The sequence below is a fragment of the Mycobacterium sp. IDUB_9 genome, assembly GCF_055419505.1.
In genome coordinates this window covers 1,131,581-1,176,411 of record NZ_JBVAXU010000002.1, presented here as the reverse complement: position 1 = coordinate 1,176,411, position 44,831 = coordinate 1,131,581, and the positions used below count along the sequence as shown (strand labels likewise).

At 66.6% G+C, this 44,831-nt stretch carries 47 protein-coding genes and 2 tRNA genes; 13 read left to right on the top strand and 36 right to left on the bottom strand.

Translation table 11 applies throughout. The features are described from left to right. The 3 genes from ACZY08_RS14350 to leuC form a co-directional block, all read right to left on the bottom strand. Positions 1–562, bottom strand: a 562-nt coding sequence (locus ACZY08_RS14350; RefSeq protein ID WP_463781811.1) for an HU family DNA-binding protein, incomplete at its 3' end; no start/stop codon positions are given. Between the two features lie 215 nt (positions 563–777). Continuing rightward, on the bottom strand, positions 778–1,371 hold the full coding sequence (gene leuD / locus ACZY08_RS14345) for a 3-isopropylmalate dehydratase small subunit (RefSeq protein ID WP_463744224.1): 594 nt from the start codon (positions 1,369–1,371) through the stop codon (positions 778–780). Between the two features lie 22 nt (positions 1,372–1,393). Next, positions 1,394–2,848 carry a 3-isopropylmalate dehydratase large subunit gene (gene leuC / locus ACZY08_RS14340; RefSeq protein WP_463744225.1) on the bottom strand — a complete coding sequence of 485 codons (1,455 nt, stop codon included), beginning with the start codon at positions 2,846–2,848 and terminating at the stop codon, positions 1,394–1,396. A gap of 118 nt (positions 2,849–2,966) precedes the next feature. Here leuC and ACZY08_RS14335 point away from each other — a divergent pair, with 118 nt between their 5' ends. Beyond that, entirely contained in the window at positions 2,967–3,668 is a 702-nt protein-coding gene (locus tag ACZY08_RS14335) for an IclR family transcriptional regulator (RefSeq protein ID WP_463744226.1), read from the top strand. A gap of 201 nt (positions 3,669–3,869) precedes the next feature. Here ACZY08_RS14335 and ACZY08_RS14330 read toward each other — a convergent pair. The 5 genes from ACZY08_RS14330 to ACZY08_RS14310 all read right to left on the bottom strand — a co-directional run bounded on the left by ACZY08_RS14330 (position 3,870) and on the right by ACZY08_RS14310 (position 7,667). Then, positions 3,870–3,942 (bottom strand) — tRNA-Glu (locus ACZY08_RS14330). 57 nt (positions 3,943–3,999) lie between these two features. Continuing rightward, positions 4,000–4,074, bottom strand: a tRNA-Gln gene (locus ACZY08_RS14325). 115 nt (positions 4,075–4,189) lie between these two features. Further along, positions 4,190–5,656, bottom strand: a complete 1,467-nt coding sequence (gltX, locus tag ACZY08_RS14320; RefSeq protein ID WP_463744227.1) for a glutamate--tRNA ligase — start codon at positions 5,654–5,656, stop codon at positions 4,190–4,192. A 9-nt stretch (positions 5,657–5,665) separates the two neighbouring features. Next, positions 5,666–6,442: a fumarylacetoacetate hydrolase family protein gene (locus tag ACZY08_RS14315; RefSeq protein ID WP_463744228.1), complete on the bottom strand. Its 777-nt coding sequence runs from the start codon at positions 6,440–6,442 to the stop codon at positions 5,666–5,668. 52 nt (positions 6,443–6,494) lie between these two features. Then, the gene (locus ACZY08_RS14310) at positions 6,495–7,667 is read right to left on the bottom strand and encodes an alpha/beta hydrolase family protein (RefSeq protein ID WP_463745245.1); all 1,173 of its coding nucleotides are present in this window, start codon (positions 7,665–7,667) and stop codon (positions 6,495–6,497) included. A gap of 90 nt (positions 7,668–7,757) precedes the next feature. Here ACZY08_RS14310 and ACZY08_RS14305 point away from each other — a divergent pair, with 90 nt between their 5' ends. Continuing rightward, positions 7,758–8,948: an MFS transporter gene (locus ACZY08_RS14305; RefSeq protein WP_463744229.1), complete on the top strand. Its 1,191-nt coding sequence runs from the start codon at positions 7,758–7,760 to the stop codon at positions 8,946–8,948. Positions 8,949–8,982: 34 nt separating this feature from the next. Here the strand turns inward: ACZY08_RS14305 and ACZY08_RS14300 are convergent, their stop codons facing one another. The 3 genes from ACZY08_RS14300 to serA form a co-directional block, all read right to left on the bottom strand. After that, the gene (locus ACZY08_RS14300) at positions 8,983–9,594 is read right to left on the bottom strand and encodes a dihydrofolate reductase family protein (protein WP_463744230.1); all 612 of its coding nucleotides are present in this window, start codon (positions 9,592–9,594) and stop codon (positions 8,983–8,985) included. Positions 9,595–9,732: 138 nt separating this feature from the next. Continuing rightward, positions 9,733–10,743 carry a 3-isopropylmalate dehydrogenase gene (locus tag ACZY08_RS14295; RefSeq protein WP_463744231.1) on the bottom strand — a complete coding sequence of 337 codons (1,011 nt, stop codon included), beginning with the start codon at positions 10,741–10,743 and terminating at the stop codon, positions 9,733–9,735. Further along, the gene (serA, locus tag ACZY08_RS14290) at positions 10,740–12,326 is read right to left on the bottom strand and encodes a phosphoglycerate dehydrogenase (RefSeq protein WP_463744232.1); all 1,587 of its coding nucleotides are present in this window, start codon (positions 12,324–12,326) and stop codon (positions 10,740–10,742) included. The genes ACZY08_RS14295 and serA overlap by 4 nt, the downstream gene beginning before the upstream one ends. Before the next feature lie 60 nt (positions 12,327–12,386). On the opposite strand from serA, the gene ACZY08_RS14285 reads away from it, so the two are divergent. Genes ACZY08_RS14285 through ACZY08_RS14270 form a run of 4 tightly spaced genes read left to right on the top strand, consistent with a single transcriptional unit; the run spans position 12,387 to position 15,106 of the window. Beyond that, complete coding sequence (locus ACZY08_RS14285; RefSeq protein WP_463744233.1) at positions 12,387–13,817, top strand: phytoene desaturase family protein; 1,431 nt, start codon at positions 12,387–12,389, stop codon at positions 13,815–13,817. Next, positions 13,814–14,425, top strand: coding sequence for an NAD(P)H:quinone oxidoreductase (gene wrbA / locus ACZY08_RS14280; RefSeq protein WP_463744234.1), 612 nt, complete (start codon positions 13,814–13,816; stop codon positions 14,423–14,425). Before ACZY08_RS14285 ends, wrbA begins: the two co-directional genes overlap by 4 nt. Positions 14,426–14,440: 15 nt before the next feature. Beyond that, positions 14,441–14,710 (top strand): hypothetical protein, encoded by a 270-nt coding sequence (locus tag ACZY08_RS14275; RefSeq protein WP_463744235.1) that lies wholly within the window; start codon positions 14,441–14,443, stop codon positions 14,708–14,710. A 57-nt stretch (positions 14,711–14,767) separates the two neighbouring features. After that, positions 14,768–15,106, top strand: coding sequence for a hypothetical protein (locus tag ACZY08_RS14270; RefSeq protein WP_463744236.1), 339 nt, complete (start codon positions 14,768–14,770; stop codon positions 15,104–15,106). Between the two features lie 72 nt (positions 15,107–15,178). On the opposite strand, the gene ilvC is transcribed toward ACZY08_RS14270, so the two are convergent. The 3 genes from ilvC to ACZY08_RS14255 all read right to left on the bottom strand — a co-directional run bounded on the left by ilvC (position 15,179) and on the right by ACZY08_RS14255 (position 18,622). Continuing rightward, positions 15,179–16,180 (bottom strand): ketol-acid reductoisomerase, encoded by a 1,002-nt coding sequence (ilvC, locus tag ACZY08_RS14265; protein ID WP_463745246.1) that lies wholly within the window; start codon positions 16,178–16,180, stop codon positions 15,179–15,181. A gap of 67 nt (positions 16,181–16,247) precedes the next feature. Continuing rightward, positions 16,248–16,760 (bottom strand): acetolactate synthase small subunit, encoded by a 513-nt coding sequence (gene ilvN, locus ACZY08_RS14260; protein ID WP_463744237.1) that lies wholly within the window; start codon positions 16,758–16,760, stop codon positions 16,248–16,250. After that, on the bottom strand, positions 16,760–18,622 hold the full coding sequence (locus tag ACZY08_RS14255) for an acetolactate synthase large subunit (RefSeq protein WP_463744238.1): 1,863 nt from the start codon (positions 18,620–18,622) through the stop codon (positions 16,760–16,762). The genes ilvN and ACZY08_RS14255 overlap by 1 nt, the downstream gene beginning before the upstream one ends. Before the next feature lie 364 nt (positions 18,623–18,986). Between ACZY08_RS14255 and ACZY08_RS14250 the strand changes: the two genes are divergently transcribed. After that, positions 18,987–19,328, top strand: coding sequence for a PH domain-containing protein (locus tag ACZY08_RS14250; protein WP_463745247.1), 342 nt, complete (start codon positions 18,987–18,989; stop codon positions 19,326–19,328). Between the two features lie 24 nt (positions 19,329–19,352). Here the strand turns inward: ACZY08_RS14250 and ACZY08_RS14245 are convergent, their stop codons facing one another. Then, on the bottom strand, positions 19,353–20,195 hold the full coding sequence (locus ACZY08_RS14245; protein ID WP_463744239.1) for a DoxX family protein: 843 nt from the start codon (positions 20,193–20,195) through the stop codon (positions 19,353–19,355). Between the two features lie 136 nt (positions 20,196–20,331). On the opposite strand from ACZY08_RS14245, the gene ACZY08_RS14240 reads away from it, so the two are divergent. Both ACZY08_RS14240 and ACZY08_RS14235 read left to right on the top strand, forming a co-directional pair. Beyond that, positions 20,332–21,453 carry a PQQ-dependent sugar dehydrogenase gene (locus ACZY08_RS14240; RefSeq protein ID WP_463744240.1) on the top strand — a complete coding sequence of 374 codons (1,122 nt, stop codon included), beginning with the start codon at positions 20,332–20,334 and terminating at the stop codon, positions 21,451–21,453. A 101-nt stretch (positions 21,454–21,554) separates the two neighbouring features. Next, positions 21,555–22,214 carry a TetR/AcrR family transcriptional regulator gene (locus tag ACZY08_RS14235; RefSeq protein ID WP_463744241.1) on the top strand — a complete coding sequence of 220 codons (660 nt, stop codon included), beginning with the start codon at positions 21,555–21,557 and terminating at the stop codon, positions 22,212–22,214. Between the two features lie 9 nt (positions 22,215–22,223). Here ACZY08_RS14235 and gatB read toward each other — a convergent pair whose 3' ends face one another. Further along, positions 22,224–23,735, bottom strand: coding sequence for an Asp-tRNA(Asn)/Glu-tRNA(Gln) amidotransferase subunit GatB (gene gatB / locus ACZY08_RS14230; protein WP_463744242.1), 1,512 nt, complete (start codon positions 23,733–23,735; stop codon positions 22,224–22,226). Between the two features lie 26 nt (positions 23,736–23,761). Then, entirely contained in the window at positions 23,762–24,235 is a 474-nt protein-coding gene (locus ACZY08_RS14225) for a MarR family winged helix-turn-helix transcriptional regulator (RefSeq protein WP_463744243.1), read from the bottom strand. Positions 24,236–24,309: 74 nt separating this feature from the next. On the opposite strand from ACZY08_RS14225, the gene ACZY08_RS14220 reads away from it, so the two are divergent. Next, complete coding sequence (locus ACZY08_RS14220; RefSeq protein WP_463744244.1) at positions 24,310–25,002, top strand: NAD(P)-dependent oxidoreductase; 693 nt, start codon at positions 24,310–24,312, stop codon at positions 25,000–25,002. 18 nt (positions 25,003–25,020) lie between these two features. On the opposite strand, the gene ACZY08_RS14215 is transcribed toward ACZY08_RS14220, so the two are convergent. The 8 genes from ACZY08_RS14215 to ACZY08_RS14180 all read right to left on the bottom strand — a co-directional run bounded on the left by ACZY08_RS14215 (position 25,021) and on the right by ACZY08_RS14180 (position 31,719). Continuing rightward, on the bottom strand, positions 25,021–26,052 hold the full coding sequence (locus tag ACZY08_RS14215) for an ATP-dependent 6-phosphofructokinase (RefSeq protein ID WP_463744245.1): 1,032 nt from the start codon (positions 26,050–26,052) through the stop codon (positions 25,021–25,023). Positions 26,053–26,107: 55 nt separating this feature from the next. Beyond that, complete coding sequence (gatA, locus tag ACZY08_RS14210) at positions 26,108–27,589, bottom strand: Asp-tRNA(Asn)/Glu-tRNA(Gln) amidotransferase subunit GatA (RefSeq protein ID WP_463744246.1); 1,482 nt, start codon at positions 27,587–27,589, stop codon at positions 26,108–26,110. Positions 27,590–27,594: 5 nt separating this feature from the next. Beyond that, positions 27,595–27,894, bottom strand: a complete 300-nt coding sequence (gatC, locus tag ACZY08_RS14205) for an Asp-tRNA(Asn)/Glu-tRNA(Gln) amidotransferase subunit GatC (RefSeq protein WP_463744247.1) — start codon at positions 27,892–27,894, stop codon at positions 27,595–27,597. Positions 27,895–27,961: 67 nt separating this feature from the next. Next, complete coding sequence (locus tag ACZY08_RS14200; RefSeq protein ID WP_463744248.1) at positions 27,962–28,627, bottom strand: hypothetical protein; 666 nt, start codon at positions 28,625–28,627, stop codon at positions 27,962–27,964. Positions 28,628–28,645: 18 nt separating this feature from the next. Then, the gene (locus ACZY08_RS14195; protein ID WP_463744249.1) at positions 28,646–29,146 is read right to left on the bottom strand and encodes a hypothetical protein; all 501 of its coding nucleotides are present in this window, start codon (positions 29,144–29,146) and stop codon (positions 28,646–28,648) included. A 366-nt stretch (positions 29,147–29,512) separates the two neighbouring features. Further along, complete coding sequence (locus tag ACZY08_RS14190) at positions 29,513–30,091, bottom strand: hypothetical protein (RefSeq protein WP_463744250.1); 579 nt, start codon at positions 30,089–30,091, stop codon at positions 29,513–29,515. 136 nt (positions 30,092–30,227) lie between these two features. Continuing rightward, positions 30,228–31,049 carry a hypothetical protein gene (locus ACZY08_RS14185; protein WP_463744251.1) on the bottom strand — a complete coding sequence of 274 codons (822 nt, stop codon included), beginning with the start codon at positions 31,047–31,049 and terminating at the stop codon, positions 30,228–30,230. A 25-nt stretch (positions 31,050–31,074) separates the two neighbouring features. Next, a complete protein-coding gene (locus tag ACZY08_RS14180) occupies positions 31,075–31,719 on the bottom strand; it encodes a hypothetical protein (protein ID WP_463744252.1) in 645 nt (214 codons plus the stop codon). 289 nt (positions 31,720–32,008) lie between these two features. Here ACZY08_RS14180 and ACZY08_RS14175 point away from each other — a divergent pair, with 289 nt between their 5' ends. Further along, complete coding sequence (locus ACZY08_RS14175) at positions 32,009–32,668, top strand: ACT domain-containing protein (protein WP_463744253.1); 660 nt, start codon at positions 32,009–32,011, stop codon at positions 32,666–32,668. Between the two features lie 7 nt (positions 32,669–32,675). Here ACZY08_RS14175 and ligA read toward each other — a convergent pair whose 3' ends face one another. Further along, the gene (gene ligA / locus ACZY08_RS14170) at positions 32,676–34,757 is read right to left on the bottom strand and encodes an NAD-dependent DNA ligase LigA (RefSeq protein WP_463745248.1); all 2,082 of its coding nucleotides are present in this window, start codon (positions 34,755–34,757) and stop codon (positions 32,676–32,678) included. A gap of 83 nt (positions 34,758–34,840) precedes the next feature. Between ligA and ACZY08_RS14165 the strand changes: the two genes are divergently transcribed. Together ACZY08_RS14165 and ACZY08_RS14160 are read left to right on the top strand one after the other, a co-directional pair. Next, a complete protein-coding gene (locus ACZY08_RS14165; RefSeq protein WP_463744254.1) occupies positions 34,841–35,242 on the top strand; it encodes an MmcQ/YjbR family DNA-binding protein in 402 nt (133 codons plus the stop codon). Positions 35,243–35,254: 12 nt separating this feature from the next. Further along, positions 35,255–36,829: a 4-coumarate--CoA ligase family protein gene (locus ACZY08_RS14160; protein ID WP_463744255.1), complete on the top strand. Its 1,575-nt coding sequence runs from the start codon at positions 35,255–35,257 to the stop codon at positions 36,827–36,829. Here the strand turns inward: ACZY08_RS14160 and ACZY08_RS14155 are convergent. The 10 genes from ACZY08_RS14155 to ACZY08_RS14110 form a co-directional block, all read right to left on the bottom strand. Continuing rightward, a complete protein-coding gene (locus ACZY08_RS14155) occupies positions 36,826–37,149 on the bottom strand; it encodes an ArsR/SmtB family transcription factor (protein WP_463744256.1) in 324 nt (107 codons plus the stop codon). The genes ACZY08_RS14160 and ACZY08_RS14155 overlap by 4 nt on opposite strands. Further along, complete coding sequence (locus tag ACZY08_RS14150; RefSeq protein ID WP_463744257.1) at positions 37,146–37,640, bottom strand: SRPBCC family protein; 495 nt, start codon at positions 37,638–37,640, stop codon at positions 37,146–37,148. The genes ACZY08_RS14155 and ACZY08_RS14150 overlap by 4 nt, the downstream gene beginning before the upstream one ends. 69 nt (positions 37,641–37,709) lie before the next feature. Further along, entirely contained in the window at positions 37,710–38,720 is a 1,011-nt protein-coding gene (locus ACZY08_RS14145) for a uroporphyrinogen decarboxylase/cobalamine-independent methonine synthase family protein (protein WP_463744258.1), read from the bottom strand. Between the two features lie 10 nt (positions 38,721–38,730). Next, on the bottom strand, positions 38,731–39,801 hold the full coding sequence (mnmA, locus tag ACZY08_RS14140; RefSeq protein ID WP_463744259.1) for a tRNA 2-thiouridine(34) synthase MnmA: 1,071 nt from the start codon (positions 39,799–39,801) through the stop codon (positions 38,731–38,733). Then, entirely contained in the window at positions 39,798–41,021 is a 1,224-nt protein-coding gene (locus ACZY08_RS14135; RefSeq protein ID WP_463744260.1) for a cysteine desulfurase family protein, read from the bottom strand. Before ACZY08_RS14135 ends, mnmA begins: the two co-directional genes overlap by 4 nt. A gap of 48 nt (positions 41,022–41,069) precedes the next feature. After that, on the bottom strand, positions 41,070–41,912 hold the full coding sequence (locus ACZY08_RS14130; RefSeq protein ID WP_463744261.1) for a lysophospholipid acyltransferase family protein: 843 nt from the start codon (positions 41,910–41,912) through the stop codon (positions 41,070–41,072). After that, positions 41,909–42,796, bottom strand: coding sequence for a GNAT family N-acetyltransferase (locus ACZY08_RS14125; protein WP_463744262.1), 888 nt, complete (start codon positions 42,794–42,796; stop codon positions 41,909–41,911). The genes ACZY08_RS14130 and ACZY08_RS14125 overlap by 4 nt, the downstream gene beginning before the upstream one ends. An 88-nt stretch (positions 42,797–42,884) precedes the next feature. Next, positions 42,885–43,544: a nitroreductase gene (locus ACZY08_RS14120; protein ID WP_463744263.1), complete on the bottom strand. Its 660-nt coding sequence runs from the start codon at positions 43,542–43,544 to the stop codon at positions 42,885–42,887. Then, positions 43,544–43,954, bottom strand: a complete 411-nt coding sequence (locus ACZY08_RS14115; RefSeq protein WP_463744264.1) for a cupin domain-containing protein — start codon at positions 43,952–43,954, stop codon at positions 43,544–43,546. Before ACZY08_RS14115 ends, ACZY08_RS14120 begins: the two co-directional genes overlap by 1 nt. A 1-nt stretch (position 43,955) precedes the next feature. Continuing rightward, positions 43,956–44,699, bottom strand: a complete 744-nt coding sequence (locus ACZY08_RS14110; protein WP_463744265.1) for an SDR family oxidoreductase — start codon at positions 44,697–44,699, stop codon at positions 43,956–43,958. Positions 44,700–44,831 lie beyond the last annotated feature (132 nt).

Genomic DNA, 44,831 nt, shown 5'->3' with positions numbered 1-44,831 from the left:
CCGCCTTCTTGGCGGGAGCCTTCTTGACAGCCGCCTTCTTGGCGGGCGCCTTGGTCGCGGCCTTCTTGGCCGGAGCCTTGGTCGCCGCCTTCTTGGCGGGAGCCTTCTTGACAGCCGCCTTCTTGGCGGGCGCCTTGGTCGCGGCCTTCTTGGCCGGAGCCGCCTTCTTGACAGCCGCCTTCTTGGCCGGCGCCTTCTTGGCGACGGTCTTCTTTGCGGCGGTCCGCTTGGCCGGGCCCGCGGTGACGCCGCGCTTGACGGCCGGACCGTCAGCCGGGAGGCGCTGCGCCCCAGCGACAACCGCCTTGAACTGAGCGCCCGGACGGAATGCCGGCACCGAGGTGGGCTTGACCTTCACCGTCTCGCCGGTGCGCGGGTTACGTGCCACACGGGCAGCGCGACGGCGCTGCTCGAAAACACCGAAGCCGGTGATCGTGACGCTTTCGCCCTTGTGCACCGCGCGGACGATGGTGTCCACAACGTTCTCCACCGCGGCGGTAGCCTGCCGACGATCGGTGCCCAGTTTGGTTGTGAGTACGTCGATGAGCTCCGCTTTGTTCATCCAAAACCTCCGAAACCAGTGGTCCTCCTTGGACCGACTAGAGGACACGGTAAACCCTGTGACCACTGATTTCCAAGAGCCACGCGCAATTTCAGGCGTAGCTAGCGAACAATCCGGCAATCCGCTTGCCCCACTTGGACTCCGCTCGGTCGGGTCCAGAACCGGTTTGGCAGGCGGCGATTTCGGGCGCCGAAGCGCCCGTACAGGGCCCCCGATCAGGCCGGCAGAGTATGCGGCTTCCAGGTCGGACGGCGCTTCTCGTAATCCTCGATCGAAGAGAGTTTCCGCAGCGTAAGGCCTATATCGTCGAGTCCCTCGAGCAGCCGCCAGGCCGTGTAGTCGTCAATTCTGAACGGCAACACAACCGTTCCGGCGACGACATTTCGATCTTGAAGATTCACAGTGATTTCCAGGCCCGGATTCTGCTCGATGAGCTTCCATAAGAGCTCGACATCGTCTTGGGCGACTTCGGCGGCCAATAGCCCGGCCTTACCGGCGTTGCCGCGGAAAATATCGGCGAATCGGGATGAGATAACCACCCGGAAGCCATAGTCCATGAGCGCCCAGACGGCATGTTCGCGTGACGATCCGGTGCCGAAATCTGGTCCCGCGACCAACACCGAGCCTTTGTCGAATGGCGGGAGATTCAGAATGAATGACGGGTCTGTGCGCCAGGCGGCGAATAATCCGTCTTCGAAACCTGTTCGGGTTACCCGCTTCAAATAGACCGCGGGGATGATCTGGTCGGTGTCGACATTGGACCGCCGCAGCGGGACGCCGATACCGGTATGAGTGCTAAAAGCCTCCATCAGGCTTCTCCTTCTGGTTTTCTTAGCGGGTCGCGGCGGGCAGATCGGCAGGGGACGCCAGCTTTCCGCGTACGGCGGTGGCTGCGGCGACAGCCGGCGAGACGAGGTGCGTACGGCCCCCCTTACCCTGTCGGCCTTCGAAATTCCGGTTTGAAGTCGAGGCGCAGCGCTGGCCAGGGGACAGTTGATCAGGGTTCATGCCCAGACACATCGAGCAGCCCGCCTGACGCCATTCCGCGCCCGCGGCAGTGAATATCCCGTCGAGACCTTCCGATTCGGCCTGGGCCCGGACCCGCATCGAACCCGGTACCACCAGCATCCGCACTCCGTCGGCGACCTTGCGATCGCGCAGCACGTCGGCGACCACTCGCAGATCCTCGATCCGGCCGTTGGTGCAGGACCCGACGAAGACGGTGTCCACGGCGATATCGCGCATGGCCATCCCGGGCCGAAGATCCATGTAGGCCAAAGCCTTCTCCGCCGACTGACGCTCTCCGTCGTCGCCGATCAACTCCGGATCGGGAACCGACGCGGACAGCGGAACGCCCTGGCCCGGGTTGGTTCCCCACGTCACGAACGGGCTCAACGTGGCGGCATCCAAGTAGACCTCGGTGTCGAATTCGGCACCCTCGTCGGTACGCAACTGGCTCCATGCGGCCAGAGCAGCGTCCCAGTCGGCCCCCTGGGGCGCGTTCGGGCGGCCCTTGAGGAATTCGAAGGTGGTCTCGTCAGGGGCGACCATGCCGGCCCGGGCCCCGGCCTCGATGCTCATGTTGCAGATCGTCATCCGGCCTTCCATGGACAGCGCCTCGATGGCACTGCCCCGGTATTCGATGACGTGCCCCTGGCCGCCGCCGGTGCCGATCTTGGCGATCACGGCCAGGATGATGTCCTTGGCGCTCACCCCGGGCGGCAGTACGCCGTCCACGTTGACCGCCATGGTCTTGAACGGCTTGAGCGCCAGTGTCTGCGTGGCCATCACGTGCTCGACCTCGGAGGTGCCGATGCCCATGGCGATGGCGCCGAACGCACCGTGGGTCGAGGTGTGGCTGTCCCCACACACGACGGTCATGCCCGGCTGCGTCAGCCCCAGCTGCGGTCCGATGATGTGCACGATGCCCTGTTCGGCATCCCCCATCGAATGCAGCCGGATGCCGAATTCCTCGCAGTTGCGCCGCAATGTCTCGACCTGGGTGCGCGAAACCGGGTCCGCGATCGGCTTGTCGATGTCGACCGTGGGCACGTTGTGGTCCTCGGTGGCGATCGTCAGGTCGGGACGTCGCACCGGCCGGCCCGCCAATCGCAGGCCGTCGAATGCCTGCGGGCTGGTGACCTCGTGGACAAGATGCAGGTCGATGTAGATCAGGTCGGGCTCTTGGGCCGCGCCCTCTCCCTGACCGCGCGCCACGACGTGGTCGTCCCAAACCTTTTCGGCCAGGGTGCGCGGCTTCACTGATATCTGTGTCGATTGGTCCATCGCTACTTCTCGATTCGATTAACGGCAACGCGGGCTTGCATCAAGAGTCCGCCAGGGCTGGGAGTTACTGTCGCCATCTCGCCTGTCATCTCACAATGCGAGACGCTAGTATCTCTCTGTGAGAAATGATAGCGGCATCGGCGTTCTCGACAAAGCCGTGGGTGTGCTGCACACCGTGGCCGAGTCACCTTGCGGGCTGGCCGAACTCTGCGAACGGACCGGGCTGCCGCGGGCGACCGCGCACCGGCTGGCCGCCGGGCTCGAAACCCACCGGCTGCTGACCCGTGACGGCGACGGACGCTGGCGACTCGGCCCGGCACTGACCGAATTGGCCTCCCACGTCAACGATCCGCTCCTGGCGGCCGGGGCCGCGGTACTGCCTCGCCTCCGCGAAATAACGGGCGAGAGCGTGCAGCTGTACCGGCGCGAGGGGCAATCGCGCGTCTGCGTAGTGGCATTGGAGCCCCCGGCCGGGCTTCGCGACACCGTGCCGGTGGGCACCCACCTACCGATGACCGCCGGCTCGGGAGCCAAAGTTCTACTCGCCTACGCCGACCCGGCCACCCAACAGTCCGTGCTGCCGGCGGCCAAGTTCACCGACCGCACGCTGGCCGAGGTCCGCAAGCGTGGCTGGGCACAGAGCGCCGCCGAGCGTGAGCCCGGAGTGGCCAGCGTCTCGGCGCCCGTCCGCGACGGCCGGGGCGCGGTGATCGCCGCGGTGTCGGTGTCCGGACCGATCGACCGCATGGGCCGTCGGCCGGGGGCCCGCTGGGCTGCCGATCTTCTCGCCGCAGCCGACGCGCTGACCCGCCGACTGTGAGGCGAATCTCAATATTCTCGTGACGCCTCGGCGTGGCCGGGCCGAGCTTTGTCACGACGGCGCGGCCGTCGGGGGCCGACGCTACTCCAGCGTGATGTTCGACACCCGGAGCCACTCTGGCGTGACAAAGCGGTTGCGGACACCAAGCCCGCACAACGCAAAAGCACCCAGTTCGTGAGAACTGGGTGCTCTTACTTGTTGTACCCCCGATGGGATTCGAACCCACGCTACCGCCGTGAGAGGGCGGCGTCCTAGGCCGCTAGACGACGGGGGCTAGAACTTCCGGATGGTCAGCATAGCTCAGGCGATCTCACTGACCTAATCCGCTAGTTGGCTGGGGTACCAGGACTCGAACCTAGAATGGCGGTACCAGAAACCGCTGTGTTGCCAATTACACCATACCCCATTAATTGCCCATCACCGCAGGTCACAGGCAATTTCGATCCGATCGGCTCAGCGGGGGCTTCCCCGTTTTGCTTTTCGGGCCGACGAGCAGACTACCAAAGATCTCGGACGGTTTTTCACACCCTGCCCCGGGCGGCCCGCAACCGCTGAAGGCTGCGGTCGGCGCCCAGCAGTTCCATCGACTCGAACAGCGGCGGGCTGATCGTCGCACCGGTGACAGCGACGCGGATCGGTCCGAACGCCTTACGGGGCTTCAGCTCCAGGCCCTCCAGGAGCGCCGCCTTGAGCGCAGCCTCGATGTTGGCGGTGTTCCACTCAGAGACCCCCTCCAAGGCGCTCAGCGCGGCGTCCAGGACCGGTGCGGCTTCCTCGCGGAGTTCTTTGGCGGCGGACTTCTCGTCGATCTCGTAGGAGCCGTCGTCCAAGAACTTCAGGAGGCCCCACGCATCGCCGAGTACGACGATGCGGGTCTGGATCAGTGCGGCCGCTTCGGCGAATGCGGTGTCGTCCAAACCGGTGTCGTGACCGTGGGCGTCGAGATATGCGCGCAGCCGTGCGGTGAAATCTTCGGGCGTCAGCTGCCGGATGTGCTCGGCGTTGATCGCGTCGGCCTTCTTCTGGTCGAACCGCGCCGGGTTGGAGTTGACGTCGGCCACATCGAATGCGGCCACCATCTCGTCGAGGCTGAACACGTCGTGATCGTCGGCGATCCCCCAGCCAAGCAGCGCCAGATAGTTCAGCAGGCCCTCCGGCAGGAAGCCTCGGTCGCGGTGCAGGAACAGGTTCGACTGCGGATCGCGCTTGGACAGCTTCTTGTTGCCCTCACCGAGAACACTTGGCAAATGGGCGAACTGAGGCACCTGCTCGGCCACACCGATCCGCATCAGGGCCTGGTAGAGCGCGATCTGGCGCGGCGTCGAGGGCATGATGTCCTCGCCACGGAGCACGTGGGTGATCTTCATCAGCGCGTCGTCGACCGGGTTGACCAAGGTGTACAACGGATCTCCGTTGGCACGAGTGATCGCGAAATCCGGCACCGACCCCGCCGGAAAACTCACCGGCCCGCGCACCAGATCGGTCCAGCCGAGGTCCTCGTCGGGCATGCGCAAGCGCAGGACGGGCTTGCGGCCCTCGTCGGCAAAGGCCTTGCGCTGCTCGTCGGTGAGGTCGCGGTCGTAATTGTCGTACCCGAGTTTGGGATTGCGCCCGGCCGCCAGATGGCGCGCCTCGACCTCCTCTGGCGTCGAGTACGCCTCGTAGACCTCGCCGGCATCGAGCAGACGGGCGATCACGTCACGGTAGATCTCGCTGCGCTGCGACTGTCGGTACGGCTCGTACGGGCCGCCGGCGTCGGGGCCCTCATCCCAGTCCAGGCCCAGCCACCGCAGTGCGTCGAGGATCGCGGCGTAGCTCTCGTCGCTGTCGCGAGCAGCGTCGGTGTCCTCGATACGGAACACGAACGTCCCGCCGGTATGCCGGGCGTAGGCCCAGTTGAACAGAGCCGTGCGCACCAACCCGACGTGCGGGGTGCCGGTCGGCGACGGGCAGAACCGCACCCTGACCGGATCAGAGGGAGATGTCATCACTTACCTCTACTTCTGCTTGCGTACAACGGGATTGGTGAGAGTGCCGATGCCTTCGACGGTGACACTGACGGTGTCCCCGTCTTCGATCGGACCGACTCCCTCTGGCGTTCCGGTCAGGATCAGGTCGCCCGGCAGCAGCGTCATCACGGCCGAGACCCACTCGACGATGGCACCGATGTCGTGGATCATCAGCGAGGTTCGGCTGCGTTGGCGCACTTTCCCGTTCACCTCGGTGCGGATCTCCAGATCGGACGGATCGAGGTCCTTGACGATCCACGGGCCCACGGGGCAGAAGGTGTCGTGCCCCTTGGCCCGCATCCACTGGCCGTCCTTGGCCTGCTGGTCGCGCGCCGAGATGTCGTTGGCAATGGTGTAGCCCAGGATGTTCTCGGCAGCGCGCGCGGCGGGCACGTCCTTGCAGGGCCGCCCGATGACGATCGCCAGCTCACCCTCGTGGTGAACGGGATGGGCGTCGGCCGGCAGCTGAATCGGCACGCCTGGCCCGACGATCGCGGTGTTGGGTTTGAGGAAGATCACCGGATCCTCCGGAGCCACCCCACCCATCTCCTGGGCGTGGGCCTCATAGTTCTTCCCCATACAGATGACCTTGCTGGCCAGGATGGGTGCGAGCAGCCGGACGTCGGCCAGCGGCCAGCTCCGTCCGGTGAAGTTCGGGTTGCCGAACGGATGCTCGGCGATCTCTTTGCAGACGGCATCGGCACCGTCGCCTTCGACACTGACGAAAGCGACGCCGTCGGGACTGGCGATTCGACCTAAGTGCATTTTGACCAGGGTAGTGCTCGGCGTCGGCCGCAACGCCTCCAGTCGGACTTCGTCAACGCCCGTCGAACACCGCGGCGAGGAACGGTGTCGAATCCGGAACCGAGGCCATCACAGTCCCGGAGTGATCCTCGTCGGGATAGACCTTGAGTGTGACGTCCTGCCCGTTGGCGCGTAGCTGGTCGGCAAGCTGTTGCGACATGTTGGGCGGGACATCGCGGTCCAGCAGCCCGACGCCGAGGAAGATCGGCCGGTCGTAGCCACTGGTCGGCGTGCCCAGGTAGGTGTCGAGCGCTTCGGTCAGCCCGGGCAGCGTGGCCAGCGGCGCGCGGAAGTACGCGGTCGGCGTCATACCGGTGAGATGCTGGTCGAGTTGCGGCTTGCACAGCATCTCCGCCCTGGCGACCGCGTCGAGCCCAGCCGGGGTGAGCACGCTGTCAATGTCGAGATCAGGCCGAGCCTCCCGCAACCCGGCAAGGATGTACCCGGTGTAGCTGTTGACCGCGGGCCCGGCGTTCGGCGGCAGAACCATGTCCGGCCCGGCCTGCTGGACGACGCCCTCGACATTGAAGGGTGTCCCGGTCGCCACCACGCCGCGGTAGTCCAGACCGGCGCCTCGGCTGAATTCGGTGGCCCGGCGGGCGCTGTTGATCGCAGCCCCGCCGCCCTGCGACTGGCCCACGATGGCCCACTTGTTCGACAACGGCAGATCCATGTGGTGCATGGCGATCACCGAATCGACGACGCTGTGCGCGGTGGCGACGCTGTTGAGGTAACTCATCAGGCCGGGAGTGCCCAACCCGGCATAGTCCGAGCCGACAACGGCATAGCCCTGGCCGAGCCAGTGCGTCAGATATTCATCGTCCCGGGCACTGCGCGGTTGTGCCGAGGGAGCGCAATCGTCGCCGAGTCCCACGGTGCCGTGTGCCCACGCGATCGTCGGCCAGCCACCCTCGGGCGCCTGGCCGTGCGGAATGAACACCGCCGCGGTGCTGACTGCCGGTGAATCATGTTGATCGACAGTTGAATAGAGGATGCGGTAGGCGCTCTCCGCACCCGGCACGGACAACGCCTGATCCAGTGGGACCGTCTCGATCAGGCTGCCGGGCGCGGGAATCGGAGCGTCGTAGTGGCGGACATCCAGGCCCGACCAGTCCGGGACCGCCGCCACCGCGGTCGGCGCTGTCAGAAGTCCACACGTCAACAGGGCGGTAGCCGCAAACCACATCTTCACCGCCACAGCGTATTGCAGGTTTAGCGAGTCTCATATAATGAGACGCAAGTTCAATATTTTGAGACAGCATGAAACGATGCACCCATGTCTGTTTCGTCGATCAGCACGTTCCGCCGGTGGTCGATGTTGGCGATTGCACTGAGTGCCACCACCTGCGCCAACGTGTTCATCAACGGCGCGGCGTTCCTCATTCCGACCCTGCACGCCGAGCGCGGTCTGGATCTGGCCAAAGCGGGTCTGCTGTCGTCGATGCCGAGCTTCGGGCTCGTGGTCACCCTGATCGCGTGGGGCTACGTCGTCGACCGGGTGGGCGAGCGGATCGTGTTGACGGTGGGCTCGGCACTGACCGCGGCTGCGGCGTTCGGCGCGGCCGCTGCACATTCCCTGGTGATGGTCGGGGTGTTTCTGCTGTTGGGCGGAATGGCTGCGGCCAGCAGTAATTCGGCAAGCGGACGGGTCGTGGTGGGTTGGTTCCCCCCCGAACAGCGGGGCCTGGCCATGGGAATCCGCCAGACGGCAACACCTCTGGGAGTTGGACTGGGAGCGTTGGTCATTCCGCGCCTCGCCGAATCCCACGGTGTGGCAACCGCATTGTTGTTCCCGGCGATCGTTTGCGTGCTGGCGTCGGTGATCTGCGCTGTGGGCGTACTGGATCCGCCACGCCCGCCCCGGCACGAGGCGCCGGCCGAGCACCTGGCCAACCCGTACCGCGGCTCAAACGTGTTGTGGCGCATCCACGCCGTCTCGGTACTGCTGGTGGTGCCCCAGGGCCTGGTCTGGACGTTCACTCTGGTGTGGCTGATGAGCGATCGGGGCTGGTCTGCGGCGTCGGCCGGCACGCTGGTGACAGTCGCTCAATTGCTGGGCGCGGCAGGCCGGATCGCCGCGGGCCGCTGGTCCGATGTGGTCGGGCAGCGGCTGCGCCCGATTCGCACCATCGCGTTGGCGGCCGCGGCGACGATGGGCCTGCTGGCGCTCACCGATTGGCTGGGCTCCCCGATCAGTGTCGCCCTGATCGTGATCGCCTCGGTGATCACGGTGTCCGACAACGGTTTGGCATTCACGGCGATCGCCGAGATCGCCGGCCCGTTCTGGAGCGGACGCGCACTGGGTACCCAGAACACCAGCCAGCACCTGGCCACCGCCAGCTCGGCGCCGTTGTTCGGTGCGCTGATCGGGGTGGCGGGCTTCCCGGCGGCTTTCGCGGTGTGTGCGTTGTTGCCGTTGTTGGCGGTCCCCCTCATCCCAGCTGATCCTGTGAACGCCGAGCCATAAGCTCGCGGCGCCTGCGCGAACCGGACCAGGCGGTCTACTGCACTTCGCTCATATCCCCCGTCCCCGGGGTGCCTTCGGCCAGCCCGTAACGCAGGTACACGATGCCGTTGGGACTGGCGACCGGCGGTTCCAGCATGGTGATGTTCGTGGGCACCGCGCCTCCGTCGAACACCTTCTTCCCGGCGCCCAGCATGATCGGATGTATCCAGAGGTCGAGTCGGTCGAAGAGCTTCTCGCGCAGCAGCGTCTGCACCAGGTTCAGGCTTCCGACGACCTTCACATGCTCGTGCTTGTCGCGGATCTCGCGCACTGCAGCGGCCAGATCCGGGCCGAGCTGTGTGGAGCCGGACCACGAGAGATCCGGCTTGCCGCGGGAGGCCACGTATTTCGGGATGCTGTTGAAAAGCGTCCCGAATTCGTCGTCCTGCTGCGGCCAGTGCGCGGCGAAGATGTCGTACGTCCGCCGGCCGAGCAGGAGTGCATCGGTGCCCTCGTACGCGGTGCCGACCTGTGCGCCGGAAACATCGTCGATCAGCGGGGCCTGCCAGCCGCCGAACGAGAACCCCTCGGGATCCTCGTCAGGGCCACCCGGCGCCTGCGCGACGAGGTCCAGGGTTGCGAACATTTCGATCTCGATGAGTCCCATGCCCATACAGACCCGTGGGCGTCGGCAGACTCATCGCGGCCCTGTGCTGGGCAAGCGACTAGCAGTTCGTCGACTCTGCGGTGAGGGCGCAAAAGTGCGAGAGATGCACGCCCTCAGCGCAGAGTCGACGGCAAAGAACTACAGCAGCGAAAGGATCCGCTCGCCGACCTCGCTGGTCGAGAGCTTCGCATCGCCACGGGTGGCCAGGTGCTCGCTGACGGCCTTGTCGACCCGCGCCGCCGCGTCGGTTTCGCCGATATGGGTCAGCAGCAGCGCCACGCTCATCACCGCGGCGGTCGGATCGGCGATCCCCTGCCCGGCGATGTCGGGTGCGCTTCCGTGCACGGGCTCGAACATCGACGGGTTGGTGCCCGTCGCATCGATATTGCCCGAGGCGGCCAGGCCGATTCCGCCGGAGACCGCGGCGGCCAGGTCGGTGATGATGTCGCCGAACAGGTTGTCGGTGACGATCACGTCGAACCGGCCGGGGTCGGTGACCATGTGGATGGTGGCGGCATCGATGTGCTGGTAAGCAGTTTCGACATCCGGGTAGTCCGCACCGATCTCGTCGACGGTGCGCTTCCACAGCGAGCCGGCAAACGCCAGCACGTTGTTCTTGTGCACCAGGGTGAGGTGTTTACGCCGTGCGCGGGCTTTCTCGAACGCATAACGCACCACTCGCTCCACACCGAACCGGGTGTTGGTGGACACCTCGGTGGCGACCTCATGCGGGGTGCCCACCCGGATCGCGCCACCGGTGCCGGTGTAGGGACCTTCGGTGCCCTCACGCACCACCACGAAGTCGATCTCCGGGTTGCCGGCAAGCGGGCTGGAAACCCCGCCGAACAACTTCGACGGCCGCAGGTTCACGTGGTGGTCCAACGCGAACCGCATGTTGAGCAGCAGCCCACGTTCGAGCACACCACTCGGTACAGAAGGATCGCCGATGGCGCCCAACAGGATCGCGTCGTAGCCCTTGAGCTCCTCGACGAATCCCTCCGGCAGGGTCTCCCCCGTCGCGTGGTACCGACGCGCACCCAGGTCGTATTCCGTCCGGTCCACGCCGGGCAGGACCGCGTCGAGCACCTTCAGTGCCTCGGCGATGACCTCCGGGCCGATGCCGTCACCGGCGATTACAGCGAGTTTCATGACAGGTCCACCACTTCCAGCGTCGTGGCGTCAACCGCGGCAGAGATTGCGGAGCGCACATCCTCGGGCACATCGGTGTCCAGACGCAGCATCACGATGGCGCTGTCACCGTCGACGTCCTGGCTCAGCTGCGCAGCCAGGATGTTGACGTTGGCCCCACCCAGCAGGGTGCCGATCTTGCCCAGGGCGCCCGGCTGATCGTTGTAGTTGACGACGAGGTTGTAACCCTCGGCGCGAAGGTCGAAGTTGCGTCCGTTGATCTGGACGATCTTTTCGACCAGCTGCGGCCCGGACAGAGTGCCGGCCACATTCAGCGAGCTGCCGTCGGCGTGTACGACGCGGACGTCGACCACGCTGCGGTGGTTGGGGCTCTCGGTGGCGGTGCTGATCTCGGAGGCCACGCCACGGTCGGCGGCCAGCGTCGGCGCGTTGACGAACGTCACCTGCTCGTCGACCACCGCGGAGAACAATCCGCGCAGCGCTGACAGCTTCAGGATCTCGACGTCCTCGGAAGCCAGCTCGCCGCGCGCCTGGACGGTCAGCGACACCGGAGCCGCATCGGACAGGGCACCGGCCAGCAGGCCCAGTTTGCGTACCAGGTCCAGCCAGGGCGCCACTTCCTCGCCGACGGCCCCGCCGCCCACGTTGACCGCGTCCGGCACGAATTCGCCCGCCAACGCCAGCTTCACGCTGGCGGCCACATCGGTACCGGCCCGGTCCTGCGCCTCAGCGGTCGAGGCTCCCAGGTGCGGGGTCACGACCACCTGGGGCAGCTCGAACAGCGGGCTGTCGGTGCACGGTTCGGTGGAGAAGACGTCCAGGCCGGCGGCCCGCACATGGCCGCTGTTGATCGCATCGGCCAGGGCCTGCTCGTCGATCAGGCCACCGCGGGCGGCGTTGACGATGATGACGCCCGGCTTGGTCTTGGCCAGGTTCTCCTTGCCCAGCAGGCCGGCGGTCTCCTTGGTCTTGGGCAGGTGCACCGAGATGAAGTCGGCGCGGCCGAGCAGCTCGTCGAGCGGCAGCAACTCAATGCCGAGTTGAGCGGCGCGGGCCTGCGAGACGTAGGGGTCGTACGCCACGATGTGCGCCCCGAAGGCGGCCAGGCGCTGGGCGACCAGCTGCCCGATGCGGCCCAGGCCGACGACGCCGACGGTCTTGTCGAAGATCTCGACACCCGAGAATGACGACCGCTTCCACGTGTGTTCGCGCAGGGTCGCGTCGGCTGCGGGGATCTGGCGGGCCGTGGAAAGCAGCAGGGCCAGAGCGTGCTCAGCGGCGCTGTGGATGTTGGAGGTCGGCGCGTTGACCACGAGCACCCCGCGGGCCGTCGCTGCGTCGACGTCGACGTTGTCCAGGCCGACGCCGGCGCGGGCGACGATCTTGAGTTTGGGTGCCGCGGCGATGACCTCGGCGTCCACCGTGGTGGCGGAACGCACCAGAAGCGCGTCGGCTTCGGGTACGGCAGCGAGCAGCTTCTCGCGGTCCGGACCGTCGACCCACCTGACCTCTACCTGGTCGCCGAGGGCGGCGACGGTCGATTCCGCGAGCTTGTCGGCAATCAAAACAACGGGGAGACTCACGCGGACAGCCTAATGTGTGGGCCCTACCACAGCCGAACCGCGTGCGGTGTACTGATGGGCGTGGACGTCACAATTGTCGGCAGCGGCCCCAACGGCCTGTCTGCCGCAGTCATCTTGGCGCGGGCCGGGCTGGCCGTACGCGTCATCGAAGCCCAGTCGACCCCGGGTGGCGGCGCGCGCACGCTGCCCGACCCGGATTTTCCCGGCGTCAGCCATGACATCTGTTCGGCGGTCCACCCGCTGGCGTTGGCCTCGCCGTTCTTCGCCGCCTACGACCTGACCGCCCGTGGGGTGCAACTGGCCGTCCCCGAAATCTCCTACGCCAGCCCGCTACAGCACCGCCCGGCGGCGATCGGTTACCGCGACATCGCCCGCACGTGCGCCGAGTTGGACTCTGGAGACTCGTGGCGACGGCTGCTCGGTCCGCTGGCGGCTGACTGTGATGACGTGGTCGGTCTCATCCTCGGCGACAAGCGGTCGCTACCCCCGTCGTTGGGCGCGGCCGCGCGCGTCGCACCCCGGCTCCTGGCCCAAGGCACCCCGTTGTGGCGGTCACTCAAGGGGGAGGACGCCCGCGCACTGTTCAGTGGGGTTGCCGCACATACGATTTCAACTATGCCATCGCTGGTCTCAGGCGGCGCCGGGCTGATGCTGGCCACTCTTGGGCATGCGGTCGGATGGCCCATTCCGATCGGTGGATCACAGGCCATCCCCGACGCATTGATCGCCGATCTCACTGCGCACGGCGGCGACCTGGTCCTCGGACACGAGGTCACCGAGCCACCGTCCGGCGTGGTCATCTACGACACCGCACCGACCGCTCTGCTGTCGATCTACGGCAAGGCCCTGCCGCCTCGCTACGCCCGTGCGTTGAGCCGCTACACCTATGGCCCCGGCGTGGCGAAGGTCGATTTCGTGCTGAGTGGCGAGATCCCTTGGCGTGACCAACGTCTGGCCCAGGCCCCGACGCTGCATCTGGGCGGCAGCCGGGCACAGATGGCGTTCGCCGAGTCCGAGATCGCCGCGGGCCGCCACGCGGAGTGGCCCATGGTGCTGGCCGCACTCCCCCATGTCGCCGATCCCTCCCGCATCGATGACGCCGGCCGCCGCCCGTTGTGGACCTACGTCCACGTACCCAACAACTCCACCCTGGACCTGGCCGAGACGGTGACGGAGATCTTCGAGCGGTTCGCCCCGGGTTTCAGGGATCTGGTGGTCGCGGTCCGCAGCGTGCCCGCGTCGCGGATGGACGAGCACAACGCCAATCTGGTGGGCGGCGATATCGGCGTCGGCGGCAACAACATGGCCAGTGCGCTGCTGGGCCCCACGCCCCGGTTCGATCCCTGGACCACGCCGATTCCGAAGGCCTACCTCTGCTCGTCGGCCACCCCGCCCGGCGGTGGCGTGCACGGGATGGCCGGGTTCTATGCAGCCCGCACCGTACTGAAACGCGAGTTCGGCATCACGGATCTACCTAAGCTGGCGCCATGACCAACCCTGCACCCAAGGTCGCCGTCATCTACTACTCGGCGACAGGCCACGGCACCACCATGGCCCAACGTGTCACTGCCGCCGCCGAGTCGGCGGGGGCCGAGGTCCGACTGCGCCCCGTCGCCGAGACCGCCGATCCCGAATCGTTCGCCCACAATCCGGCGTGGACCGCCAATTATGAAGCCACCAAAGATCAACCGACCGCCACCGGCGACGACATCGTGTGGGCGGATGCGGTGATCTTCGGATCCCCCACCCGATTCGGTTCCGTCGCTTCGCAATTGCGCGGCTTTCTGGACTCGCTCGGCGGCCTGTGGTCGCAGGGCAAGCTCGCCGACAAGGTCTATGCCGGGTTCACCTCAACCAACACCGCGCACGGTGGTCAGGAGACCACGCTCCTGACGCTTTACGTCACGCTCATGCACTGGGGCGGGATCATCGTGCCACCCGGGTACACCGACCCGCTCAAGTTCGTCGACGGCAATCCGTACGGCGCGAGCCTGATCGCCAATCACGACAACATCGGCGAATTCGACGACGCCACCAACGACGCTCTGGATCACCTGGCCCGTCGGGTGGTCAGTGTGGCTGCGCGCCTGGGTTCGTAGCGAGGAGGAAACGAGATGACGACTCGATACCTACAGCAAGTGGCCGCCGCCTGCGGTGCGACCGTCGTATCGGCGGTGGTCGTGTCATGCGGCTCGGGGACACCTGTACCGAACATCGAAGAAGACGTAACGATCCCGCAGATGACGATCGGCGAGACGATAACGGGTGAGCCAAAAGGACCGGCCGGTGACACCGCAACCCCGACCACTCCGCCGACGACGCCCGAAATCCCGAAGGCCACCCCGCCGTTCACCACCCCGCCGCAGGTCGCTGTCCCGCACTGACCGCGGACAGACGATTTGGTGCCGCCGCTCCCCTGGGCCGGCACTTAGATTTGAGCGGTGAAAAGTGGCATCGCGCGGCTGGTGGGTTCGGTCCCCCACACTGATCCGATCATGAAGTTGTTCGCGGTGGGCGACATGGACCTCTATCACGTGAGCCCCCCGTTGCACGGCTACAACGTCGTCGCCGCTTCCCAGCAGCTGTGGGCCATGCGCGCGCAGTGCATCTATCCCGACGGCCGGATCGAGCCGCCCGAGCCCGACGACCCGGTGTCGACCGAGCTCTACGGCGTGCTCAGTGAAGGCCTGCAGATCGACAGCACCGAGAAGCTTCCGGGCAGCGCCGACGGCAGAAGTGTGGCCCGCACGCTGGCCGCCATGGGCTACACGATCATTTAGAAAAGCCGAAGGCCAGTTATCACACGCATTTTCGTAGCTTGCGTGCGATAACTGGCCAGTCGGTGCGAAAAATCAGGCCGTTTCGGTGATCGGCCGGTCGACCCAGCTCATCAGGTCGCGCAGCTGCTTGCCGGTGACCTCGATCGGGTGCTCGGCGTTCGCCTTGCGAAGCGCCTCGAGCTCCTTGTTGCCGCCCTCGACGTTGGCGACCAGACGCTTGACGAAGGTGCCGTCCTGGATGTCGGTCAGGATGTCCCGCATGCGCTGCTTGGTGTCGGCGTCGATGACGCGCGGACCCGACAGGTAGCCACCGAACTCCGCGGTGTCGGACACCGAGTAGTTCATGCGGGCGATGCCGCCCTCGTACATCAGGTCGACGATGAGCTTGAGCTCGTGCAGCACCTCGAAGTAGGCCATCTCCGGCGCGTAACCGGCCTCGACCATGACCTCGAAGCCCGCCTTGACCAGCTCTTCGGTGCCGCCGCACAGCACGGCCTGCTCACCGAACAGGTCGGTCTCGGTCTCTTCCTTGAAGGTGGTCTTGATGACGCCGGCGCGGGCACCACCGATCGCGGCGGCATAGGACAGCGCCAGGGCCTGACCCTCGCCCTTGGGGTCCTGGTCGACGGCGATCAGGCAGGGCACACCCTTGCCATCGACGAACTGGCGACGCACCAGGTGGCCGGGGCCCTTGGGGGCGACCATGCCGACCGTGACGTTGGCCGGGGCCTTGATCAGACCGAAGTGGATGTTGAGGCCGTGGCCGAAGAACAGCGCGTTGCCGTCCTGCAGGTTGGGCTCGATGTCGTTCTTGAAGATCTCGGCCTGCGCGGTATCGGGCGCGAGCACCATGATGACGTCGGCCCACTTGGCGACCTCGGCCGGGGTGTCGACCTCGAGGCCCTGCTCCTCGACCTTGACGCGGGACTTCGAGCCCTCTTTCAGGCCGACCTTGACCTGCACGCCCGAATCGCGCAGCGACAGCGAATGCGCGTGCCCCTGGCTGCCGTAGCCGATGACGGCGACCTTGCGACCCTGGATGATCGACAGGTCCGCGTCGGCGTCGTAAAACATCTCAACTGCCATGCGAAATTTTCCTTCTCTTTCTAGCTCTACAGCCGACTAACGCTACTTGACGTGCTTACTTCACTGCGCTGATACCACGGGGTCCCCGCGAGACCGACACCATCCCGGACTGTGCGATCTCACGGATACCGTAGGGCTCGAGGACCCGCAGCAGGGCCTCCAGCTTCTCCGAAGTGCCCGTCGCCTCGACCGTCAGGGACTCGGTCGAAACATCAACGACCTTGGCGCGGAACAGGTTCACCGCTTCGATGACCTGGCCGCGGTTGGATGCATCGGCGCGGACCTTGATCAGCGCGAGCTCGCGGGAGACCGAGTTGTCGTCCTCCTGCTCGACGATCTTGATCACGTTGATCAGCTTGTTGAGCTGCTTGGTGATCTGTTCCAGCGGCGATTCCTCGACACTGACCACGATCGTCATCCGGGACATGTGCTTCTGTTCGGTGGCACCCACAGCCAGGGACTGGATGTTGTAGCCACGGCGGGAGAACAGCGTGGCCACCCGGGCGAGAACGCCGGGTTTGTCCTCGACCAGCACCGAAAGCGTGTGGGTGGGGGTGGTGTTGCTCATCAGGCATGCCCCTCGTTGTCGTTCTCGTCGAACAGCGGCCGGATGTCGCGGGCCGCCATGATCTCGTCGTTGCTGGTACCGGCGGCGACCATCGGCCACACCTGCGCGTCGGCACCGACGACGAAGTCGATGACCACGGGGCGGTCGTTGATGGCCCGCGCCTGGTTGATGACATCTTCGACGTCCTCGGCCCGCTCGCACCGCAGCCCCACACAACCCAGTGCCTCCGCCAGCTTGACGAAGTCCGGGATCCTGCGGCTGTGTGTCGCCAGATCGGTCTGGCTGTAACGCTTTTCGTAGAACAGCGTCTGCCACTGCCGCACCATGCCCAGGTTGCCGTTGTTGATCAATGCCACCTTGATCGGCGCGCCCTCGATGGCACAGGTGGCCAGCTCCTGGTTGGTCATCTGGAAGCAGCCGTCGCCGTCGATGGCCCACACCTCGGCCTCGGGGCGGGCGAACTTGGCGCCCATGGCCGCCGGCACGGCGTAGCCCATGGTGCCCAGTCCACCCGAGTTCAGCCACGTCTTGGGGTTCTCGTACTTGACGAACTGCGCGGCCCACATCTGGTGCTGGCCCACTCCGGCGACATAGATCGCCTCGGGTCCGGCGATCTGACCGAGCTTCTCGATGACGTACTCGGGACTCAGGCTGCCGTCGCTCTGCGGGCCGTAGCTCAGCGGGAAGGTCGTCTTCAGGCCGGACAGGTACTCCCACCAGCTGTCCAATTTCAGTGCGGCACTGGTCGTTCCGTCACGGCGCAGCACCTCGATCAGATCGGTGATGACCGCTTTCACGTCACCCACGATGGGCACGTCGGCGTGCCGGTTCTTGCCGATCTCCGCGGGGTCGATGTCGGCATGGATCACCTTCGCCTCAGGGGCGAACGAGGACAGCTGACCGGTGACCCGGTCGTCGAACCGCGTGCCCAGGGCGATCAGCAGGTCGCTCTTCTGCAACGCACCCACCGCGGCCACGGTGCCGTGCATGCCCGGCATACCCAGGTGTTGCGGGTGGCTGTCCGGGAAAGCGCCGCGGGCCATGAGTGTGGTGACGACCGGGATGCCGGTCAGCTCGGCCAGCTCGAGCAGTTCGGCACTGGCCTCTCCACGGATCACCCCACCACCGACGTAGAGCACCGGCTTGTGCGCCGCGGCGATCAACTTGGCGGCCTCACGCACCTGACGGCTGTGCGGCTTGGTGTTCGGCTTGTACCCGGGCAGGTCCATCTGCGGGGGCCAGGAGAAGGTGCACTGGCCCTGCAGGATGTCCTTGGGAACATCGACGAGCACCGCGCCCGGGCGCCCCGAGCTGGCGATGTGGAAGGCCTCGGCCATCACCTGGGCGATGTCGTCGCCGTTGCGCACCAGGAAGTTGTGCTTGGTGATCGGCATGGTCATGCCGGTGATGTCGGCTTCCTGGAAGGCGTCGGTGCCGATCAGGCTGCGACCCACCTGCCCGGTGATGGCCACCACAGGGATGGAGTCCATCTGGGCGTCGGCCAGCGGAGTGATCAGGTTGGTCGCGCCGGGGCCGGACGTCGCCATCATCACGCCGACCTTGCCGGTGGCATGCGCATAGCCGCTCGCGGCGTGGCCGGCGCCCTGCTCATGCCGGACCAGCACGTGCCGAAGCTTCTGCGAGTCGAACAGCGGGTCGTAGACCGGCAGCACGGCGCCACCGGGGATGCCGAAGACGACGTCGACGCCGAGCTCTTCCAGCGACCGGACGACCGCCTGGGCGCCGGTGATCTGCTCGGGTGCCACTCGCTTGGGCTGTCCCGAATCTGATTTGGCGTTGGCTGCGCCGTTGGCAGGCGCGGTTCCCGACCGGGCTGGCGGTCGCGTTGTCGGTGCGCTCACGATGTCCTCTTCACGGTCTGCGTCACATTCCACTTGGAAATTTCAATTTTTCAATGGTTCCGGCGCGCTTGTCGGGCAAATAAAAAACCCCCGCCAGCCGGTAGCTGTACGAGGGTGGCGCGTCGATGCGGTTGCTATGCCCGGCAGAGGGCCAGCGCGGCATCAACGCGCCAACCAATTACTACGAGCAATCCGGGGGTCTGCATAGCACCTGACGGTAGCTGCCGTACAGGTTAAAGGTCAAATTGGTTCGGCACGGACCGGACGCCCGGTGACGCCGGCGGGGCGGTCCCCTGGGTGGTGCAAGGATGAACACGTGAGCGCACGATCGGCAACCGCCCCTGTCGTCATCCGGATATCGCCCATGGCGCACCTGGCAGTCGGATTCCTGACGCTGGGCCTGCTGACGCTGGTCCTGAGCAATCCGACCTGGTTCTCGGTGCTACTGGTGATCCCCATCGCGCTGTCGACGGCAATCATCCGGTACCGCACGACCGCTGATACCGACACCGTCACCGCGCGGTCGCTGACGCGCAGCCGCACAGTGTCGTGGACCGATATCAAGGGACTGCGTTTCGACCGGTCATCCTGGGCGATTGCCGATGTGAACGACGGGACCGACCTGCGCCTACCTGCGGTGACGTTCGCAACACTGCCGTTGCTCACCGAGGTGAGCGGCGGCCGCGTACCGAATCCGTACGCCTGAGATCAGTGGCCGTTCAGCACCGATTCAGCCGAGTGGGTTGCCGCCGTTGAGCAGTACCCAGATGGCGATGCCGCCGGCCACGCCGAGCACCAGGGCCACGAAGGATCCGACGAAGGGACGTCGGGCCCAGCCGCGGCCGGCGTCGAATCCGTAGCGACCTGGACCGGTCAGGATGATCGCGGCCGCGGCGACGACGACGATCAGTCGGTACTCGGTGCCGTCGGTGATGACTTCGGAGAGCCGGGCCTGTTCGTGGGCAGCCATGGCCGTGGCCAGCACCCCGTTGATCAGGTAGGCCAGCGCACCGGCGGCCGCGATCGGGGTGAACAACCCGAGGACCAGCAGCACGCCGGCGGCGATCTGCCCTCCGGTGGCCGCGTAGGTCAGGATGTCGGCGTTCCTGAAGCCCATCTCGTCCAGCGATGAGTTGAACCCGTCCAGCCCTGGGCCACCCCACCAGCCGAAGGCCTTCTGCAAGCCGTGGATGATCATCAGTCCGCCGAGCGCTACGCGCAGGATCAGCAGGCCGAGGTCCTGGGTGCCGCGCCGGCCGGCTGCCCGGACACGGTCATCAACGAACTCGTCGCGCTCGATCTCGGCCGGTTCGGCCGAGAAGGGCCCCATCGGGGCGGGACCGCCGGTTTGTACGTACGGCAGTGGCTCCGGGTCAGCGACCAGGCTGAACGCCGATTGGTCGCCGGTTTTCGAGTCGTAGCGGGGAATCGCGGTGGTCTCGAAGTCGCCGCCATAGTTTTCCGACGGCAGGTCGTCTTCGGGATCGACCAGGCTGGCCCCGGCCGGCCTGGCGGAATCGTCCGAGTAACCCGGTCGTTGCCAGGCTTGTGGGTCCTGTGGGTGGCTGGTCACAGCTGCCAGGGTAAGTGCAAGTCCGGTCCGATCCGAGCATTTACCCCGGCGCTTCCGCCTGGTATCGGGCTGCTACCGGTACGACGCGCGGTCCCGACGTGGCGCGCACTGCCGAGCGATCCGTAATCTGGCGGGCATGAAATCGCGCCGGCGGATGACGGGGGTGGCCGCCGTTCTGTGTGCCGCGATGCTTGTCGGGTCGGGCTGCGCCCGATTCGACGCGGCCCAGTCCGAGCCCTTCACCACTGCACCCAAGATGGAACCGGGGCCGACGACGACACCGCCGCCGCCGCCACCGCTGCCGGCCAAGCCGTTCCCCAAGGAATGCAAGGCAACGGGTGTGATGCAGGGCTGCCTGGACAGCACCAGCGGATTGATCATGCTGCCTGACAGCCAGTCCGCGCTGGTCGCCGAACGGCTCACCGGTGCGGTCAAGCAGGTGTCGGTGAAGGCCGAACCGAAGGTCAAAGTGATGATCCCGGTGGATCCGTCGGGCGACGGCGGACTGATGGACATCGTCTTGTCGCCGACCTACGGCCAGGACCGGCTGATGTACGCCTACGTCAGCACACCCACCGACAACCGGGTGATCCGGATCGCCGACGGCGACGTACCGAAGCCGATCCTGACCGGCATCCCCAAGGGCGCTACCGGCAATACCGGGTCGCTGACGTTCACCAGCAAGACCACCCTGCTGGTGCAGACAGGCGATGCGGGCGACCCGGCACTGGCCGCCGATCCCGGATCTCTGGCCGGCAAGGTGTTGCGCATCGAGCAGCCCACCACGGTCAACCAGGCCCCGGTCACCACGGCCCTGAGCGATTTGGGTGCCGGCGGAGGCATGTGCGTCGATTCATCGGACGGCTCGCTCTACGTCACCGACCGCACTCCCAGCGCCGACCGGTTGCAGCGGATCACCAAGGACTCGAAGGTGTCCACGGTGTGGACCTGGCCGGACCGGCCCGGTGTCGCCGGCTGCGCCGCACTGGAGGGCACAGTGTTGGTGAATCTGGTCAATCCCAAGAAGACCGTCGCAGTGCGACTGGCGCCCGATACGGGCGCGGTCACCGGAGACCCGGAGGTGGTCCGCGAGAACGTGCGCGGGCATGCGTGGGCCCTGCAGCTCTCTCCAGACGGCAACGTGTGGGGGGCGACGGTGAACCGGACTGCCGGAGATGCCGAGAACTTCGACGACGTCGTCTTCCCCCTCTTCCCGCAGGGCGGCGGCTTCCCACGGAGCAACGCCGATAACACCTGAGGCACAAGACATTTCGGCATACAACGACTCTTTGAGCCTGACCTGAGCGGCCGGCGTCAAGCGGTCGGCATGAATACAACGCGCATAATGCGCCCTTAGAAATGGTTCGCCTATCACGTACCATTACCCGGGTGCCTGACCGCCAGCGCCGCAGATATGCACCGCGGCTACCGCGTGAAAAACGGCGCGAGCAACTGCTGGACGCAGCTTTGACCGTGCTCCACGATTGCCCCCTGCACGAGCTGACGATGGAGGCAGTCGCCGAGGCCGGCGGCGTAGGCAAACCCGTCCTCTATACCGCGTTCCGGACCCGCACCGAGTTGGTGGCCGCGTTGCTCGTCCGCGAGCATCAGCTCGGACTGAGCCAGGTCCTGACCACCCTGCCCAAGAATCTGTCGGTAACCGGACCGGCAGATGCGTACACCGCTACCGTCACCGGTTTCCTGCGCTGCGTGTTGGAGAACCCCGCGCGCTGGCGGCTCATTCTCACGGTGCCCGACAGCGCTCCGCGGGACTTTCACGCGGCGGTCCGCAACGCTCGCAACGAGATCCTCACGCAGGTCGAGCAAATGGCAAAAGCGGGCATAGCGGTGGATCCCCGGTTTTCCGAATTGGATCCCGAGCTTCTCGGCCACACCTTGCTGTCGTTCGCCGAGATGTTGGGCCGCCTGGCCGTGCACGACCCGGACAGCTATCCGCGCGAACGGCTCGAGCAATATGCCACTGCGGCGATGACGATGTTCGCCCGCACGGTGAGCTGACGGGCGGGCTTACCCGCTCTGACCGCAGGCGGCCAGCACCAACTCGCGAACCCGGGCCGCGTCGGCCGAGCCCTTGGTCGCCTTCATCACCGCGCCGACGATCGCCCCGGCGGCCTGGATCTTGCCGCCACGGATCTTCTCCACGACATCGGGCTGAGCCTCGAGCGCTTTATCAATGGCAGCCTGGATCACCGAGTCGTCGCGCATGAGCGCCAAACCCCGGTCGGTCATCACCTGCTCGGGTTCGCCCTCGCCTGCCAGCACTCCCTCAATGACCTGGCGGGCCAGCTTGTTGGACAGCTTGCCCTCGTCGACGAGCTTGACCACGGTGGCCACCTGGGTCGGCGTGATCGGAAGGTCGGACACGGACACTTCGGTTTCGTTGGCCTTCTGCACCAGGAAGTTGCCCCACCAGGCGCGGGCAGCCTCACTGGAGGCGCCTTGCTCGACGGTGGCGGCCACCAGTTCCACCGCACCGGAGTTGACCAGATCGCGCATCACCTCGTCGGAGATGCCCCAATCCTGCTGAATCCGCTTGCGCGACAACCACGGAAGCTCAGGGATGGTCTGGCGGAGGCGTTCGATGAGCTCTGCGGCGGGGGCGACAGGCTCAAGGTCGGGCTCGGGAAAGTACCGGTAGTCCTCCGCGGTCTCCTTGCTGCGACCGGGCGATGTAAAGCCGTCCTCGTGGAAATGCCGCGTCTCCTGGGTGACCGTGCCGCCGGAGTTGAGAACTGCCGCCTGACGGCGCATTTCGTACCGGACCGCCACCTCGACGCTCTTGAGTGAGTTCACATTCTTGGTCTCGGTGCGGGTGCCGAACTCGGCAGCCCCGACCGGCTTGAGGGACAGGTTCGAGTCACACCGCATCGACCCCTGGTCCATCCGCACATCCGATACACCCAAGCCGCGCAGTAGGTCTCGCAGTGCCGTGACATAGGCACGGGCGATCTCCGGTGCGCGCGCCCCGGTTCCCTCGATGGTCCTGGTGACGATCTCGACGAGCGGGACGCCGGCACGGTTGAAATCAGCGAGGGAGGTCGTCGCGCCCGCGATGCGGCCGGTGTCGCTGCCCAGGTGGGTCAGCTTGCCGGTGTCCTCCTCCATGTGCGCACGCTCGATCTCGACGCGGAACGTGGTGCCATCGTCGAGCGGCACGTCGAGATAGCCGTTGACGGCGATCGGCTCGTCGTACTGCGAGATCTGGTAGTTCTTCGGCTGGTCGGGGTAGAAGTAGTTCTTCCGGGCGAACCGGCCCCACGGCGCGATGTCGCAGTTGAGCGCCAGGCCGATGCGGATCGCCGACTCGACCGCCGCCTCGTTGAGCACCGGCAGCGAACCGGGCAACCCGAGGCACACCGGGCAGACGAGCGTGTTGGGCTCGGCACCGAACCGGTTGGCGCAGCCGCAGAACATCTTGGTGGCTGTTGACAGCTCGACGTGCACCTCCATGCCCATCACGGGCTCATAGGCGGCGATGACGTCGTCGTAGTCAACGAGTTCAGCGGTAGCGACAGACATGCCGTCGATCCTAGTGGGGCCGTGTTTCAGGCCAGTCCGGGGTGGACGCCGGGGATCAGGCCTGCGGCGGCCGACAGCCGCCGCAGTGTGTGCCGCAGGACTGCGCGTTCCTCGTCGGACAGCGACGCGGTCAGCTCGTCCTCAAGCCCGCGACCCGCCTCGTCGAGCGCCGGGACCAGCTCGCGCGCCCGCTCTGTCAGTGACACCGCGAATGCTCGCCGGTCCTCGGGATGTGGCCGGCGTTCGACGAGCCCCTCGGTTTCCAGGGTGTCGATCAGCGTGACCATGACGTTGCGGTGCAGACCGAGACGCTCGCACAGTTCGCGCTGTGACTGTCCATCGACTCCGGCCAGCGCCAGCAGGACCGCGGTGGCCCGAGGATGCAGGCCCAGCGGTTCCAGCCTGGCCTTGAAGCCCTCGGCCACATACGCGCCAAGTTGGGACAGCAGGAACGGTATGCGCTCGTCGAGAGCGGACACACCGGTCGGTTCCTGGGCCACGATCCGAACACTAGCACTACCAGTGATTGTCATATAGCGTGATTGTCACTATTAGTGACTAATTGGGAGGCAACATGCGACTCGTCATCTTCGGCGCCAACGGGGCAACCGGACGTCTGCTCACCCGCCGAGCCCTCGACGCCGGCCACGGTGTCGTGGCGGTCACCCGCCACCCCGAGGCGTTCCCCATCACCGGGGCGGCACTCACCGTGGCCGAGGCCGACGTGCGTGACGCGGCGGCGGTCACCACCGCAGTCGACGGCGCCGACGCGGTGCTGTCCACCCTGGGCGTCACTTTCACCATGGATCCCGTCGACACGTACTCCGTCGGCGTGGGCAACATCGTCGCGGCGATGCGCGCGACCGCAGTGGAGAAGCTGGCCGTCGTGAGTTCCACCGCGATCGCCGATTACCCCGGCCGCACCGAAACCCCGTTCGCGCTGCGCCTGGTCCAACCGGTGATCAGCCGGATCTTCGGCAAGACCCTCTATGCCGACATGCGCCGCATGGAGGACATCGTGACCGACAGCGGCCTGAATTGGACGATCGTGCGCCCCTCCGGGCTGTTCGACCTGCCGGACGTCACCGAATACGTTGCCGGACAGTGCGATCCGGTGGGTGCGTTCACCTCCCGCACCGACCTCGCCGACTATCTGCTGACGCTGGCCGAATCTCCGGAAACCGGTGCCACCGTGACGGTTTCGACGACCGCGAACACCCCTTCGATGTGGCAGCTGCTACGCCGCGAAGCGCTCAAGAGTGCATGATTTTTCCGGCAACAGGGACTAGCCGAAGAACTCGGCGGCGTCGTCATAGCGGGACTGCGGCACCAGTTTGAGGTGTCGGGTCGCATCGGCCAGGGACACCCGGCCGATGTCCTGTCCCTGCAGCGACACCATCATCCCGAACTCACCGGCATGCGCGGCATCGGCCGCGTTCACGCCGAACCGGGTGGCCAGAACCCGGTCGTACGCCGTCGGGGTACCACCGCGCTGGACGTGTCCCAGCACGGTGACCCGGACGTCCTTCTTGATCCGCTTTTCCACCTCGAGCGCCAATTGCTGTGCCACACCGGTGAATTTCTCGTGCCCGAACTCGTCCATGCCGCCCTGGCGCAGTTGCATGGTGCCCTCTGCGGGCTTCGCTCCCTCGGCCACCACACAGATGAAGTGTGACGATCCGTGCTGGAACCGCTTCTTGACCAGCCGGCACACGTCCTCGACGTCGAAGGGCTGCTCGGGGATCAACGTCATGTGCGCACCCGAGGCCAGGCCGGCGTTCAGCGCGATCCACCCGGCATGCCGGCCCATCACCTCGACCAGCATGACCCGCTGGTGCGACTCGGCGGTGCTGTGCAGCCGGTCGATGGCTTCGGTGGCCACCTGCAGGGCCGTGTCGTGGCCGAAAGTCACGTCCGTGCAATCGATGTCGTTGTCGATGGTCTTGGGCACCCCGACCACCGGCACGTTCTCCTCGGACAACCAGTGCGCGGCAGTCAGTGTGCCCTCACCGCCGATCGGGATCAACACGTCGATCCCGTTGTCTTCGAGGGTCTGCTTGATCTGGTCCAGGCCCGCCCGCAGCTTGTCCGGGTTGACCCGCGCGGTGCCCAGCACGGTTCCGCCCTTGGCCAGCAGCCGATCATTGCGATCATCGTTGGCCAGCTGGATACGGCGATCCTCCAACAGGCCACGCCAGCCGTCGAGAAATCCGACCACCGACGAGCCGTAGCGCTGGTCGCAGGTACGCACCACCGCCCGGATCACCGCGTTCAGGCCAGGACAATCACCGCCGCCGGTGAGAACTCCGATGCGCATGGGCACCATCTTGCCCCGACTGACACGACCGCGCCGGGGATAGAGGGCGTGCCGCCTACAACGCGCTGGGCAACGGGCCGCGGGCAGCCTCGTAGGCCGCGCCGACCCGGTACAGCCGGTCATCGGCCAGGGCCGGCGCCATGATCTGCAGTCCGACGGGCAGGCCGTCGTCGGGCGAGAGACCCGACGGCACGGACATGCCGCAGTGCCCGGCCAGGTTCAGCGGCAGCGTGCACAGGTCGAACAGGTACATGGCCAGCGGATCGTCGACCTTCTCCCCCAACCGGAACGCCGTCGTCGGGGTCGCCGGGGAGATCAGCACGTCGACGTTCTGATAGGCCTGGTCGAGGTCGCGGGCGATCAGGGTCCGCACCTTCTGCGCCTGGTTGTAGTAAGCGTCGTAGTAGCCCGCCGACAACGCATAGGTGCCGATCATGATCCGGCGCTTGACCTCCGGCCCGAATCCGGCGGCTCGGGTCAACGCCATGACCTCCTCGGCGCTGTGCGTGCCGTCATCGCCGACGCGCAGTCCGAACCGCATCGCGTCGAAGCGGGCCAGGTTGCTCGACACCTCCGAGGGCAGGATCAGGTAGTAAGCATCCATCGCATGGTCGAAGTGCGGGCAATCGACCTCGGTGACTTCGGCTCCGAGCGCGGTCAGCTGGGCGACCGCGGCGTTGAACGACTCCAGCACGCCGGGCTGGTATCCGTCGCCGCGCAGCTGCTTGACCACACCGACCCGTACGCCCTTGAGATCGCCCTGCGCACCCGCCCGGGCCGCACCGACGACGTCGGGCACCGGGGCATCCACGGAGGTGGAATCGCGCGGGTCGTGGCCGGCGATCACCTGGTGCAGCAGTGCGGTGTCGAGCACCGTGCGGGCACACGGACCGCCCTGGTCCAGCGAAGACGCGCAGGCGATCAGGCCGTAGCGCGAGACCGTGCCGTATGTCGGTTTGACGCCGACCGTCGCGGTGAGCGCGGCCGGCTGACGGATCGACCCGCCGGTGTCGGTGCCGATGGCCAGCGGAGCCTGATAGGCGGCGAGCGCTGCGGCGCTACCGCCGCCTGATCCGCCGGGCACCCGCTCGGTGTTCCACGGGTTGCGGGTCGGGCCGTAGGCCGAGTTCTCCGTCGACGACCCCATGGCGAATTCGTCCATGTTGGTCTTGCCCAGGATCGGGATGCCCGCGGCGCGCAGCTTGGCGGTGACGGTCGCGTCGTACGGCGCGCGCCAGCCTTCGAGGATCTTGGACCCCGCCGTGGTCGGCATGTCAGTGGCGGTGAAGACGTCCTTGAGCGCCAGCGGCACCCCGGCCAGCGGCGAAGGCAGCGTCTCACCGGCCGCCACGGCGGCATCGATCCGGGCCGCGTCGGCCAGCGCGGAATCTGCCGCCACGTGCAGGAAGGCATTGAAGCGTTCGTCGGTGTCCGCGATCTGGTCCAAATGGGCCTGCGTCACCTCGGTCGAGGAGACTTCCTTGGCCGCGATCTGGGCACCCAGGGTCGCCGCATCGCGACGGATCAGCTCACTCATACTCGTCATTCACCCTCTCCGAGAATCCGCGGCACGGCGAAGCGCCCGTCTTCGGCGCGCGGCGCGGCGGCCAGCGCTTCCTCCTGCGTCAGGCACGGCTGGACAACGTCAGGCCGGCTGACGTTGACGTCCTTCAGCGGATTGTCCGTCGCTTCCACACCGGTGACGTCGACGGACTGGATCTGGCTGACATGGCCGAGGATGGCATCCAGCTGTCCGGCGAAACTGTCCAGTTCGTCATCGGTCAGCGCCAGACGCGCCAGACGCGCCAGATGGGCAACCTCGTCTCGGGAGATCTTCGACACGACAAAGCAGCCTAGTCAAAGCACAGGAACTACCACACAGCGGCAGCACACCCGCCGCGGCGCAGCGCTACAGCGTGCGCTTGACCGCCACGACTTTGAACGTCGCCGACTTCATTTTTTCGGCAGTCGATTTGTCGCGTACCGACCCGAACGCCGTTCTTTTCTGGATGGCATGCGGCCCGAGGAGAGCTCCTGCGCCTGAGTCGGTGGCGAGCTGGACGCCACTGCTGTCGAATGCCCCCAGCGTGACGAAGAAGCTTCGTACCGTGTCGGTTTTGTTGGTCAGCGTGATGGGCAGTTCGGCGGTTCCCGACGGGCTGATGGTGACCTCGCCGAAATCCACCTGCAGTTCATTCGCGAGGACGTCCTCGACATCCTCATTGAAAAACTCCTCATCGCTGTCTGCCGAGGAACCCGCAGAATCCGGACCTGTTGTCGGGGTCGCGAGTGCCGGCACCACAAGCATCACAACGCTGACGGCGACCGCCAGTGCGGATATCACCGTCCCCACTACAGCCGGTAGTGGGTGTGCCGCGGCAGTGCGGAGCAGAGCCACGATGCCTGTGGCGACGCCGATGCCGGCTACCACGGTGGCCGCCGGAACCAGTGAGAACAGCGCCAGCGCCATGCCGATCAATCCCGCGATGATCGCGGCAGCCGACCACAGATACGGTGTGCTGCCACCGGGATTCGGTCCTGCCGGCGCAGCTTGAATCGGAGTCGGGGTGTACATCGTCTACCTCTCAGACTCTCAGTTACTTGGTGCCCGGATACCAATGACCCGGAAGTTGGCGCCCTTGAGTTTTTCGGCTCGTTCCTTGTTCACCGGCCCGGTGAACATCTCGATGTCCTGCGAGGCGCCCGGAACCATATCCATAACAGTCCGGTCGGCCTGGATCTGGTTGTCGGATTTGCCCTCATAGGCTCCGATCGACAACGAGAATTGTCCGCCGGTTGCCGACTTACTCGTCACCTTCACCTTCAATCGGTTGTTCACGACTCGATCCGCGTAGCCGTCGGAGGCGGGTTGGAAATCAAACTCATAGTTACCAATTTCGACGTCAAGGCCGTTGCCGGCCGCTGATACGACCTCGGACCCGCCGTAGACGAACCCCATACCGATCACGATGGCGATGGCGATGGCGGACAAAGCGCCGCCGAGAACCGCTGGAAGCACCGATTCATCGTGTACGCGTTCCCGCCGCAGCCATCCGATGGCGGCGGCAATGATCCCGAAGACACCGGCAACCACACCCACCCAGCCTGCCGGTGGCGGTGCGAAGGCCAGTCCTATTCCGCATGCGCCGACCACCAGGGAGACCAGCGGCCACCTTCGCCGCCAACCGGTCCCACCGCTCCGCGCATGGGGCAGTGAAGGGTACCCGGCCATCGGGACTCCGTAATCCGGGGCCAACTGCGGTGCCCCACCGCCGTACATCGGTGGGGGTGCGGCGTAACCCCACGATGGACCGCCACCGGGATTCGGGGCCCCGGAGGTGGGTGGGAACTGTTGCCCGCCAAAGCCGCCCGCTGGCGGCGGATAGTCAGGCGGGGTGCCCCACGGATCTGGTCCGGTCATCGGATCGGCTCCCCACTTTGCATGAACATCTCGTCGCGGCTATTTCGGTTCACGGGAACTCGCCTCGATCGCTCGGAAGGTCGCGTTCTTGATCTGGTCGTAGTCCACGGGACTGTTGGAACCGTCAAAAGCCTTGGCTTTCTTCGTCTGTCCAGCGTTCAGCGTTTCCTCGACCGAAGACGTCGCCAACTGGGTGTTTCCTTCGAAGGCCCCGATCAGCACATAGAATGTCCGTGCTTCCGTCAGGCGATTCTTCACGGTGACCGACAACTCACCGGATTTCTCGGCCGACATCACGAAGTCCCCTACTGTCACCTCGAGCTGGTCGGCGAGCACCTTCTGTGTGTTCGCTCGTCCTGCTAGCGGGGCCGCTGTCTGCGCGGGGGGCGTCTCGACCGCATCGCCCGAACCTGAGTAGACGATGGTCATGACGATGCCCATGATGAGGGCAAGTGCTGAGGTGACAGTGCCGATCGCGGCAAGACTCGGCCCGTCGGTCCCCCGACGCACCAGAGCAACGATTCCGACCGTCAGTCCGGCGATACCGGCCATCGCCGCAACCAACCCGACGTAATAGGGCACAAACGCCAGCAGAAGTGCACCGACACCGACGAACACGGAAATGATCGCCGGCGTCGAGCTGGCACCGTGGGTTCGCGGTGGCGGTGACTCTGTTTGTCTGTGCGGCACGGGTGGATAGGCGCCGAAGCCGCTTCCGAATTCAGGCGGCTGCCCGCCGAATGGTCCTGTCACATCAGACCTCCGAACTCCGGGCCGCGACCACCTTGAACTCTGCCGATTTGAGCTTCTGGGCCACTGCAACGTCTTCCTCGAAGGTGAAATAGTCCACGGTGGTGGTGGCGTTGGCTTCCAATGTCCCCGGACTACCGCCCCGGCCGAAGAATTTGCCACCAATCTGGGTGCGCTCATCGGCGAATGCTGCGATGTCAACTGAGAAGTTGCGAGCGGTGTTCAGCTTGTTGTGGAACGTGACCGGCATTCGGGTGCTCCACACCTTGCTACCGAAGCCGTCGAGCGTGTACTCGAACGCCCCGAACGTGACTTCGAGTTCGTCGCGCAAGATTCTCTTGGTCGCGTCGCTGTCAGCGGCCGCCGTCGACGCGCCGGGTGAGCTCCCGGTGTGCGAATTGACCTGGATCAGAACCGAACTCACCGTGAGGACGACGGCAACACCGGCTGCCACCGCACCGGAAATCGCCAGTGCCGGAACCTCTTCTCGATCACGACGTGCCTGGCGAATGCCGACGATCCCAGCGGCAAGACCTGTCAAGCCGATGACGGCCCCGATCAGGCCGAGCCAGAACGGTGCGCCGCTGTAGAACGGGATCAATACGAGTGCAACACCGATGATTCCGATCACCACGGACAGGATCGGCCACAGCGCACCGCCCGAGTTGGCTCGCGGCGGCAACGGCTGACCGACCGGCGGCGGTGCCGCCGACCCGGCATCGGGATATCCGCCCTGATATCCCGGGCCAGGACCACCCGCCCCGAACGGATCACCGAACGGCGAGCCGAGCCCGCCGCCGGGCGGTTCCTGCCCGAAACTCGTCATCACGCGTCCCTTCGCATCTTCGTCATCACGAGCAACTGGCCTTGGTCACTTCAAATCTCCCGTTTCGCAACCGATCTGCCTCGCTGCGCGGGATGCTGCCCGGGTACGAGAATCCGAAGACGTTCTGGCGCGCCGTTGCGCCGGGGTTGAGAGTCACCTGCACTCCGAGCCCGGGATAGACCTCGGCTCCTGCGCTGTCGAGGGCTCGGACGGTGAAGATGCAGAAGCGGGTGATGTCCCGTTTGCTGACCATCGTCATCTCTGCCACCGGATGCTGCGCATCGAGGGCGCCGCCGTCGTCACTGTATGGACCGAAACTGACCATGACCTCGTCCCTGAGGATCGATTCGGTGTCATGGTTGTTCTCGGGGATCGCCGTCGAGGGTCCCAACTTCTTCGATGTCACGGTCGCGGGGGCTGACGGAGCCGGCTCGGGTGCCGGTGCCCGGTAGACGACGAAGAACATCACCGCGGCCAGGGCCATCGCCAGTACCGACACCACGATTCCGGTGATCGCGCTACCCGCGCCGCGCCCCTCGCGCTGTCCTGCCTGCAGCCCCAAGACGCCCGCCACGATGCCGAAGATCCCGACCGGTATTGCTACGAATCCGATACCGGCAGGAAAGAGCGCGACGGCCAAGGCACAGATCCCGACGACCAACGCGATCAAGGGCCATCGGGACCCCGCCGTTGGTGGTGGCGGCGCGGTACCCGGCGGGGTACCGAAAGGCTGCAAAGGGCTTCCGAATGTGCCGTTGTCAGAGGGCCAACCGCTTCCCCACTGCGTCATCGCGCGACGAGCCCCCCGATCACGGTAAAAGTACCTGTGAACACCCCTGCGCGAGCATCGTAACCGGCTCTGGCCTGGGGAGCTGACACCAATTTCCCCCTCGGCTCGGCCCGCGTAGCGACGTCGCCCAGCGGTGCACCGGCAGTCCTCCTGTGCAACAGTGATGCGCGTGCCTTCGTATCTGCTGCGGGTCCAGCTCGAGGACCGACCAGGCAGCCTCGGCTCGCTCGCCGTAGCCCTCGGCTCGGTCGGAGCCGACATCCTGTCCCTCGACGTCGTCGAGCGCGGAGCCGGCTACGCCATCGATGATCTGGTCGTCGAGCTGCCGCTGGGCTCGATGCCCGACACCTTGATCACCGCCGCCGAGAGTCTTTCCGGCGTCTATGTCGACAGCATCCGCCCGCATACCGGGCTGCTCGAGGCGCACCGCGAACTCGAGTTGATCGACCACGTGGCGGCGGCGCGGTCGAGGGCCGGCCGGCTGAAGGTGCTGGCCGAAGAGGCGCCCCGGGTGCTGCGCGTCAGCTGGTGCACCGTGGTCCGGTCCACCGGTAGCGGCGTGGAACGTGTCGCGGCAAGCCATGGCGCACCCGAGACCCAGGCCCAATCGGCGCCGTGGTTGCCGTTGCCGACAGCCACCGCACTCGACGGCACCCAGGACTGGGTGCCGCAGGTGTGGCGCGACATGGACACCACGCTGGCCGCCGCGCCGTTGGGCGACCACGACACCGCGATCTTGCTGGGCCGCCCAGGGGGCCCAGGGTTCCGGCCGTCAGAGGTGGCGCGACTCGGCTACCTGGCCGGGATCGTCGCCACGATTCTGCGCTGAGACGCGGCTACTCCTCGTCCGCCGTCACTCGTGGGCCGTCGGCGAGCAGAGCGCGAAAGCCGTCCTCGTCGAGAATGGGGACACCGAGCTCCACCGCCTTGTCGTACTTGGAGCCAGGCGCATCGCCGGCGACCACGTAGGCGGTCTTCTTCGACACCGAGCTGGCGGCTTTGCCGCCGCGGCTGATGATGGCCTCCTTGGCCTGGTCGCGGGAGAACCCGGGCAGGGATCCGGTCACCACGATGGACAGACCTTCCAGCGTGCGCTCGATGCTCGCGTCGCGTTCGTCGGCCATCCGGACTCCGGCGGCGCGCCATTTGTCCACGATCCGGCGGTGCCAGTCGACGGTGAACCAGTCGATGACCGCGGCAGCGATCGTCGGGCCCACTCCTTCCACGGCGGCCAGCTGTTCCTCTGAGGCCGCGACAATGGCGTCGAGGCTGGCGAACTCGGTGGCCAGCGCCCGAGCGGCCGTGGGGCCCACGTGGCGGATCGACAACGCCACCAGGACCCGCCACAGCGGCTGAGCCTTGGCCTTGTCCAGATTGGCCAGCAGCCGTTTGCCGTTGGCGGACAGTTCGCCGGCCTTGGTGGTGAAAAGGTCGGTGCGCAACAGCTGGTCGGCGGTCAGGGTGAACAGATCACCTTCGTCGGCGATCACTCCGGCCTGCAGCAGCGCGGTGGCGGCCTCGTAGCCCAGACCCTCGATGTCGAACGCGCCGCGGCCGGCGACGTGAAACACCCTCTCCCGCAACTGCGCCGGGCAACTGCGGGTGTTCGGGCACCGGATGTCGGCGTCCCCCTCCTTGGCGGGGGCCAGCAAGGTGCCGCACTCGGGGCAGTGGGTCGGCATGACGAACGCATGCTCGGATCCGTCCCGCAGATCGACCACCGGACCGAGCACCTCGGGGATGACGTCACCGGCTTTGCGGATCACCACGGTGTCGCCGATCAGCACCCCCTTGCGCTGCACTTCGGTCGCGTTGTGCAGGGTGGCCAGACCGACGGTCGAGCCCGCCACCTTGACCGGCTCCATGTACGCGAACGGGGTGACCCGTCCGGTCCGCCCGACACTCACCCGGATGTCGAGCAGCTTCGTAGTGGCCTCTTCCGGCGGGTACTTGTATGCCACCGCCCAGCGCGGGGCGCGCGACGTCGCCCCGAGCCGACGCTGCAGCGCCACCTCGTCCACCTTGACCACGAGGCCGTCGATCTCGTGCTCGACGTCATGGCGGTGCTCACCCCAGTAGGCGATGCGCTCGGCGACCGCGGCCACGCCGGAAACCTTTGCCGTGTGCGCGGATACCGGCAGACCCCATTCACCCAGCGCCCGGTAGGCGTCATGCAGCGATTTGAACGGGAAACCCCCAGCGCTTTCTATATGGCCGAGGCCGTGGCAGATCATCCGTAATCGGCGGCGCGCGGTGACCGCTGGATTCTTCTGGCGCAGTGAGCCGGCCGCGCTGTTGCGGGGATTGGCGAACGGTGGCTTGCCCTCGGCGACGAGCCCGGCGTTGAGTTCCTCGAAGTCGGCAACACGGAAGAACACCTCGCCGCGCACTTCCAGCACGTCGGGCACCGGAAACTCGTCGGAGGCCGTCAACTGCTCCGGGATGTCGGAGATGGTGCGGGCGTTCAGCGTCACGTCTTCACCGCTACGTCCGTCCCCACGCGTCGCCGCCCGAACCAGCCGCCCGTTGCGGTAGACGAGCGCCAGGGCGACACCGTCGATCTTGAGCTCGCACAGATAGTGCGCGGCATCGCCCGTCTCCACGCTGATCCGGGTCGCCCAGGCCGACAGCTCCTCGGCATCGAAAACGTTGTCCAGCGACAACATCCGTTCGAGATGCTCGGCAGGGGAAAATTCGGTGGCGAACCCGGCGCCCCCGACGAGCTGTGTCGGGGAATCCGGGGTCCGCAGCTCGGGATACTCCTCCTCGAGCGCCTGCAGCTGCCGCAGCAGCACGTCGAAATCGGCATCGGAGATGATCGGCGCGTCTTTGACGTAGTACCGGAACTGATGGCCCCGCACTTCTTCGGCGAGTTCCTGCCAACGTCGCCGCACGTCGGAATCGGGCTGTTCGGGCAGTACGGCCTCAGCATCTCCGGTTGGCTTCTCGCTCACCCTGGCAGGCTATCGGAGCGGGATGACACCCCCACTAATCTGGGAGGATGCCGCATCCCATCATGTTCAGCGACGACGACCTGGGCCTGGCCGAATTGCGCACCGTTGCGCTGGGATTTCCCGAGGCCTTCGAGAAGATCTCGTGGGGCCGACCGGTCTTCTGCGCGCCGAAGATGTTCGCGATGTACGGCGGCAACGTCAAACCCGAGAGCCGCGGCGAGATGGTGCCCTATCCGCATTCGCTGTTGATCAAGGTCGACGAGAGCGACCGCCGGGCACTCGAACAGGACAGCCGCTTCTTCTTCCCTGCCTACATGGGCCCTTTCGGCTGGCTCGGTCTGGACTTCACCGCCGCGAAAGTAGATTGGGGCGAGGTTCGCGAACTCGTCGACGCCTCGTTCCGCCTGGTCGCCGCACGCCGCCTCATCAAACAACTCGACGAGAACTGATCGGAAACAGCCATGAGTTTTGCCAGCCCCTTCCCCGACGTCGACCTACCCGCCGTCAGCGTCTACGACTATCTGTTCGCCGGCATGTCGGCGGACGATTTCGACCGGATCGCCCTGGTTGACGCCAAGTCCGGTACCGAGACCAGCTACGGCGATCTGGTGCGCCGGATCGACACGTTCGCCGGTGGGCTGGCGGCACGCGGGATCGGTGTCGGCGACGTGGTTGCCCTGTTGTCCCCCAACAGTTCAGGTTTTGCGATCGCGTTCCACGGGATCCTGCGCGCAGGCGCCACGGCCACCACGGTCAATGCGCTGTTCACCGCGCGGGACATCACCAAGCAACTGCAGGATTCGAAGGCCCGCCTGCTGGTCACGGTGAATGCGCTGCTGCCGCAGGCCTTGGCGGGAGCGGCAGGCGCCGGCCTCGGCGAGGATCAGGTGGTCGTGCTCGACGGCGAGGGCCTCGGCGCCGAGCGCCCGGCACCCGATGTGAGCTTCGATCCGGCGCGCCACCTGGCCGCCCTTCCGTACAGCTCGGGCACCACCGCCAATCCCAAGGGCGTCATGCTCACCCACGCGAATCTGACGGCCAACGTGGCCCAGATCCGCCCACTGCAGGGCCTGACCGCCGACGACCGACTGTTGGCCGTGCTGCCGTTTTTCCACATCTACGGCATGACGGTGCTGCTCAACGCCGCCCTGCATGCCCGCGCCCGGCTGGTCATCATGCCGTCGTTCGATCTCGGTGAGTTCCTGGACAACATCGCGACCCACCGGTGCACGTTCGTCTACATCGCCCCGCCGGTGGCCGTCGCCCTGGCCAAGCACCCCATGGTCGACTCGTATGACCTGTCGTCGCTGCGGGCCGTGTTGTCCGGCGCGGCATCACTCGATGCCGACCTTGGCCGTGCCGTGGCGGATCGGTTGAGCTGCACTGTCTCTCAGGGCTACGGCATGAGCGAGCTGAGCCCGGTCAGTCACATCACCCCGCATGACGGCGGGCTGGCCACGGTCGGCACGGCCGCGCCGCTGGACTCGTGCGGCTGGACCGTCCCCAACAGCGTGAGCAAGCTGGTCGATCCCGACACCGGCGACGAGATCGACATCCCGGCAGAGGGTTTGAGCGCGACCGGCGAACTCTGGTTCAAGGGACCCAACGTGATGGCCGGCTACCTCAACAATGAGGCAGCCACACAGGAGACCATCGACGCCGACGGGTTCCTGCACACCGGGGATCTGGCCCAGGTGGATTCCAGCGGCTGCGTCTACGTTGTCGACCGGCTGAAGGAACTCATCAAATACAAGGGCTACCAGGTGCCACCAGCCGAGTTGGAATCCGTCCTGCTGGGCCACCCCGGCATCGCCGACGCCGCGGTGATCGGGGTGCAGGACAAGGAATCCGGTGAGGAAGTGCCGAAAGCCTTTGTGGTCAAACAGCCTTCATCTGACTTGAGCGGCGAAGAAGTGATGGCGTTCGTGGCCGGCCTGGTAGCGCCCTACAAGAAGGTGCGCCAGGTCGAGTTCATCGACGCAATCCCCAAGTCTTCGGCGGGCAAGATCCTGCGCCGGGAGCTGCGGGGCAACTAGTCCTCGATGTAGGCCCGCAGCCGGTCGATCGCACTGTCCCAGCGCCGCGACAGCGCCGTCAGGTAGTCGCCGGCCTGCACCAGCGGCTCGGGCTGGATCCGCCAGATCCGTTCGCGGCCCTTGCGATCACTGGTCACCAGACCCACCGCCTCCAGCAGCAGCAAGTGCTTGGTGGCGGCTTGACGTGTCACCGGAATCACCTGCGTCAGTTGCACCGTCGAACACGGGCCACCCTCACAGAGCCGGGTCACGATGCGTAACCGGTTGGGATCGCCGAGCGCGTCAAACAGTGGTGCGCGCTCGGCGACGGCGGTCGTCACTCCGTCTCGCCGAGCGCGAGGTACTTGCGCACCAGCTCGGTCTGGATGGCCCAGCCCTCGCTGTTGGACTCGTACGCCGCGCCGCGCCGCGAGGCCGGGATCGCGTCGAATCCAGACTCGACGATCCGGAGCAGCACTCCATCGGCAGCCTCGGTCAAGGTGAACTCCACCAGCGTGGTGGGCTCGGCCGAGTAGTCGGTGTCGGGATCCACGGCGTAGGGATGCCAGCGGTAGGCCAGCCGGTGCGGCGGTTCCAATGCGACGATGTGCCACTTGTCCGCCTCGCCCGCGTACGGCTTCTGGGATGCCGCCACGTCCCGGTCGACCTCGGTCGGCGTGATCACCCCGTTGACGGTTTCACCGGCGACGAACGGCCCGTCGAACCGGACCCCGAACCAGCGGCCGAATTCCTCGGAGTCGCCGATGGCCCGCCACACGCGATCCAAAGACGCCTTGAGCAGAACCTCTTTCTCGATCCGATCAGTACTCATATGCAACCTTTCAGTTGCCCTTCAGCCTACGACCACGCACAGCCAAGCGCAACCTTTTGGTTGCTTTTACTAGATCGCGTCCGGATCTTCGGCGAAGGCGTCGGCAACCTTCTGCGCGAGTTCCACCGCGGCGCGCGCCCACTGCGAGTTAGCGCCGGCCAGCCCGCACGCCGGCGTGATGCCGATGCGGTCACGCAGGACGGCCCGGGCGAACCCGAGTCGGTCTGTCAGCGCCACCGCACTCTTGGCGACCTCTTCTACCGAGGGCACGCCGTCGGGCGCCGTCGAGGGCACCAGGCCGAGCAGCACGGTGCGTCCCGAGTCGACGAACTCCCCGACACCGTCCAGATCCGCGGGCGTCAATGTCGAAACGTCGATCGACACGGCCTGGACAGCACTGCGCAACAGGGCCTTCCACGGCAGTTCGGGTGCACAGCTGTGCAGCGCAACCTCGGTGCCGGTCGCTGCGACACAAGCGTCGATCAGGTTCATCGCCAACGGCTCGTCCACCGGATGCACCGGGGTGAAACTGGTGACCCCGGACAGCCGGCCGGCCAGCGCGGCAGGCAGCGACGGTTCATCGAGCTGGACCACCACGGGGGTCTCCAACCGCCGCGCCACCTCGGCCCGGTGGATCGCCAGCCCTTCGGCCAGGGAAGCCGAAAGATCCCGCAGCGCACCGTGATCGGTGATGGCGCGATGCCCGTTGGGCAATTCCAGTTGCGATGCGAGTGTGATGGGGCCGGGTGCCTGCACCTTGACGGCACGCCCACTGCCCCGCAGCCCGGCGCGCTCCCAGGCTTCTTCCAGCGCGTCGATGTCCTCGCCGAGCAGGCTCGCCGCCCGGCGCCGCGCAGCGCTACGCCCCGCGGCCATGCGGTATCCGCGCGGCACGGTGTCGATCCCGATGTCGACCAGCAGCGCCCCGGCGCGCCCGATGAGATCGGCGCCGATCCCGCGGGCGGGCAGCTCCGCGAGATGCGAGAGGGTGTGCAGTTCACCGACGACGACTTCTGCTGCGGCCCGTGGGTCGGTGCCCGGCCAGGATCCGATCCCGGTGGCTGTCGCGAAGACACTCATGCGAAAACGCTCACGTGCGTGCGATAGTCGCGCTGGCGATGACCTCGTCGCCCTCGGCGTCGGGGCGGTACAGCACCATGGTCTGGCCGGGCGCCACCCCACGCAATGGTGCCCGCAGGGACACCACCAACCTGCCGTCGCTCAGCTCAGCCACCGCGTCGGTGATGCCGCCATGCGCGCGCACCTGAATCTGGCATTCCACCGGCCCCTGCAGCGCGGCGCCACTGGTGAACACCGGCTTGTCGCCGAACAGCTCCCGCACCTCGAGGTCCTCGGCGGGTCCGACCCGCACGGTGCCCGTCTCGGCGTCGATCGCGGTGACGTAGCGCGGCCGGCCATCGGCCCCCGGTCCCGGGATACCCAGGCCCTTGCGTTGCCCGATCGTGAAGCCGTGCACGCCTTCGTGTTCGGCGAGAACGGTGCCATCGTTGTCGAGCACCGCGCCGGGCCGAATGCCGATGCGGGCGCCCAGGAACGCCTGGGTGTCCCCCGACGGGATGAAGCAGATGTCATGGCTGTCGGGCTTTTTCGCGACTGCCAGGCCACGCTCGGCGGCCTCGGCCCGGATCTGGGGCTTGGGCGTGTCACCGATCGGGAAGATCGCATGAGCGAGCTGCTCGGCCGTCAGCACACCCAGCACGTAGGACTGGTCCTTGTCGGCGTCGACGGCGCGGCGCAACCGGCCATCGGCCAGCCGCGCGTAGTGACCGGTGGCCACCGCATCGAAACCGAGCGCGAGCGCCCGTGCCGCGAGCGCGGAGAACTTGATGCGCTCATTGCACCGCACACAGGGGTTCGGGGTCTCGCCGCGGGCGTAGGACTCGACGAAGTCGTCGATCACGTCATCTTTGAACCGGTCGGCGAAATCCCATACATAGAACGGGATGTCGAGAATATCGGCTACCCGGCGGGCGTCACCCGCGTCTTCCTTGGAGCAGCATCCCCGTGATCCGGTGCGCAACGTACCGGGCGCCGACGAGAGCGCCATGTGCACTCCGACGACATCGTGACCGGCGTCGACCATCCGGGCGGCAGCCACCGAGGAATCCACGCCCCCGCTCATCGCGACCAGGACTCTCATGAGAACGTCCTCCCGGCACTGGCCAGCGCCGCCTGCCGGGCCCGCTCGACCGCAGCGGGCAGCACCTCGAGCACGGCGTCGACATCGGCGTCGGTACTGGTGTGCCCCAGCGAGAATCGCAGTGATCCGCGTGCGGTGGCCGGGTCGGCGCCCATGGCGATCAGGACGTGTGACGGCTGCGCCACGCCGGCCGTACACGCCGAGCCGGTGGAGCATTCGACACCCTTGGCATCGAGCAACATCAGAAGCGAATCACCTTCGCAGCCACGGAAAGTGAAGTGCGTGTTGGCAGGCAACCGGCCGGCTCCCCGTGGGCCGTTCAGGTGGGCGTCCTCGATCGTGGACAACACACCGTCGATCAACCTGTCCCGCAACGCCTGGACTCTGGAACTGTGCTCGGCGAGCCCACCGATGGCCACTTCGGCGGCCGCGGCCATCGCCACTGCGCCGGCCACATCGGGCGTGCCGGAACGGACGTCGCGTTCCTGACCGCCGCCGTGCAGCAGGGGCACACAGGCAGTGTCACGCCGCAACACCAGCGCGCCGACGCCCATCGGGCCGCCGAACTTGTGCGCCGCGACGCTCATGGCCGACAGCCCGGTCGCGGCGAAATCGACGGGGACCTGGCCGACAGCCTGGATGGCGTCGCTGTGCATCGGGATGTCGAACTCGGCCGCGACGGCGGCCAGCTCGGCGATCGGCATGATCGAGCCGACCTCGTTGTTGGCCCACATGATGCTGACCAGGGCTACCTCACCGGCACCGCCGGATCCGCCCTCCCCCTCGAGCGCCGAACGCAGGGACCCGGGTGTGACGACGCCCTCTGCGTCGACCGGCAGCCAGGTCACCTCGGCGTCCTCGTGGTCGACCAACCACTGCACGGCATCGAGAACCGCGTGATGCTCGACGGCGGTGGTGATGATCCGGCGCCGCTTCGGTTCGGCATCGCGGCGGGCCCAGTAGATGCCCTTGACGGCGAGATTGTCGCTCTCGGTGCCACCGGCGGTGAAGATCACTTCTGAGGGGCGGCAGCCCAGCAGACGGGCCAGGGTCTCGCGCGCCTCCTCCATCCGGCGCCGGGCCAGGCGCCCCGAACCGTGCAGCGAGGAGGCGTTGCCCACGCTGGTCAGCGCAGCCGTCATCGCTTCAACGGCGGCTGGGTGCATCGGTGTGGTGGCGGCGTGATCGAGATAGACCGGCCTGCCCGCGGAGGAGCTCATAACCTCTCCAGGATAGCCGCTGGCAGGCGACCCGCTCTCCAGCCGCCTTCAGGCCACCAGGACGTGCGCGGGAGCGCCAGGCAGCTCCTGGTGGTCGCGCACCACCGCCTCGCAGCGTCCGGCCAGCGCCCGCCGGTCGTCTCCGGGCAGCTGCAACGACCCGACATGCACGTGGCACACCGTGCGACGTGCGGTGATCACCCGTCGTATCGACCGAAGCAGCGTGTCCTCTCCCACGAACGACGGGATGGTCGACGGTCGGCCGTCTCGGTGCCGGTAGTTCAGGCGCAACGGCTGCACCGGCCGGGCGGCGTCGATCGCGGCCTGGAACATCGCCGGCCGGAACGGTCCGTAGGCCAGCCCGCACCAGGTGGTTCCCTCCGGGAAGGCCACCACGGTGTGCCCGGCGCGGAGCCGCTCGGCGACGGTGTTGACCACCGCGGGCAGCCGGCGCAGGCTGCCCCGATCGATCGGGATCACTTTCATCACCCGGGCCAGCCGGCCCACCGCGGGCCACTCCACCAGGTCGGCACGGGCCACGAACGAACCGGGCAGCACCGCACCGATCGTGAAGATATCCAGCCATGACACGTGGCCGCTGACGACGAGTACGCCCTGCAGGTTGCGAATAGGTCCGCCCGACAACGCGATTCGGACTCCGAAGCAACGCAGCATCAACCGGCAGTAGAACCGCTGCACGTGGGAGCGGCCCGGCATCGGCACCGCCAGCAGCGGCACCCCGGGGGCCAGCAGAACGGCCATCACCACCCGCACCGTGGTGCGGATCCAGACCACGAGCCGGCGGCCGGCGTCGGCGCCACCGGCATTCACGCAACTGCCGTCACACGATGCCCTGGGCAGCCAGGAATGCTCACAACTGGCGGTGGTCATGACGCGCCCCCGGCCGTCCCGTCGGCCATATCGGCTGCCGCCGAGACCGAGCGGAGGCGCTTGAGATAGCGGACGTCCGCGCGGCGTTTGTCCAGCAGGGCCGGAAAGTCCCCCACCCCGAAGTCGGGGTCGTGGGCCGGTTCCCCACACACCTGCGCACCGAGGCGCAGGTAGCCGCGCATCAGCGGCGGCACCGTGGTCCGTGACGGCGGGTCGATGTCATCGAGGTCTCTGCCGTCCAGCACCACCGGCCGGTACGGGTACACCGTGTGTTCGGCGGGCGCCGCGTGGCGGCGCCGCACGAAGTCACGGACCCCGCGGATCTGGGTTCCCGGCGGGCCGTCGGCGTTCCCTGCGACCGGCACGGAGACACAGCCCGTCACATAGTCGTATCCCGAGCGGTCGAGGTAGGCCAGGATGCCCGCCCACATCAACAGGACGACGGCTCCGTTGCGGTGATCGGACCGCACCACCGCACGGCCCATCTCGACCAGAGACGGCCGTAGCGCGTCGAGACCGCGTACATCGAACTCGGTGGCGGTGTACAGCCCGCCCGCGGCGATGGCGCCCGGCGGCGGCAGCATCCGGTAGCAACCCACCAGCTCACCGGTGCGGTCCTCGCGAACCAGCAGATGGTCGCAGTGCTCGTCGAACCGGTCGGCATCCAGACCAGCCGAGCGTCCGTCGACGTTCTCGCTGAGCGCGAATCCAGGTTCGGAGGTGAACACGTCGTGCCGGAGCCGCTGGGCGGCTTCGATGAGCTCGTGGTCGGCGGCCCGCGCACGCGAGGAGCGAAATGGATGAAGCAGGAGGGTGTAGCGGGGCGCATCGGGCGCCGCGCTGTCGGTGTGATCAGCGGCGATGAGTACAGATGCAGTGCTCATAACCAGCACGGTCGCCCAGTCGGGTCTCCATACGGCATCGCCCGCATGACGTGTCCGTGAGCGCCAGGTGACGTTTTGTGCCGCCGACTCAGTCGTCGAGGAACACCACGTTGTCACTGATCGGATTGCGCGGTGTATCCAGGTTGTTGGCGGGAAATGCCGGGTCGGCGTAACCGATCGACAGGCCACAGAGGATCTTCAGGTCTTCTGGGATCCCGAGTTGTTCACGCAGCACATCGGGATAGAACGAAATCGACACCTGCACGCAACTGCCGATACCCCGCTCGTTCAACGCCAGCAGCAGAGTCTGGAGGAACATCCCGACTCCCAGCGCGTCGACGTTCGTGAAATCGCGATGCATGCAGACCACCCCGGCGACGGGCGCGTGGAAGAACCCCCAATTGCGCAGTTGGGCTGCCCAGCGGCCCTCGGCGTCGTCGCGGGCGATCCCCATCGCTCCGTAGACCAGGGCGCCGCTTTCCCTGCGCCGGTGAGCGAACTGCGGCGGCAGGCCCGCGGAGCCGATCGCCGGCGGTGCGGCCTCGACCGCGGCGAGCAGCGCGTCGACCAATCTGACGCGCCGCTCTCCGGTGGCGAAGAAGACGTGCCAGGGCTGCGTGTTCGAGTTCGAGGGCGCCCGGATCGCCAAGGCGAGTGCCTCATCGAGCAGTTCTCGCGGAACGGGTTTGTCCGGCAAGAACATCCGCGATGACCGCCGCGACCGGACGACGTCCCCGAACTCGCCCATCAGCTGACTCGCCCGTCCTTGCGGGCCTCCAGTTCGTCGTCCTCGACGATGACGAGCATCGGTTGGCCGGGGACACACAGCATGTTGACGAGGAAGCGCAGGGGAACGTCGTCGCGATTGTTGGCATCCGAGTAGTGGATGACGTCACCGCCCGGTTCCCAGAAGGCCTCCCCCGCCTTGACCACCCGCGGCGCCTCACCCTCCAATTCGAAGAGCATCTCGCCCTCAAGCACATAGCCGAAGGCTGGTCCGGCCGGATGCCGGTGTGGCGGTGCCCCGGGCGACCCGGCGGGCCACTCGATGATCGTCGTCATCACCTCGGCATTGGGCGGGATGAACGGCGGTGTCGCGGTGGCGATCACGGTCATTGCGTCGTGGAGCGCCTGTTCGCGCTCAGCCGAGATCGGCATGTCAGCGAACCGCGATCCAGTCGGCCCAACGGGTTTCACCGAGGACCCCGTCATCGCCGGTGACCAGGCTGTTGTCGTCGACAGCGGTACCGAAGTACGTCGCCTGCGGATCGATCACGACGGGCTTGTCGTCACCTTGCCGGGCGAGCACCGCGCGGGCCATGTCGGCAAACGAGAACTTGTCGGGCCCACCGATGTTGACGATGCCGCCCAGCGGCGCGGCCTGCGCCACCTTGGCCACCTCGGCGGCGACGTCGTCGACAGAGATCAGCTGGATCCGTGCGTCGGGGACGCGTACCTCGTCTCCCACCACCAGCGACGCGGTGATGGCCTCGGCGAATTCCTGGAACTGAGTGGCCCGCACGATCGTGTACGGCAGCCCGGAGTCGGTGATGTTCTTCTCCTGGGCGACCTTGGCCCGCATGTAGCCACTGTCCGGCAAGCCGTCGTCGCCCACGATCGACAACGCGACGTAGTGCCCGACACCGGCCTCCTTGGCGGCGGCCGCCAGATTGCGCGAGGACGTGGTGAAGAAGTCCATCACCGGACCGTCCTCGAACGAGGGCGAGTTGACCACGTCGACCAACGCCTCTGCGCCGCTCAGTGCGTCTGCAAGACCTTCACCGGTGAGGACGTTGGCACCCGACGAAAGGGAGGCAGCCACCACGTCGTGCCCGGCGTCGGTGAGCAACCGCACTACCCGCGAACCGATCTGGCCGCTGGCACCTATGACTGTGATTTTCATTGTGCGAATACCTTTCTCTGTCGTGCTGACAGGACCAACACTGGCACCGCATGCCGAGATCCAAACCCTGGAAAGTCCGTGGTCTGCCCGCTCACCACACATGCCCAGCAGACACAAAACTGCCCCTTTTCC

Bases quoted from the DNA above. Each gene is read 5' to 3' on its own strand.
- ACZY08_RS14240 (WP_463744240.1), top strand. From the start codon at position 20,332: ATGAAATCGCGCCGGCGGATGACGGGGGTGGCCGCCGTTCTGTGTGCC.
- mnmA (WP_463744259.1), bottom strand. From the start codon at position 39,801: ATGAGAGTCCTGGTCGCGATGAGCGGGGGCGTGGATTCCTCGGTGGCT.
- ACZY08_RS14115 (WP_463744264.1), bottom strand. From the start codon at position 43,954: ATGCCGATCTCGGCTGAGCGCGAACAGGCGCTCCACGACGCAATGACC.
- ACZY08_RS14200 (WP_463744248.1), bottom strand. From the start codon at position 28,627: ATGTACACCCCGACTCCGATTCAAGCTGCGCCGGCAGGACCGAATCCC.
- ACZY08_RS14185 (WP_463744251.1), bottom strand. From the start codon at position 31,049: ATGACGAGTTTCGGGCAGGAACCGCCCGGCGGCGGGCTCGGCTCGCCG.
- ACZY08_RS14305 (WP_463744229.1), top strand. From the start codon at position 7,758: ATGTCTGTTTCGTCGATCAGCACGTTCCGCCGGTGGTCGATGTTGGCG.
- ACZY08_RS14310 (WP_463745245.1), bottom strand. From the start codon at position 7,667: ATGTGGTTTGCGGCTACCGCCCTGTTGACGTGTGGACTTCTGACAGCG.
- ACZY08_RS14300 (WP_463744230.1), bottom strand. From the start codon at position 9,594: ATGGGACTCATCGAGATCGAAATGTTCGCAACCCTGGACCTCGTCGCG.
- gltX (WP_463744227.1), bottom strand. From the start codon at position 5,656: ATGACATCTCCCTCTGATCCGGTCAGGGTGCGGTTCTGCCCGTCGCCG.
- gatB (WP_463744242.1), bottom strand. From the start codon at position 23,735: ATGTCTGTCGCTACCGCTGAACTCGTTGACTACGACGACGTCATCGCC.
- ACZY08_RS14110 (WP_463744265.1), bottom strand. From the start codon at position 44,699: ATGAAAATCACAGTCATAGGTGCCAGCGGCCAGATCGGTTCGCGGGTA.
- ACZY08_RS14235 (WP_463744241.1), top strand. From the start codon at position 21,555: ATGGTTCGCCTATCACGTACCATTACCCGGGTGCCTGACCGCCAGCGC.
- ACZY08_RS14145 (WP_463744258.1), bottom strand. From the start codon at position 38,720: ATGAGTGTCTTCGCGACAGCCACCGGGATCGGATCCTGGCCGGGCACC.
- ACZY08_RS14125 (WP_463744262.1), bottom strand. From the start codon at position 42,796: ATGAGCACTGCATCTGTACTCATCGCCGCTGATCACACCGACAGCGCG.
- ACZY08_RS14295 (WP_463744231.1), bottom strand. From the start codon at position 10,743: ATGAAACTCGCTGTAATCGCCGGTGACGGCATCGGCCCGGAGGTCATC.
- ACZY08_RS14150 (WP_463744257.1), bottom strand. From the start codon at position 37,640: ATGAGTACTGATCGGATCGAGAAAGAGGTTCTGCTCAAGGCGTCTTTG.
- ACZY08_RS14315 (WP_463744228.1), bottom strand. From the start codon at position 6,442: ATGCACTTAGGTCGAATCGCCAGTCCCGACGGCGTCGCTTTCGTCAGT.
- ACZY08_RS14120 (WP_463744263.1), bottom strand. From the start codon at position 43,544: ATGGGCGAGTTCGGGGACGTCGTCCGGTCGCGGCGGTCATCGCGGATG.
- ACZY08_RS14275 (WP_463744235.1), top strand. From the start codon at position 14,441: ATGACGACTCGATACCTACAGCAAGTGGCCGCCGCCTGCGGTGCGACC.
- ilvC (WP_463745246.1), bottom strand. From the start codon at position 16,180: ATGTTTTACGACGCCGACGCGGACCTGTCGATCATCCAGGGTCGCAAG.
- ACZY08_RS14160 (WP_463744255.1), top strand. From the start codon at position 35,255: ATGAGTTTTGCCAGCCCCTTCCCCGACGTCGACCTACCCGCCGTCAGC.
- ACZY08_RS14215 (WP_463744245.1), bottom strand. From the start codon at position 26,052: ATGCGCATCGGAGTTCTCACCGGCGGCGGTGATTGTCCTGGCCTGAAC.
- ACZY08_RS14250 (WP_463745247.1), top strand. From the start codon at position 18,987: ATGGCGCACCTGGCAGTCGGATTCCTGACGCTGGGCCTGCTGACGCTG.
- ACZY08_RS14165 (WP_463744254.1), top strand. From the start codon at position 34,841: ATGCCGCATCCCATCATGTTCAGCGACGACGACCTGGGCCTGGCCGAA.
- wrbA (WP_463744234.1), top strand. From the start codon at position 13,814: ATGACCAACCCTGCACCCAAGGTCGCCGTCATCTACTACTCGGCGACA.
- ACZY08_RS14130 (WP_463744261.1), bottom strand. From the start codon at position 41,912: ATGACCACCGCCAGTTGTGAGCATTCCTGGCTGCCCAGGGCATCGTGT.
- ACZY08_RS14135 (WP_463744260.1), bottom strand. From the start codon at position 41,021: ATGAGCTCCTCCGCGGGCAGGCCGGTCTATCTCGATCACGCCGCCACC.
- ilvN (WP_463744237.1), bottom strand. From the start codon at position 16,760: ATGAGCAACACCACCCCCACCCACACGCTTTCGGTGCTGGTCGAGGAC.
- leuD (WP_463744224.1), bottom strand. From the start codon at position 1,371: ATGGAGGCTTTTAGCACTCATACCGGTATCGGCGTCCCGCTGCGGCGG.
- ACZY08_RS14220 (WP_463744244.1), top strand. From the start codon at position 24,310: ATGCGACTCGTCATCTTCGGCGCCAACGGGGCAACCGGACGTCTGCTC.
- gatA (WP_463744246.1), bottom strand. From the start codon at position 27,589: ATGAGTGAGCTGATCCGTCGCGATGCGGCGACCCTGGGTGCCCAGATC.
- leuC (WP_463744225.1), bottom strand. From the start codon at position 2,848: ATGGACCAATCGACACAGATATCAGTGAAGCCGCGCACCCTGGCCGAA.